This is a genomic window from Paenibacillus sp. JNU01 (assembly GCF_059130585.1).
In genome coordinates, this window is record NZ_CP169723.1 from 4,383,031 (window position 1) to 4,440,701 (window position 57,671).

Here is a 57,671-nt window from a genome sequence, read left to right on the forward strand (position 1 = left end):
TTCACTTTCCTTGAGAAAGTATTATGGAACCGTGGTGTAGTTGGCCTAACATGCCTGCCTGTCACGCAGGAGATCGCGGGTTCGAATCCCGTCGGTTCCGCCATTTTTAATTAAATATACACCATGCCGGTGTAGCTCAACTGGTAGAGCAACTGACTTGTAATCAGTAGGTTGGGGGTTCAAGTCCTCTCGCCGGCACCATTTTTAGTACTTACATCTGAATTTGTAATTGAATGTATATTATAGATGCAGTTGTTAATACTAAGATACTCTTAGTGGATGAATGGCTTACTCTATGGCGATCGTGGCGAAGTGGTTAACGCACCGGTTTGTGGATCCGGCATTCGGGGGTTCAATTCCCCTCGATCGCCCCATGATTTTTTTAATGGGGATTAGCCAAGCGGTAAGGCAACGGACTTTGACTCCGTCATGCATAGGTTCAAATCCTATATCCCCAGCCATTTCATTATTTTGAGTCATTAGCTCAGTTGGTAGAGCACCTGACTTTTAATCAGGGTGTCGAAGGTTCGAGCCCTTCATGACTCACCATTATATTTTGCGGTCGTGGCGGAATTGGCAGACGCGCACGGTTCAGGTCCGTGTGGGCTAACCCCCCGTGGAGGTTCGAGTCCTCTCGACCGCACCATATGTTTTGCGGAAGTGGCTCAGCGGTAGAGCATCGCCTTGCCAAGGCGAGGGTCGCGGGTTCGATTCCCGTCTTCCGCTCCATATTTGCGCCCTTAGCTCAGCTGGATAGAGCGTTTGACTACGAATCAAAAGGCCGGGAGTTCGAATCTCTCAGGGCGCGCCATTATTTTCATAAGTATCGGGATGTAGCTCAGCTTGGTAGAGCACCTGGTTTGGGACCAGGGGGTCGCATGTTCAAATCGTGTCATCCCGATTTTTTTTATTATGCGGGTGTAGTTCAATGGTAGAACTTTAGCCTTCCAAGCTAATAGCGTGGGTTCGATTCCCATCACCCGCTTCCTAGATATATTGAAAGAGCCCTTGCTTATTGCAGGGGCTCTTTTTGTATTAGTCATTTACACTCTTAATTAGTGAACTCTAAATTAGCTTACTGTATAAGTATCTTAATTCACTTAATTCAAGGAACGACAAAAGCTCCGCTTTCTACGATGAACGCAGGAAGAGGAGCTTGTGATGTTTCATTAGTACGATGACGAATAATTAGTATCTTTCAAGAATCGTCTGTGTCTTCAAGCCATCGGCCGGAATCAGCCAGTTGTTGTTCTCCAGCAATTGCAGCAGTTGGGTACGCAGCCCCGATACGGCTACAGCATCATCGGTTTTGAAAGAGACCTCTACGATATTTTCAGTACCTGTACCTGCTGCATTACGGATCGGCCATACTTCGAGTGTAAGTTCTTGACCATTCCATGTACCTTCATAACGTTGGAATGTGATCGGGCCATATGCACGGGATTGCGTCAGCTGCTGCTTGCCCCAGTTGGAGGCAGACCAGTTTTTCAATTTGCCAGGGAGCTTGTCCAGTAACATGTTCAAGGCTTCTTGCTCTGAAGGAAGTTGAACACCTGTTGCGTTGGTATCGACCTTTTTCGTGTTGGAGAAGCTTAGTGTTTGTTTGCCATATCCCCAATCGATCTCAGCCTCGTAATTATCATCCGATTTATCGAATCCTTCTTGGTTAGCCAATGTCAGCGCTGCGTTGATATCACCATTGATGACAGGGTATCGTTTTTTGTAGGTCAGTTCGTAGTTGTTTTTATCATCCTTCTTGCGAAAACGAACATTCCATCCTTGCTCATCCAGTCCGAGCGCATTGGTGTCAAAGTACTCTACGTTAATGTTTCTTGGCGTGGAACTCAGGCCGAGGGTCTGAATGACTTCACTGCGTGGTGTCCCATCTGTATTCAATACGAGTTCCGGCTTGGCTAGAAACTTTACTTCATAAGCAGGAACAGCATTGGCAGCAGCTGAAGCCTGGGGTGCTCCCAGAAACGTCAATCCACTTCCCAATGTTACGATGCTCAGCATGAATGAGGCAGTTACCTTTTTCCACTTTTTCAAAACCAATCACTCTCCTAATCTGGATTAACGTACAGCTCCCACTTTATCGTCCGAGTATCTGAACGCGATTAACGGGGAACGCACATTGCGTTAACCCTGCATAGATTTGATGAATGGCAAACGATAGTTTATAGAGGATCAGGGGAATTCGCTATGGAAACAGGGAAGCCGTAGCTCACCTCTCGCAGCACTTCTTTGAAGCGATTTACTTGAACTGAAGGATGGCGGTCCTTGTTATGTACGGTATATATATGGCGCGGTGCCTGCTCTCCCGGAATGGGAAGAACCTGAATGAGCCCGTGCTGCTCCTCCCACTGTACTGCCATTCGTGACATGAACGAGACATGCCCCCCAATTAACACAAGCTGTTTGATGGCTTCCAGGGAATCCATCTCCACCGTACTCCTCAAACGAATGTCATGTTGCGCGAGCCATTGGTTGGTTAGTCGCCGAGTACTGGATTCGTTGCCATGTAGGGCAAATGGGATCTGAGCAATATGCTCAGGCGTCAATGGTTCCTTCTGGGCCAACCCATGCTGTGGAGAGCAGATTAATACCAAGTCATCCTCACATAACGTCTCAGCTTGCAGCGCGGGTCCGACAAACGGCTCAGAAGAGATCACCCCCAGATCAATCTGATGCCGAATTAACATCTCGCGAATAACGGGTGATGGTTTGACGGATAAGACGATACGAATGCCAGGGAATTCTTGAGAAAAGGTATTGAGTATAGCGGGCAGCAGATATGTAGCTGGTACATAGCTTGCCCCAATGTGCAGAGTGCCCCGATATAGACTGTCATATTCTTTTACTACCCGCCTTGCCTCTTGGGTCAGGGCATTGATTTTGACGGAATAGTGGAGCAGGGCTTGTCCGGCCTCGGTTAGAAAGGTCTTCCCACTGCGCGATTCGAATAATCGCACGCCCATCTCTTCCTCCAATGACTTCATATGAAATGTAACGGTTGGTTGTTTGATCCCCAGTAACTCTGCCACGCTTGTCATGTGATGATGCTTATCGATTAGTTCAACAATTTGCAGTTTGATCAGATTCAATGTCCCAACACTCCTCTCACTTCTACTAACCCCAATATATAAGATGATCTAATGTTTTTCATAAAGACGGAGAGTACAGAACCAATCTGAAGAAGCGAAGCCAAAAGCTTTCTGGAAGAAAGCTACTTCGGAAGCATATGCTTCGCCTTTATCCCCGGATTTCTCCCTTCATAAAGGGAATATAAGAAATCTGGGGATAACAGCGATCGGAAGATGGTGCTGTAATCGAAGCGAAAACATGAAAATTAATTTAGTTCACCTACTATAGATTTAATCTATGAACATCAACAGAATTCATCTAAAAAGTTAATTCCAATTTTACATACAAGACATACAACTCGCGAAAGCGGACGTTAGACTGAGAACAGTGCAAGAGATGAAGTAACAAAAGAGATCAAGTAACAGAAGACAGGCAGGGATGCTTATGAAATTAGAGATAACGGGAATTCAGAAATCATTTAATCAAACACCCGCACTGCTGCCGACAGATCTAACGCTTGAACATGGCAAGTTCACGACACTGCTTGGCCCATCAGGCTGTGGCAAAACAACACTACTCCGCATGTTGGCCGGGCTGGAACAGCCGGATGCGGGGGAGATACGTGCAGATGGTGAGTATATCTACTCTGCGGCGAAGCGGATTGATATACCAACACACAAGCGTAATCTGGGCATGGTGTTTCAGGATTTTGCATTATGGCCGCATATGACCGTATATGAAAATGTAGCGTTTGGCCTGAAGGCCGGAAAACAGAAATTCGATCTGCGGCAAAAGGTGAATGAAGCCCTTGGCATGGTTCGCCTGCAAGGCATGGAAGATCGATATCCTCATCAGCTGTCTGGTGGACAGCAGCAACGGGTTGCTTTTGCCAGAGCCGTAGCCGTCAGACCTGGTGTGATCCTGTTCGATGAGCCACTAAGTGCACTGGATGCTGTACTTCGGGAAGAGATGCGGATTGAGATGATGTCCTTAGTACGGGATATGGGACTGACTGCGCTGTACGTCACACATGATCAGATTGAAGCGATGTCGATGTCGGATGAGATTGTGGTGATGCAGAAGGGGCGGATATTGCAAAAAGGAAGCCCGGAAACGATCTACTCGGCGCCAAGTGATCCGTATGTCGCTTCGTTTATCGGAAAGTCCAACTGGCTCACGCCTAATCAATCGATGGTGCGTCCAGAGCATGTCACCTGGAACAAAACAGGTCATGACGATCTGTGTTATCCGGGAACTGTACTCAGCGTCAGCTATGTAGGTGAACGCTATGAAGTGCGGGTGCAGATGGAAGGGCTCGGCGTATGGACAGCCTATATGAACCAAAGAGTACGCGTAGGCGAGAAGGCTCAGCTCTATGTTGCTCCCGAGTGGATATGCCGCATGGATGGACAGGATGTCGAAACAGTGAATCACCGTGAAGTGATCGCAGCAGCTAATTAGGGATGAATTGATGTGTGAATGCAATCAAAAGCACTACAGGTTGAACAACTTAATCAGGAAACCAGGGGAGATGGATGAATATGTTGGGGATGAAAACACGGAAAAAGAGTGCAATGCTGTTATTAACTGCGGTAATGAGTATCAGTTTGTTCGGATGTAGTACGGGTAACACAACCACAGGCAATGCGGCACAACCCGCGGGTGAAGGAAACACAGCAGCGGCGGCGGAAACAACGAAACCGGCTGGCGGCAAGTTGGTATTGTACAGTGCTGGCCCACAGAAACTGGCCGATAACATCGTGAGTGGATTTACAGACAAAACAGGGATCGAAGTTGAAATGTTCCAGGGAACAACAGGCAAAATTCTGGCTCGTATGGAAGCTGAGAAATCCAATCCGGTAGCAGACGTTGTAATCCTGGCCTCCTTGCCTTCAGCACAGGCTTTGAAAGCCGATGGTTTGACGATGCCTTACCCCGAAGCAGCCAATGCGGACAAGCTGAACAAGGACTGGTCGGATGCAGAAGGCAACTATTTTAGCAGCAGTGCTTCCGCACTGGGTATTGTGTATAACACCAAACTGGTATCTACCCCGCCAACAAGTTGGGCAGATCTTGCTACGCCTGCGTGGAAAGATGCCGTAAACATTCCCGACCCTACATTATCAGGCTCAGCACTCGACTTCATCACAGGATACCTGAGTGCGAATGGTGAAAAAGGATGGGATCTGCTGAGTGCTTACAAAGCCAATGGAGTAGCGATGGCAGGAGCCAATCAGGAGGCACTTGATCCCGTTATTACAGGTGCCAAAAGCATCGTAGCCGCAGGTGTGGACTACATGGCGTATTCCTCCAAGGCAAAAGGTGAACCACTGGATATCGTATATCCGGAAGAAGGCACGGTAATCAGCCCAAGACCGGCAGCAATTCTAAAATCCAGTCCGAATGTAGAGAATGCCAAAGCGTTCATTGACTACTTGTTGTCTGACGAAGCACAGAAGCTTGTTACAGATGCTTATCTAATCCCGGGCCGCGAAGATATTGAAGCGACTAACCGTGCCAATGTGAAGGATATCCCACAACTTAAAGTGGATTGGAACTGGATGAGCGAACATGGCGAAGAGACAGCAGCACGTTTTTCCGAGACGTTTAAATAAGAGTACTTTTGCATAAATCCAAAGAACGTCTTTCAATAAGTAAGGTATAGATCGAAATACTTCATTCTATTCGTCTAAATCATACCTGCTGTCTGTGGAAAGTCATGTGAGGTGAACGTAGTGAAACCTGTTGGAATGGACAACAACCGTATTTTTCGGAGAGTGGGCGTGATTCTGGCCCTCTTTCTGCTGACCATAAGTATTGGCGTGCCGCTCTTGCTGATTTTCTGGCAAAGTGTCTATGTGGACGGACAATGGGACTGGATGGCACCGATTCGCACGATTACGGGACATCATCTGTCGGGTGTACTGCTGAATTCCGTCTGGCTTGGCATCTGCGTGGTGGCGGTAACTACATTGTTGGCACTGCCGCTCGCCTGGATGATGGCAAAGACCCGGATGGGAGAACATCGCTGGGTCGATGTCATCCTGATGATTCCATTCATGACTCCGCCGTATATCGGTTCCATGGGATGGATTCTGTTTATGCAAAAAGGGGGATACCTCCAGCAATGGATACCTTCATCTGCGAGTTGGAGTGAAATGTTCTTCAGCTTCTGGGGTATGGTGCTCATCATGAGCTTGCACCTGTTCCCCTTCCTGTACTTGCTGCTTCGGGATGCATTGATTCGCATCGGCGGCAATCTGGAAGAAGCGGGAGCCGTGCACGGTGCACGTGCAGGGTACCGTTTCAGACGCATTATTTTACCCTTATTGTTGTCGTCCTACGGCATGGGGATCATGCTGGTCTTTGTCAAAACGATTGCGGAATTCGGTACACCGGCAACCTTCGGGCGCAAAATTGGCTATTATGTCATGACCTCCGAAATTCATAAGTACATCTCCAGTTGGCCGATTGACTTCGGCAAGGCGACTTCACTGGCATCGGTGCTGCTGTCCGTCTGTCTGGTGATGTGGTATATGCAGTCTGCCATGAGTCGGAAGTTCACATATCGTCTGGTTGGTGGCAAAGGGCAACGTTCGAAACGATATTCTCTACGCGGCGGAGCCGGATGGTTGTGCGGGGTGTATCTTGCGATCCTGTTGATCCTGTCGGTAGGTATTCCGTATTTCTCCATCATTGCCGCTTCGACCATGAAGCTGCGGGGATCGGGAATTGCTTTTGATAATCTCACCTTGGATCATTACAAAGAGCTCTTATCTTGGGGATCAGTGAGTATGAAGGCCATCGGGAACAGTCTCGGTCTATCCCTCGCGGCTTCAACCGTTGCTGTTGTTATTGGTACGGGTTTTGCGCTCGCGATCGGCAGATCATCTTCATTCATGCAGCGTGTGATTGACTTGTTCAGTCTGTTGCCTAATACGGTGCCGGGTATCGTGATGGTAGTGGGTCTGATTCTCTTCTGGAACTCACCCTGGATGCCTGTCACATTGTATAACACCTATGGCATGGTTGTTCTCACGTACGTTGTTCTCTTCTTGCCTTACACCGTGCAGTATGTAAAATCGAGCTTTACCCAGATTGACGGAACATTGTTCCAGGCTGGGCAAGTGTTTGGGGGGAAGCCGCTGTATATTCTGCGGCGAATCCTGATCCCATTGATTCTGCCCGGCATGCTGGCCGGCTGGATGATGACCTTTACGATTGCTACCCGAGAGCTGGTAGGTTCGTTGTTGATTCTTCCGCCGTCCATGCAGACGTCGGCGACGTATATTTTTGCCCAGTTTGAACAAGGTCAGGTATCACTCGGAATGGCGATGGCCGTTGTGACTGTAGGCATGACGGTGCTGATGCTGCTTGGAATTGAACTGCTGAATTCAAAGAGAAAGTGGAATGCATCATGATCAAACTGAACGTATGGGGCGGTGCAGGGGAACATGGACGTTCCGCCTATCTCCTGAGGGGGAGCCGGTTCCACCTTTTGCTGGATTGTGGTGTCAAAAAAGAAGGCACGGGCCAGTATCCGCTAATTGATCCGGAGATTGTACCACAACTGGACGCGGTCCTCTTGTCTCACGCCCATGAAGATCATTCCGTCGCCATCCCACTGCTGTATAAGATGGGCTACAAGGGTGAAGTGTGGACGACAAGGGAGACGAGGGAGCAGTTGGGTACGTATTTTCGGGCATGGCGCAGCAGCATGGAACGTGCAGGACATGTAATACCATATGATAAAGTTGATGAGCAGCGTATTCGATACAGGTTCCTGGAGAACGAAGCAGAGCGAGGCCATTGGTTTGAAATCATACCTGGGGTGGCGGCAGTCTGGGGGCGTAGCGGGCATCTGGCGGGTTCGGTCTGGTTCGGTCTGGAGATGGAGGGCAAGCGGATCCTGTACTCCGGTGATTATACGTCAGAGTCCATGTTTCTACAGGATGACGATGTGGCCGACGGATTCCGGCGGGCAGACCTGAATCGCCATAGCTGTGTAGGGGTTGTTCCTGCTCCAGTTCAAAGCCTTCAGGATATGTCCAACTCCAACGCGCCCAATGCAAAAACGGATGCGAACAGCGAACAGGCCAGCGAGTTGGTAATGGGCCAAGCTATGGGAGAAACGCTGGTTGATCAAGCAGTATATGCTCAAACCCTTGCTGCTACAGGATCTACCGGATCAGAGACAGCACTAAGCTCATCTGCAGTGATACACAGCAACATCCTTACCGAACAAATGTACAGGAGAGAAAGTATAGAAGCCATGGCATCCATGACTGACTCATCCCAGGTTAAGCTTGATCTGGCGATCGTAGATGCTGCCTATGGTACGGACCAGGATACGCAGGCCGATAAACTGCAACAACTGGAGAGCGCGATCACCAGTGCGATTGCTCGGGGGGGAAAGGTGTTATTACCCATGCCTGCGGTGGGCCGCGGCCAGGAGATTATTCTGTGGGCGCAGCAATGTTTTCAGGACATCCCCATGATTGTGGAACAGAAACTGGTGGATGGGATGACACAGTTACATCGTGTTCCCTATTGGCTCAGGACGGAAGAGCGGATTGGGGAAGTTTCGCCTGCGGACAGCATCGATCATTTTCTGAGCGGAGAAGGTTGGGCAAAGACATCTACCGAAGAAGAGCGTCTGCAGTTGCTGGAACAACATCATGCTTCCCTATGGTTTGTGCCGGACGGCATGATGCAGTCCTCGCTTGCACGTTGGTACTATGAGAAATGGGCATCGGATGAGAAAAATCTGATTCTGCTCACCGGGCATGTTGCCGCCGGAACTTTTGCCGATGAGTTATTGAGAAATCCAGAAGAGTATGGCAAATGTGAAGTTAGGAAATTGCGTTACAAAGTTCATCAGGGTTGGAGGGATGTGGAGCAGATGTTGGGCCGGATATCGGCACGGCATACCGTGCTTGTGCATACTGACCTTGCGGAGACGGAACGGTTGAGACAAGGTTTGCTTGTTGAAGGTTCATCTGCGGAAGCTGATATCCATGCGTTGTCTCCGGGAGATGAGTTATTCTTTTAATAGTTGCACATCTGATTTTAGTACATCCGAGGCGCCTTTGTGCGCCTCTTTTTGTCTTTTCAATTAAAATGTATTGCAAGATAGACATGTCTTATTGAATCGATATATTACCTGATTTGGTGCGGATATGGACTTGATATTTCCCTTGCCCTGTAGTGCCTTTGGAGGTGTGTTTGTTATCACTAATCTGCTGCAAGTCGAGGGAGTGAGAACGTCTTCCACTTCGAGATTCCATGGTCCAGTTCACATTCGGATTTTCTTCCATTACGTTCAGTGTTATATTACCGCTCGTTGAAACAAGGTGAATGTTGGAGAGAATACGGTCCGCATTTATGTCAATCGAGCCACTAGTCCCGTCAACCCACAAGTTGGATTGGATATGGTTGATCTGGACTTTTCCGGATGAACTGTTAATACGCAGATCACCTTCATAATGAAGTGGGACTCTAACCGTGATTACAGGTGTGTTCGCCAGATTAAAGATCCGAACCATATGTTTACTTGCAGAGATCCTTACGTCTCTGTGTCCGCGGACCATATTAAAAACGGGTTTATGATCATATGCGTTACTTGATACTTCCAGAGAGGTAATATCGGGTACAGTCTCCACGGTTATTGGAGTACTCCCATTATCTATTGAGATGAGGTCAATGGAATTCAGGGATGCCTTTTGTGTGTCGGTAATGGCGCTACTGGATAAGCTGCAGGATGTTAAAACAAAGAGCAGACAGAAGCATAAGGAAATAACTTTTGTCATCAGATCACCTCCGGTATGAATTTGAATTTTGTATGACTTCATGTTATATGATGACGTAACGTCAGGATCAAGGTGTTTTCCGAAAAAATAGGGGTTGAAGTTGACGTAACGTCATTATGTATAATGGTCACGAATTCAGTTATATAGGGCAAAGGAGGGTAATAATCATGAAAACGGAAGATATTCTCATATATAGTTGTGTTATTATCGGGGCAGGTATAGGACTAATCATGAATCATGTATTTCCAGGTGTGTTAATTGGGCTGGGGGTAGGCTATCTGTTGAAATATACGATGATAGACAGGAAAAAGAAAAATGATATGTGAGCTGTAGGAGGTGTATAACGCATTGTATATTCATATTCATGAACTCGCGCACAGAACGGGAATGACAGTGAGAACATTACGATATTACGACTCGATCGACCTCTTAAGTCCTTCCTCCAAAACGGAAGGGGGGCACAGATTATATGTAGAAGACGATTTAAAGAAGCTACAGCAGATTCAATTTTTCAAAAATATGGGCTACTCGCTAAAAGAAATTCGGGAGATGCTCACTGATGAGTCATGGAATTGGGAACAGTCTCTAAGGAATCAACTTTCCTATATTATAGAAGAACAACAGCGGTTGAATTCTATGGCCTCATCTCTGAGAGAAATGTTAAACAGCCTTATAATGGAGCAAGGTAATAAGCAAGACACGCTTGAGAAGCTGATTCAGCTCTCCAAGCCAAATATGGACAGGCTACGATCATATAAAGAAAACAGCTTTAGCCATGATGAGCTGGAATTATGGGAGAAACTGCCCCGTATGCAAGGTAATGATCCCGATTCTCTGGAATGGATTGCACTGATTGGCCAGTTGAAAAGTCAGATGAATAATGCCCCTAATGACGATAAAGTCCAGAATGTAATTCGTCGTATGCTGGAGAAGCAGCAGGAACAATTTGGGGGAGAGGACGCTTTTTTGGATAAACTGTGGGATGCCAGAAAATCTACTCAAGCATCCAATGAGCTTGGATTTTATCCGTTGGAGCCAGACCTGCTCAATTATATGGAAGCGGCTTATGATATTTTTATGGAGAACAAGAGTGGACCTACTCATGAAGGCTGAATTACTTTTTTATATTGGGGGACTTGCACTACTGGATACATTAAGTCCTGCGCTGATCGGTGTAACGTTATATTTAATGATTCAAGAGAACCGGCGTTTTGGCTCACGGCTCATGATCTATGTAGTGACCGTCATGTTTTTATACTTGGTCCTGGGCTGTTTACTGATGGTAGGATTGGAGCTGTTACAAGCAATCTTCACGTCATTTTTTCAACATAAAGTTGTGAGCTGGGCCCTTTTGATCGTAGGAGGAATACTCTTTACAGGGAGTTTCTGGGTCAAACCGAAGGCAGGTGGAAGAAAGAAATATCAAGTTCCCCGTTCCACGGGGTTCAAGGGATTACTTGTCATGGGCATCTCTACATTTTTGTTGGAAGCAGGAACCGCTCTTCCCTATTATACTGCGGTAAGTCTGATGATCACGGAGGGACTTCCAATAACGGGATGGATACTCATTCTTATTGGATATAATCTAATCATGATCACGCCACCCCTTGTGATCTATGTGTTGCATACATGGCTGGGTTCCAGGATACAGGGGATCGTGGAAAAGCTGCAAAGAAAACTGGAGGAACAGTCCGGGTCAGTTCTCTCCTGGATGATGTGCATTGCAGGGCTGGTTCTGATCTTTAGTGTGCTCGATTATATATAGTGTCTACTGACGAATGAACAGGTTTTCGCTGAGGGCGAGAGCCTGTTTTGGCGTGCCGATCTGTCTACAAATCGGAGAACGTAGGAAAAGATACATAGAGAGTGGTTAACCTTTATCGTATGTAATTTAATTTCACATACAGTTTGACTTGTGAAATTTTATATCATATACTGGGTAAAATGTTGGCAGATGACGTGATCATCGGGTCTTGCAGGAGGTTGGAAATGGATGGATACAGGCAGCTATCCGATGTGGGAGAAGTATCGTTTGAAGCAGGAGCATCTGGTCATCGGACTAATGTCAGGGACATCTCTGGACGGAACGGATGCAGCGCTGGTGCGTATTCAAACCGATATGAGCGGTGCATTACAGGAGATCGAGCTGGTTGATTTCGTCTGTGTGCCGTATTCGAATGAATTAAGAGACGTACTGATCCGGTTATGTTCACCGGGGACTGCTCGTGTCGACGAGCTGACAGCCGCGCATTTTGGTGTATCGGAGTGGTATGCGTATAGTGTTACGGAATTGATGCAGTCTGCCGGTATCTCAACGCAGCAGGTGGATGTGATTAGCATGCATGGACAGACGGTATGGCATGCTCCTGTAGCATCTGCGTTTCCAGGTCCATCGGGAGCAAGTATTGATGTGGTATCGACATTGCAGATCGGTGAATGTGCTGTCGTTCGAGAACGGACAGGACTGCCAGTGATTGGCAACCTGCGAGCAAGGGATATGGCGGCTGGTGGGGAGGGTGCTCCGCTTACGCCTTATGCGGATGCTCTGATGTTCCGCAGTCCGACGGAAGGGCGGCTGGTGCAGAATATCGGCGGCATTGGAAATGTAACGGTGCTTCCATGCGAGTCATCTACCGAAGGTATTTCGGCTTTTGATACGGGACCGGGCAATATGGTGATGGATGCCATTGTGCGGCAGGCAACGGACGGGCGGCAGCATTATGATCCGAGTGGAAGCATTGCCGCACAGGGGAAGGTCGATCAGGGTCTGGTAGACCTGTGTTTGGAGGATGAGTATTTCAAACGACTCCCGCCGAAAAGTACCGGGCGGGAAGTATATGGCGCCGCGTATGCAGTGAGACTGATGGAGATGGCCGCAGCACGTTCCTTAACGCTGGAAGATACGCTGGCTACTGCCACCTGTCTGACCGCAGAGACCATCGTACGTGCAGTGAAGGATTTTATCCTGCCCAAAGTGCACATATCGGCCATGCTCGCCTGCGGTGGTGGCACTTCCAATGCCACGTTAATGGAGATGATCCGTCACAGACTTCCAAAGGAGATCCGTTTGGAACGAACAGCAGATTACGGCATACCGGATGATGCACGGGAAGCCATTGGATTTGCTTTACTTGGCCATGAGGCACTTATGGGCAGAACCAATACACTTCCGGCAGTAACCGGCGCGAGACATGCCGTAATCTCAGGCAACCTGACACTTTAGTAAGACCTGACCTTCGAATGGAGTTCAGTTATGGAAGGACAAGGAATTCAATTAGACGCGAGTGAAATTATAAGATAAAATGCTTGTACATGAATGCAGTATGGAAAGGAGGAGCGAATGGAGAGCATGAAAGGTGGACTTGTACGTTTACGCGCATTAATGGATGACCTGACCCCATCGGAGCGGAAAATCGGAGCTTATATTCTCGATCACCCACAAGAAACTGTCCAGTCCTCGGTGGCACAGTTATCCGAACGTAGCGGGGGCAGCCCGGCAGCTATTATTCGTCTCTGCAAATCGCTCGGGGTAGCGGGTTTCCAGGAACTGAAGCTTAAGATTGCTGGAGATTTACAGACGGATGAGCAATATAATTATACGGAGATTCGTCCCCAGGACTCCATGGAGAGCATTATTCAGCATGTGTCCGCAAATAATATTCAGTCAGTGAAGGATACGGTTCATATTCTGGACCCACGTCTGGTGGAAAAGGCTGTGGACGTGCTTCATCGGGCAAACCGGATTTTTTTCTATGGGGTAGGGGCCTCGAACCTGATTGCGCTGGATGCACATTACAAGTTCATGCGAATCAATCGCACAAGCTTTTCGTTTGCCGATCCACATATGCAGATTTCGTCTGCAACGACGCTCCGCGAAGATGACGCGGTGGTATGTATCTCGTATTCAGGAGAGACATCGAATGTAATCTCCTGTCTGAAGCATGCTCACGAAGGCGGTGCAGCGACAATCAGCATTACCAAGTGGGGCAGCAATACACTCAGCAGTATGGCGGATGTGCCTCTGATGATTACGTCCACCGAAAGTGATATTCGGAGTGGAGCAACATCGTCACGGATTGCCCAGTTGAACGTGATCGACATTTTGTATCTGGCGATTGCCAGTCGCGACTACAACCAGTCGGTGGAATATTTGGAGAAGAGCCGGCAGGCTATTCTGGAGCATAAATGAAGTAGAATCATATGAATCCCCTTTCTGTTTATCATACAGGAGGGGATTTTTTGATGCCAATAATATCTGCTTTTCGTATAAAAAAAGCCCAAAAAGAGCCCAGACTGATGTCAGGCTCTTTCAACTTCAAGGACGATGCGCCCTGCTTGGTTCAGGAAGGACCGGCAATGGCGCTGCGGACAAATCCGTCAGCCAGATCCAGTCTTCGCTGTGCTTCCACGGCGTCCACACCAGCCATCAGCATGACGATTGCCGTTTTTACATGACCGTCTGCACCGGCAAAGGCCTGTTCAATATCTGCCTCATTCGCTCCGGTTGCCAGATGGATCATGCGTTTGGCCCGATGGACAAGCTTTTCGTTCGAAGGATTCAGATCGACCATGAAATTACGGTAAACCTTGCCCAGACGAATCATGGCAGTAGTGGTGAGCATATTCAGTATCATTTTCTGGGCGCTGCCTGCCTTCATACGTGTTGATCCCATGACAACCTCCGGGCCGACAACGGCCTCGATGCTCACATCAGCCAAAAGGGTCATCGGCGTACCTGCGTTGTTACTCAGGCTGATCACCGTAGCTCCGATCTCCCTGGCGTGTCTCATCGCACCCAGCACATACGGCGTTCGCCCACTGGCTGCAATGCCAACCACGACATCGTTTTTGTCTAATCCATGTTCATCAAGGTCCGCCGCTCCCAATTCCTCACTATCTTCAGCACCTTCAACAGGGTCCTTCACTGCCCGGAATCCCCCTGCAATAATACCCTGCACCATGGAGGGAGGGGTTCCGTAGGTAGGCGGACATTCCGAAGCATCAAGTATCCCCAATCGTCCACTGGTGCCTGCACCTACATAGAATAGCCTGCCGCCAGACTGAAAGGCCTCCAAGATCCGATCCGCCGCTTGGGCAATGACTGGAATCAGGGGCTGAATAAGCTCTGCAATCCGTTGATCTTCCTTATTGATCAGTTCCATAATTTCTGCCGATGGCAATTCATCTATATGATCCGTTAGTGGATTGGGTTGTTCCGTTACTAATGAGTTCAGCATGTGATTCATCTGTACGGCCTCCTTCTCTCTTTTAGAATGATACATTCAGGGAACGGCATCTTCTTGCCAGTAGTGCTGCACCTACCGATGGAGCAGGGGCATCTTCACGATATACAAATTCCAACTCTCCATAATATCCCGATAACTTCTGGATAAATGTATTTCGGAAAAGGGCTGCATATCGAAACAGCGACCCGGACAGGACAACCTGAGTAGATGCAAATTCGGGATGACGGGCAATCAGCGCTTTGGCGGTATCCGCCAATTGTGCGGCCTCATCGATGATCAGTGCCTGGGCAGCCTCGTCTCCAGATTCAGCTGCCTCTACAGCAAGGCGGGCGATGGATGCTGTCTCGCTTTTGCCCCAATTCGTCTGATAGACCAGCGACTTTAGCTCCGATATATCCCGAAGGTTCAGTTTCTTTAGAAGAAGCGGGGTTAAACGGGTTGGAGGAAGAACACCATCATAGCTCTGCATGACCACTTGGAGTGCACGTTGTCCAATACGATAGCCGCTCCCTTCATCTCCTAGCAGATGACCCCAGCCTCCTGCACGGTATCGTTCTCCTTCTAGCGTGAATCCGTACACGATGGACCCTGTTCCAGAGATGCACAATACACCGTGAGTATGTCCGAGAGAGGCCATCAGGGCAATCTCTCCTTCGGATACAACCCAGACAGGGCAGCTTTCTGCTCCCTGTCGATTACGACTCTTCATATAGTTATTTACAGCGTCGGCTATAAGTTGCCGTTCTTGCACGGTATCTACACCTGACATACCGAGGCATATACCTTCACAATTTGTCGATAGATCACTTTTTAGATTGAATAGCTGTTCCAGCACTCGTTGCAGTTCGGAAAGGGCCTGTTCCAGGGGTACGCTGTGAGGATTCGTGGGGCCTCCGCTGAGCCGGGCGAGAATCTCGCCAGATTCAGAAATGATTGCTGCATCAGTATTGGTACCGCCTCCATCTACGCCAACATATACTCGCAAAGTGGCTCACCTCGATTGCTTGAGTTTTCTTTTTACATAGTATAGAGGCATAAAATGAAAAAGTAAAATTAAATTTTATATTAAAAAATAATGTTGAATTTTTATTTCAGAGCTCATATAATGAACTCAATCTACAATTTTGGAAGGAATTAATACTGTTAATGTCAACTAAGTTGACGTTATATTGCATTTAAGAGATTAATCCTGCGTACGTTCAGGTCTAATCCATAAGGGAGGTGCATTTTCCTTACTGCCACGCTCAATAGTCTGTTAAGCCGTTTAAGGATGGATGATTTCAAAAGGGGTAGCACGGTTAGGCAATGCAATTATCGGGAGACGACACGCGAAGGAGATGAAGGGATGAAAAAGAAGGGTCTAGTGTGGGCAATGTTGTTGATGATGGTCATGGTTACTGCCTGCGGGAATAGCGGGGGCGCTGCTTCAGATGATCCCAATGCAGAAGATACGGTGACCGTATGGACGTATCCAGTACATGGAACATATGAAGATGAACTGAAGGATCTAATCGTTGATTTCAATAAGGAACACCCGAACATTACCGTGAAGACGGAAATGCTCTCCTGGGCGGAAGGGCCCAAAAAATTCGATGTCGCTCTGAATGCCGGGAACCCGCCGGATCTTTACTTTCATAGTGTAGACGGCACGTATGTGAATACAGGATTGGCACTTGAGCTGGACAGCTACCTGACACCTGAGATCAAGGACGATTATCTGCCAGGAACGCTTGAGTTAGGCCAGATTCAGGGGAAACAATATGGACTGCCTTTATATCAATTCCAATGGGCTTGGGGTGGTAACAAACGGATCCTGGAGGAAGCGGGCATTGACTGGAAATCGATTCAGCAAAATGGCTGGACCTGGTCCGAATTCAACGATGCCGCAGCCAAATTGACCAAAACGCTCGATGGCGGGGCTAAGCAGTATGCATTGGTTACGGATGGTACTTCGCTCGATTTCATTGAATTGTTATCCAGGAACAACGGCATGATTGATGTTCTTGATAAAGACGGCACGTTCCAATGGAATGATGGTCGCATTCTGGACACCCTCTCTTTTATCAAAAACCTGATGGATCAAGGGTATATGCCGAAGGAAACGGCAGCTCTCGCTCCAGCGAAACGGACGGATATGTTCTACGCAGGGGAAACAGCGATCATCTCCAAAGCGATTCCTTATTATGATGTGATGATTCAGAACCGCAACAAGGATATCGATGATGGCAAGGTACAGGGGGAAAAGATTGATTTTGTCCTGTTGCCTGTACCGCATAACGATGATCAACCTGCGGCAACAACGATGGGCGGCGAAGGGTATGTAGCCTTCAAACAGAAGAAGGACAAAGGCGAGCAGCATGCCAAAAATACGTTCCTGGTGATGGAAGCGCTCAGTGGCGCCAAAGCAGGGAACTCCGCCAATGAATTGGCTCTCCCATTCGTAAGACAGTCCCAGGTGGATCTGTTTAAAGGAAAAGAACTTGGTCAAGCCGATAATCTGGCTGCTGCGAAAGTCATGGCAGAGGATATTGCGATGCCGGTTGTACTGGAACTGGATATCGACAAAGCATCACAGCAAAAACAATTTAAGGAACAAGTAGTGAAGCCTAACATTCAGGCGCTGTTCTCGGGTGAGAAAACACCTGAGCAGATCGCAGAAGACTTCAAGAACAAAGGCCAGCAGATGTTCGGACAATAACGTGGACAATCAAACATAATGTATAACCACACTGATTAGGAGAGGAGGATTCGCCATGCAGACCGCCCTTGCGCCAAAACCGTCTGCGCCCCGGACTTCCCGGGCTGCCCGGTTTTGGCGAGATTACGGGTGGGCGTATTTGTTCATTTTGGCGCCTGTCCTGCTGTTTCTCATTTTCACACTGTATCCCGTACTAACAGCTCTCGTGATGAGCTTCCAGAAATACAACATTATGAATTCGACGTGGGTTGGATTGGATAACTACGAGCGACTGGTGAAGGATGAGACGTTCTGGAAGTCGATTAAAAATACGGTGATCTTCACTGTAGGTACAGTCCCAGTCAATATTCTCATTACATTTGTACTGTCCTATTTCATCTATCAGATGAAAAGTAAATGGCAGACTTTTTTCAAAGCTACGATGTATCTGCCTGCGGTAGCCTCCGGGGTAACGATCTCCATTGTATGGCTGGCGATCTTTGATCCAACCGATTCGGGACTGCTGAACCGCTTCCTCAGCCTGTTCGGCCTTGACCCGGTGATCTGGCTGGGCCAGTCGGGAACGGCACTCTTTTCCCTCATTCTCATGAACTGGCTCGGATCGCACGGGGCGGGCATTATTCTGTATCTGGCAGCCATGGGCGGTATTCCGAAATCGCTGTACGAAGCGGCGGATATTGATCATGCCAGCGGCTGGACCCAGTTCAGCAAGATTACATGGCCGCTACTCAAACCAACAACGCTGTATCTGCTCGTTACAGGTGTGATCACGTCTTTCCAGGTGTTTATCTCGGTATATCTGATGACACAGGGTGGACCAAACTTTGCGACAACAACGATCGCTTATCTGATCTACGAGACGGCATTCAAATTCTATGAATTTGGATTGGCTTCGGCACAGTCGTTCGTATTGGCGATTATCATCATTGTCATTTCCGTCATACAGTTCAAATATTTCTCGAGCGATATTGAGTATTAGAGGTAGTTCAACTGAAAACCGACCTTTTTGAACACGTACGATTAGAGCACGTTGCATTAAGCATCCGGGGGTGAATGAAATCCATGAAATCAACACAGAAAAAGACACTGCTCGTTGTTGCATCCATTCTGCTGGTCGTCTGGGCGCTGGTGACGGTCATTCCGATGTACTGGATGCTCGTCGGTTCGGTGCAGGATAGCGCGATGTCGGCGTCGTTTAAACCACAGATGATCCCGGAGCAGTTGTCGTTATCGCCATATGAGCGCTTTTTTGCCAAAACCGATGCCTGGCGCTGGCTGTACAATTCGCTGCTCATCTCGATCATACTGACCGTAACCAATGTATTCTTCGCCTCCCTGGCGGGATATGCATTTGCCAAACTGAAGTTTCCGGGTAGTCAGGCGGTGTTCTGGACTCTTCTGGGGACCATGATGATTCCAGCACAGGTGACGTTAATTCCTTTGTACATTCTGATGGTCAATGTGTTTGATCTGGGGGATACGTATACAGCTATTATTCTTCCTGCTGCCGTCAGCGTAGGGAACATATTCCTAATGAAACAGTTCATGTCCACGCTGCCCACATCACTGATTCATGCGGCGCGTATTGATGCATGCAGCGAGTTCGGCATCTTCTGGAAAGTGATCCTGCCGATGGCGAAGCCGGGGATCGCGGTGCTGGCGATTTTCACGTTTGTCGCTTCGTGGAACGAATTCTTCTGGCCGTTCCTGATTACCAATTCGAATGAGATGCGTACGATTCAAGTGGGGCTGGCCTCGTTCGTGTTTGCCGAATCAACCGATTTCGGCGCGATGATGGCGGGGGCAACAATAGGTGCGCTGCCCATGATCATTCTATTTTTCTCACTGCAACGTTACTTCCTGCAGGGCATTACGATCGGTGCAGTTAAAGGTTAACTGTTAGTTCAGGACAAGCGACAACGTAAAGGGGGATCTACCTATGGCACGCGTGGAGTTTCGCCAAGTGCGCAAAGAATTCAAAGACGATCATAAAGGAACGTTCACGGCTGTGGCCGGTTCGGACTTTGTTATAGAAGATAAGGAATTCGTAGTGTTTGTGGGTCCTTCGGGCTGTGGCAAGACAACGTCACTGCGGATGATTGCCGGACTTGAAAAGCAAACAAGCGGTGATATTGTGATTGGTGACCGGCTTGTTAACGATCTGCATCCGAAGGATCGGGATATCGCGATGGTGTTTCAGGATTATGCACTCTATCCGCATATGACCATCCGTGAAAATCTATCCTTCGGCCTGAAAAATCTGAAAAAGCCAAAGTCTTATATTGATGAACAGGTTCAGAATGCGGCCTCCATTCTGGGACTGGAAGCGATGCTGGAACGCAAACCACGCGAGCTGTCTGGTGGTCAGCGCCAGCGTGTGGCAGTGGGACGTGCGATTGTCCGTGATCCACAGGTGTTTTTATTCGACGAACCACTGTCCAATCTGGATGCCAAGTTGCGGGTGCAGATGCGAGTGGAATTGGGAGAACTGCATAAACGTCTTGGTGCCACGATTGTGTATGTGACGCATGATCAGGTGGAGGCCATGACACTTGGAGAACGCATCGTGGTTATGAATCATGGCGATATTCAGCAGGTGGCTTCACCGAAAGAACTTTATGCGAGTCCGCGGAATATGTTCGTTGCCGGATTTATCGGTTCCCCGGCAATGAACTTTATTGATGCACGGATTGACGGTACACAGGTTGTCATCGAGGGGGCCTCATTCACTTTGCCAGCGGATGTACTTGCTCGTCTTGAGAGTTATCAAGGCAAGCCGGTAATTATGGGGCTGCGCCCAGAGCATATTTTTGGTGATGATGTCGCTCCGAATATCCCGACAGACCATATGCTGCAGGCGCGGGTTCAGGTTGTAGAGCATCTGGGCTCCGAGAATTTGGTGTATTTCCATTCCGGTACCCGTACGGTTACGGCCAAGGTACACCCGGAAACACATGCTTATGTAGGAATGGACAAAAATTTTGTGCTGGACTTGCGTAAGGCACACTTTTTTGATCCAGAGACAGAGCTTGCGATTGGACGGGAGTAAAAGACCGGGCCGGGTGAAGAGGAACGGTAAGAAAGGGGAGAACAATGAATGCGTAAGCTGAGTGAAGTGTTGGTCAAGTCAGGCGCAGAAATCTATCGAGACATTATTTCAGTGGCTCTGTACAGTGTCGTTAGCTCCATCGTATTGGTTCCCATTCTGATGTTTGCTCCGCTACCGATTGCGGTGCTGCTTCTGGCCTTGATATATATGCCCCTCCTGTTCGGGGTCTGTTATGCCATGCATCACAGGCTGGAACGCAAGGAACGCCGTAATGGGCTTAAGGATATCTGGCTCGGAACGGTGAAGGGAATAATCCCGGGAGGATCAGTCGGTGTGCTTTTCGCCGTGCTTGGTTTCATTCTATGGTCAACCTGGTGGTATTACGGTGGACAGGGTGGGATTACAGGTACAGCGGTAGGCGTATTCCAGACGTTCTTTGTTCTCATGGCTGTGATGTCACAGTTCTATACCTGGCAGCTTGTTTTACAAAAAAACATGGGCATCCTCCAGGCGATGGGGGAAAGTGTAAAGCTGTTCTTCCGTCACCCGGGGTACACGATGAGTGCCTGTTTTCAGGCCATGTGCCTGACTGCTTTGCTGATGCTGACTGTTGTTGGTTTCGGAGCGCTGTTTGGAGGTATGTTTGCCATCTATCAGCATAAGGTGGCTCTCAATGTGCTGGAGCCTGAAGAGGAACCTGTCGTAACAGGCGGTAATGATCACCAGCATACAGGGTGGATCAGCCAGGGGAATGTGTAATGAGCCAGATGAATGGAACCGGGCAGATGCCGGCTGTAAAAACGGGAGTTGACCTTCTGTCGAGAGGGTTATCGCATCCATGGTTAACAGGTGCTCGAATCGGTCTAATTACGAATCCGACTGGAATTACAGCGGATTTTGTATCGACCATAGATGTGTGCGCGGGACTGGCTAATGCCGAGCTTACAGCGCTCTATGCCTGTGAGCACGGACTGGATGGAGAACTTCAGGCGGGTGTCAGATTCGGAGACATGCATCATCCACGTCTGGACATTCCGGTGTTCAGTCTGTATGGGGATCACAAGAGACCTACGCCTGCAATGCTGGCAGGAGTCGATACGGTCCTGTTTGACATTCAGGATGTGGGCGTCCGTTATTACACGTATGCCTCAACCTTGTTCCATATGATGGAAGCCTGCGCTCGATCAGGCAAACGAATGCTGATTCTGGACCGTCCCAATCCATTGGGAGGGGACGTCGTGGAGGGCGGTGTGCTGAACGCTGGGTATGAATCACTCGTGGGTGCCTGGCGTGTACCTATACGTACCGGATTGACGGTAGGTGAACTCGCCCTGATGGTCAACAGCGAGATGGATGTACCTTGTGAATTGGACGTGGTTGCCATGGAAGGATGGCAGCGCGCTATGGAGTTTGCGGATTGTGGGCTTCCCTGGATGCTGCCCTCTCCCAATATGCCCACGCTGGACAGTGTGAGGGTATATGCGGGTACGTGCCTGTTCGAAGGCACGAATGTATCGGAGGGCAGGGGCACGACCCGCCCATTCGAGTGGATTGGGGCACCCTGGGTTGAGGGGAAGCGTTTGGCGGAACGATTTCGGGAATACAAGCTGGAAGGTGTGCATGTGCATCCAGTGTACATGTCGCCAACATTCTCCAAACATACAGGTGAACTGTGTGGTGGCGTAAGGATCTTTGTAACGGACAGCAGGAAATTCCGGGCGGTAGAGACGGGGCTAGTGCTTTTGCATGAACTGGTGTCACTCTATCCGGAGCAATTCTGCTGGCTGGAGCCGCCTGAGCCGGGTTCGAGGTACTTTATCGACCTCCTGACAGGGGGGAAGGTCGTCAGGGAGACCATTCATGACCGTACGGAATTCGTTTGTTTAATGGAAGCGTGGAAGGTACAGGCAGCAGAATGGAAGGAGCGGCGAAAGCCGTTTTTGTTATATCCATAAACGGATGTTGGTTATCGGAGGGAGGCATGAAATGATTGGGCAAAAAAAGTTATACCAGTCTCGTCTGAAACAGATGACCTTGCGTGAGAAAGTCGGGCAAATGCTGCTTTGTGGCTTCCATGGCACTGAAGCTACTGGCGATGTGGAATCCTTTCTCAGAAAGTATCCCATTGGTGGGGTGATCTATTTTGCACGAAATGTTGAGTCGCCAGAGCAGGTAGAACGGTTATCGTCGGGGCTACAACAGATTGTCAAAAGCAGCGGACATGTGCCGCTCTGGATATCCATTGATCAGGAAGGTGGCATGGTAGCTCGAATTACTGAAGGAATCGCTCTGATGCCTGGACAAATGGCCATCGCCGCTGCCGGTTCCATCGACGATGCGTATCAGGCGGCATATATCAGTGGGTTGGAGCTGAAATCCATGGGCATTAATATGAACTTTGCTCCAGTACTGGATGTGAACAATAATGCGGCCAATCCGGTCATTGGTGTACGATCATTTGGTGAATCTCCACAATCCGTTGCAGAATATGGGGCCAGAACCATTGCGGGAATACAGGACGCCGGGATTGCAGCGACAGCCAAGCACTTCCCGGGGCATGGGGATACGGACACCGATTCTCATCTGGACCTGCCGATCATCACTCATGATCGTGATCGGGTAGAGCGCCTGGAGTTGATTCCATTCCGCACCGCCATCGCCGAAGGTGTCGATGCCATGATGTCAGCGCATATTTATTTCCCTGCACTGGAGCCAGAAGGTCTGCCCGTAACGCTATCGCATACCGTATTAAGCGGTCTGCTTCGCCAGGAACTGGGTTATGAGGGCATGATCGTGACAGATTGTATGGAGATGGATGCCATTGCGGTGAACTATGGCACGGTCGATGCAGCTGTGATGGCGGTAGAGGCCGGAGCGGATCTGGTATTAATTAGCCATACGTCCAAACTTCAGGCAGAGGCATTTGAAGCGTTGCTAGCAGCTGTGGAGAGCGGACGGATTAGCGAAAGTCGTATCGATGAATCAGTGACCCGCTTGCTGATGTACAAGGCGAAACATGGGTTGCTGGAGAATGAATTGCACGGTGCAGGCGATGATGAAGTGATTAGTACATTCTCAAATATGACCTCCCCGGATTCATCAAAAGATCTTTCACATTCCAGCGGGTCTGAGCGCAACAGTTCATTACACCAAGAGGTTGCCCGCCGAATTAGCGAGAACAGTATTACACTGGTACGCGATCAGCTGAATATGCTGCCTTTGAAGCCGGAACGTACGCTGGTCATAACGGTTGCCACGTCCGTGACGACAATTGCAGACGAACAGCTGAGTCAGACGTTCACCTTGGGCTCAGCTTTATCCAAGTATGGTCTGGATGTTGTTGATCGGGTGGTTACGCCCGAGGAAGTTGCCATTCGTTCCGCACGTCTGCTTCAAGCAGCGGAAGAGGATGGGGTTCGACAGATTGTGGTAGGTACCTACAATGCGGGAAGTCCTTCCGGTGATCCACAGTGTCGACTGATCGGCTGGTTGCAGCAACTGGGCAAGCCATTGGCAGTGGTGGCATTGCGAAGTCCCTATGATCTGCTCGCGATTCCGGGTGCACAAGTCTATGTAGCGGCTTACGAGAGCCGGCCACTTGCCATGGATAGCGTTGCTCAGGCGCTGATGGGACACATTCCTTTTGCAGGGAAGCTTCCTGTGACGATAAAGTAGACGAATGTTGAACGAACGGATGGATGGTTGCCTGGCAATGATGAGAATGCGAGTTGCTCTGCCTTTTGCAGGATGGGAAATAGATTGTTTGAGTGAAGTGGAAGTATGAGTCGTAAAAATAAAAACATATACAGCGCAAAGAGACGATCCTTTATAGGACCGTCTCTTTGTTATGTGTATACAAATAATTATACATTATTGCAATTGCAGTGCTTGGGCTGTCTTGGTTTCAACTTCATCCAAAAGTGAAGTCATGTCCATACCTGCGTGGTTACCGAGCAGGATAATCGTGATATCATCGGACAGATTACGTGAAAAGGCTGTAGCGAACCCGCCGCCACTACCGTTGTGGAAAACGGTACGGTTGTTGCCGTTCTCTTTGAGAATCCAGGCGTAACCATAGTTTTTATCGGAGTATGGCTCATACATCTGTTCAATCGTATCCTGGCTTAGAATCTTGTCCGTATACAGTGCACGGTCCCATTTCAGCATATCATCTACTGTGGAATAGATGGTGCCCGATCCGGATTGAGAAACATAATAAGGAGCAGTTACCCAGGCGTTATCTTGTTGAACAAAACCACTAATTGTATGCACTTTACGGGAAGCCTCTCCCGAATTTTTCATGCCAAGTGGCTTCAGTATCGTCTGCTGCACATAATCGGCGTAACTCATGCCGGATACCTGTTCTACGACGTATGCAAGCAGAACATACCCGCTGTTGCTGTATAGATATGCACTGCCTGGTTCAAACTTCAGCGTTTTGTGGCGAATCTCTTCTACAGTCTCTTCCATGGAAGTTCCTTCACCCCGACCAAATGCGGATGGCAGACCTGAAGTCTGGGATAACAGCATATGCAGTGTGATCTGATCTCCCTTAGGAATGCCGGAGATATACTTGGAGATTGGATCTTGCACATTAATCTTACCTTCCTCCACGAGACTCATAATGGACGCGGCCGTGAAGGATTTGCTCAGCGATGCGATTCGGGTCTTCTGATCCGGACGATTCAGCGTCTGTTCATCGGCAAGGCCGTAGCCTTGTCTTAACAGGACTTCACCATCGCGGGCAATCAGCGCCATACCTGGATAGTTGATCTCGCGCAGATACGTATCTACGCTGGCAACTTCGCTGTTCAGCAGGCTGACTTGATCCGTGACCATATTCACGCTCATCTGACCCGTGGCTGTTCGTTGGACCTTAATGTCTGCCTTGATTGCATTGGCCATGGCCCGGACAGGCACCATCAACGTACCGTTAATGGTACGTGAATTCACACCTGTAGCAAGATCAACCTGATTTACCCTAATGGAATTACTGCCAGCCTGATGCACCAGCTTGTCTCTGCCAACGGTAATGGTAGCTGTCTTGGTGTGATTATCCCATTTCAAGGTGCCTTTAACGGATGTGACGACATCCCGCAATGGAACAAACGTTGAGCCTTTGATGATAAGTGGTGCGTTCCTCCAGGATTGCTGCTCACCATTCACTTCAATGTGAACTGCTTGCGTTGTCTGGGCTGCGGCTGCCGTGATGCCGGCTTGTCCCAGAATCGGGCCTGCGCACAGGATGAACGCTAACAGGATACGAAACATGGATGAATATACTGTGGAAACAGGTTGTTGCATGTGTGACTTACGTAAGATGTGAATCCTCCCCTTCCAATCGTTTCATGAATAGACAACTTATGAGCATTGTAAACGATCTCGCCTGGAGGGTCAAAACGATTAACGGATATAATTCATATCATCTGATCAGATTATTTAGATTAAATTTGTACCAATTTAGTATATATACATAATATTTTTACAGCGATTGTCCGATAAAAGGATGGGTGAAGATTATGATGGGGGATAGTTAAATGAAGAAAAGGATTCGAAACTGGTTTACTTTAACCGTAAAAAAACGTCTGATCGCTGCATTACTCCTGTTCCTGATTGTACCGAGCATTACCGTCGGTTGGTTGTCTTATCAAAAGGCTGCCGACCAAGTTAAGCAGGAAATTATTCGTTCCGCTCAGGCCAAAACGGAAATGCTTAGTCTGCAGATAAATCAAATGTTGGAAATGGAGAAGGATAACGCGGCACAGATGGCGGCGGGTATGACTTCAAACGATATTATTAATCAATCCCCTGCGCTGCAAAGGCAGATGGATCGGATGTCTCAGAGTCATAAGGAATTGGGGGTACTCACCGCAGGTGCGGAAGATGGCAGCTGGATGAAATCCCCACAATCCGAGGAACAGAATTATGATCCTCGTGAACGTTCATGGTATAAGATGGGCATGTCTCAGGATGTCCCTGTAATCTCGGATACCTTCCAATCGGCTTCTACGGGTGAGTGGGTTGTGACCGCAGCGGTCAAGCTGGCTGATGGCAAAGGGGTATTCGGGGCCAATGTCAGTCTCAATCATCTGAAAGAATCCGTTGATCAGATTCGCATCGGTAAAGAAGGAAAGTTGTACATGCTGGATAACGGGGGTAAGTTCCTGTTCCATTACAATATAGAATCCGGTACACAATCAGATGAAAGCTATATTAATGAGATGTATACGAAAGACAGTGGAACCGTGAAGTATACATATGAGGGTCACGAAGTGGAAGCTGTGTATTTCACCAATCCGGTGACAGGCTGGAAAATTGTTGGTGAGATGGTTCCTTCGGAAGCAACGGAAGCCGTCATGCCTATTCTGATCCGGTCGATTACGATCGTGGCATCTGCAATGGTTATTGGGTTGATTCTGCTTGTTTTTATTATCCGCAGCATTCATCGGCCATTACTACAACTAACACAGGCAGCATCGCAAGTAAGTGCAGGCGACCTAACCGTTCGTGTAGGCTTGCAGCGCAAGGATGAGTTCGGACAGCTTGGAGAGAGCTTCGATATGATGACGACTTCACTGCGTAGTGTACTTGGAGAGGTGCATGATACTTCAAGCCAGCTGGCGGCATCTTCTGAAGAGCTCATGGCAAGTTCCGAGCAGACATCCAAAGCTACAGAGCAGGTGGCTGAACTGATGCAGGATGCAGCTGCAGGAACAACTTTGCAGAACAATAGTCTCGCTGCTACAGGCCAACTCGTTGGCGAAATGTCCATTGGAGTCAAAGAGATCTCATCCAGTGCTGAGGACACCGCTCGTATCGCTCTTGATGCTTCCACCAAGTCGGAAGCGGGTATGGTTACCGTGGAAGAAGCGGTCACCCATATTCAGCAGGTGAATGACGAGAGCAAGGCCATGTCTGTGGTCATTGAGGATCTGCGCGCGAAAAATGAAGAGATTCTTGTGATTGTGGCCGAGATTACGGCCATTGCCAAGCAGACGAACATCCTCGCATTGAATGCGTCCATTGAAGCTTCAAGAGCTGGCGAGCAAGGAAGAGGATTCGCTGTTGTAGCCAACGAAGTGAAAACATTGGCTCACAGTTCAGGCGCTTCAGCAGAGCGCATTAATGAGCTTATGCACGAGATGCAGGAGAAAACCAATGCAGTGCAATCGACCTTTGCCCGTACGGGAGAAGGTATGGTGAAGAGTTCACAGATGGTTACCGAAGCGGGCGAAGCATTCCAGAACATTCGTACTGCGGTTCAGTTGGTGGCTGCACAAGCTGGAGAAGTATCCGCGGCTTCCCGTCAGATTGATGGCGGCATGAGTCATATCAACAAGGCGGTAAGTGATACAATGGTTCTGTCGGACAGAATTGCCTCTGGAACAGAAGATGGATCGGCGGCAGCTCAAGAGCAATTGGCCACAATGGAAGAGGTTGCGGCATCTTCGGCAGCATTGTCACGTATGGCTGAAGATCTGCAAAGCATGATTGAACGGTTTAAGTTGTAACAGTGATGATACTGGAACAATAAGTGAAGATACATGTTTAAGGAAGGAGCTAAAATGCCCTTTCTGCGATGAGACTGCGGGGTTACGACCCTGCGGTCTTTTTTTTGTTAAACAAGGGGTGACCGTGATGTCCTTAAACACAGTGTCCTTTTCAAAAATGTTGACATATTACAAACGAAATAATAATATGTCTATAAATAAACAAACATAAATATATTAAGTTAAATATTATTCGGTTGAAATGACCATGACAATAAAAGGAGTTTTACCATGAAATCATCAGAAACCTGGTTGCAAACCGCTTCATTGGAAGAGATCAAGCGTGGTTATCTGGAGGAAGGTCCCGTCTATGTATGCGTCTGCTGTGGATACAGGACGGAAGCGGGGATTATCTACCCCGAAGAAGGGGTGCTCTATGAGGCAGCCCGTTATATGCGTGTGCATATTGAAAAGGTGCATGGGTCAGTATTTGAGTACTTGCTGGAGCTGGATAAAAGCGTAACCGGATTGTCTGATGTCCAGCGTGGTTTGCTGGCTCAGTTTCATGAAGGCAAGAAGGATGCTGAAGTACAGAAAGCCCTTGGTATTGGGAGTGCCTCCACAATCCGGAATCATCGGTTTGTATTGAAGGAGAAGGAACGGCAGGCCAAGATATTCCTGGCATTAATGGAACTTCTCAAAAGCAAGGATACCCAGGCTCCAGCCGAATGGGTGTCACCGGTGACAAGACATGAGCATACGATCTATCCTGGCTCATTTAATATTACAGAACAGGATCGGCAGAAGGTGCTGAATAAATATTTTCCGGAGGGTACTGGCGGTCCACTGACGACGTTTCATATGCAGCAAAAGCATAAATATATCGTGCTCACCGAGATAGCCAAACGATTCGATCCAGAGCGCCAATATTCCGAAAAACAGGTCAATGAGCTGCTGAAGGAAGTTCATGAGGATTACGTGGAAATAAGGAGGTATCTCATCGACTATGGTTTGCTCAAACGTGAGTCAGACGGCAGTCAGTATTGGTTGGGAAGCCGCGCAGATGAACAGAGTGCCGGAGATGGAAAACAGGAACGCAAAGAAAAGGGGGAGCAGGAGAAGATGAATCGTCGCAAAGAATTGCAGGAACAGGCGAAGGAAGTCAAAACGGAAGCAGGTGTCTACCAAATTCGGAATGAACGTAACAACAAAGTCTATATCGACAGCACGCTTAACTTGAAAACCATTAACGGACAACGGTTTATGCTACAGATGGGTAGCCATCTGAATCGGAGGTTGCAGGCTGAATGGAATGAATATGGAGAAAATGCGTTTGTGATCGAAGTCTTGGAGACATTGAAGCCAGATGATAACCCATATTACGATCCCAAAGATGCACTCGCCAAATGTCTGAACCGTTGGTTTGAACAGTTAGAGCCCTATGGAGATCAAGGGTACCACGGAGATAAAAAGCCATCTGCTGACTAAGTGGGACAGGTTCCTCTCTAAAATGCCTGACCTATTATAACCCAAAGCCCCTTTGCCAATATGATGGCAAAGGGGCTTTGGGTGTTACAGACTACCTATTATATAAGTTGAACTAATCTTTTACACGATAACGGAGAGGACAGAGAAAACCTGAAAAAGCGAAGCGGTCGCCTTTATCCCCGGATTTTCTCCTTTGGAAAAGGGAATCAAAAAATCTGGGGATAACAGCGATTGGAAGGTTATTCTGTCATCGTAGTGTTAGTGTAAACCATCTTTAGTTCAACGATTACAGCTTGAATTGTTCCACCAGCTTCTGCAGCTTGTGAGCCAGATGAGCAAGGGAATCAGCAGAGGAAGATATCTCCTGCATGGAAGCCACTTGCTCCTCCGTAGCAGCGGAGATGTTCTCTGTTCCATCGGCATTGGTTTCCGATATCGCGTGGATCTGATCAATGGATTGCACTACTTCGGCTGTACTTGCAGACATCTGCTGTGAGGCGGCTGCAATGTTCTCGAGCTGATGATTGACGACCCCGACAGCCTGACTAATCTGGGCAAAAGCTTCATCTGCAAACTGAACAGCACGAATGCCATTGCTTACATCCTGTTGCCCGATCTGAACATTGTGATTGGCCAATGAAATCTCCTGTTGAATCGCTCCAACCATCTCTACAATCTTCTGACCGGACAGGCTGGACTGTTCTGCGAGCTTGCGAACTTCGCTGGCAACAACGGAGAAGCCACGTCCATGCTCACTTGCACGTGCCGCTTCAATAGAAGCATTGAGAGCAAGCAAATTGGTTTGTGCAGCGATATCTGTAATGACAGATACCATCTCACCAATGGATGTGGAATGCTGTCCAAGTCGTCCAGCAGTATCTGCCATACCTTGTACAAAGCGACTAACGGAACTCATCTCGGATACGGCCGTCTGCATCGTGGCATTTCCTTTATCCGCGAGCTCACTGGCTTGCATGGCAGCTTCAGATACTTGCTGTGTGCTGTTCGTTACCTGTCCCACACCTCCAGCAAGCTCATTCATCTGCTGTGCCGTATGCTTCAGGCTGCTGGTTTGTTTCTCAAGTCCAGCTGCAGATTCTTCCGTGATCAGGGCAACTTGCTCTGTGGCTTTGGTTGTCTCGGATGAATTGACTGCCAACTGTGTGGAAGAGGCGGTTAACTCGTCAGCCGTGTGTCGCACGTCTTGAATAACGGTTCGCAAGGATTCACTCATCTTATTGAAACTGGTGCTCAGCTTGCCGAATTCATCCTGTCCCAATACAGCAACCTCGATGGTCAGGTTACCATTACTAATCTCGTCAGATGCCTTCACCAAGCGGTTCAGCGGTTTGGTGATGGATTGCACAATCCAGAAAATAATGATGGAGCTTACAGCGATCGCAATCGCAATAACGATAAGTGTGGTGTACAAGATAGGCCGGACAGATGCCGTTACTTCACCACTATCAATGACACCGACCACGGTCCAGCCTGTCGTTTCATTAGTGGAGAAAAAGGCGTGTTCCTGGTTTCCGTTTAGCGTATAAGTCAGACTTCCGTTCTTCTGTGCAAAAATATCTTTATAGGGCTCCATGGTTCCTTCGGTTCCCGGTTTTTCGGTAGGATGTACAATGATTTTGTTGGCATTATCAATGATATAGACATAACCCTTCTCACCGATCTTTGTGGAATTAACCGTCTGGGAGAGGGCCTCAAGCGAAAGACTTACAGAGACGACACCGTGTCCATCTGCCGAGGTCTGAGCTACCGAAGCAACAACATTGCCGGTATTGCTTGATATGTAAGGGGTGATTACGGTAGGGACATCCTTGTTCTGCGTAGCAGCCTGATACCACGGGCGTTCGCGCGGGTCGTATCCTTCTTTGTTCACCGCAGTTACAGGGGAGTTAATATACACGCCTTGATCCGTGCCGATGGAGGCAAGTTCCACGTCATCATGGGTTTCCTTATACGCGTCAAGCAAGGTACGTATGGTATCCGTCTCGTCACCTTGGTTCGGTCCAACATTGCCTGCATCCAGCTGACTTGCCAAGAAATCAACATTCTTACTTGTTGCGCCAATGATCTGATCAATGGTCTGGTTGAGCACGGTAACATTGCTAATTGCGTTCTCATACATTTTCTCTTCGACCTTGGCCTCGGCGGTTTGGAACGAGATAATGCCCAGACTGATTGTGGGAATGAGTAGAACAATGGCAAATGACAGAATCAGTTTCTCTCTCATCTGCAGCGTTCTTCTGGCCCTTTGTTTATTAATCTTCTTCATACACATTCCCCCTCTGTGTAACCCATCCCTATGTCTGGTGGACAAGTCAATCTGGTAAAAGATAGTTCATTCCATCCTTTCCAGATGTTTCTGGTGCTATCGTATGACAAAATTCGAGTTTATTCAACATTATTTATGAGTTTTATGAAAATATTTTTCGGTTTTATAGGTATTTAGGATTACATCTGTTCTATAAAAAAGAATCTGTCTCTCCCTTAGTGCACATCTTGTGGTATATTTCTAAATTAATGTGAAATGAAATTTTGCAAATTGCGAAATCCACAAGGCATGTAACTGATCATGTTGAATACACAAAGAAGTTGCTTTCATGAAGAATGGACCTGGATGGATCTACATCCATATATATCGGTTGATGGAGACAAAAATTGGAGAGGGGTTGTACCGCAGTTGGATCAAAGTACACTACAGATATCTGGACAGGAGAGCATGAAAGAGGTCCAGGATCATGCTACATTCATGCAGGGGGTCAAAGATTGTATCCCAACCTTGCTTGGTTATTTGAGTATTGGTTTTGCAGCGGGTGTCATTGAAATGACCGCAGGTCTGAGTCTGGCGGAAACGGCGCTGCTCAGCCTGATTCTATATGCAGGATCGGCCCAGTTCATTGCGGCGGGCATGCTCGCATCGAATGGGTCAGCAGTAGCTATCATATTCACCATATTTTTTGTGAATCTTCGTCATTTGCTACTCAGCGCAGCTGTATCACCGTATTTTCGGCATCTGACCCCGCTTAAAAATATGTGGATCGGTTCATTGCTTACGGATGAGTCTTTCGGCGTGGCGATGACACGGGCGATTGGTAGGGAAAGGCTTAGCGAACGGTGGATGCACGGTCTGAATATTACCGCATATCTGAACTGGTTCGTGGCTAATATGGCGGGAGCGTACTTTGGACGCTGGATCACCAATCCGGAACGACTGGGTCTGGATTATGCCCTGCCTGCGATGTTTATTGGACTGGTTGTACTCCAATTGGTGCATCGTAAAAACAAAAAAATACATATCAATGTGGCGATCATCGCTGTGGTCTGTGTAATCTTCGCCAGCATGGCTTCACTAGGCAGCATGAGTGTCATTGTGGCTGCGGTCATTGCGGCAACGTTGGGAGTGTTCATGGAACGATGGAAGTAAGATGGGATGTATTCTGGATTATTATGGGGTCGGCGCTATTAACATTTATCCCGCGTGTACTGCCACTGATGCTGTTCAGCAAGATACAGATTCCCATGTGGTTGTTGCGTTGGCTGGAGTATGTACCCGTAGCGGTCATGGCAGCATTGATTGGTCAGGAACTGTTCATGTCGGACAACCAGTTGGTGCCGATTACGCATAATATAGCTCTGTGGGCTTCCCTGCCGACGATTGCAGTAGCGATCTGGACACGCAGTCTGCTTGGAACCGTACTGGTCGGTATTGTGGCTATGATGATCTTGCGATACTGGATCGGATAATAGCTTGGTTGTATTATAACATCCGGTAATTCCTTCGCCTGATCGGTTAATACTGTTCTATAAAGGATAGATAGTCTATCTGAGCGAAGGGAGCTGGATTCATGAGTAAACTGAAGCGCAAGCTGTTAATTACGGGAGCTGCCGGAGTCATTGGTCGCAGTCTGTTGGAGGGGCTGAGAGCCAAGGGGACGTATGATATCGTTGCAGCGGATCTGCGTGAGGATGAGGAAGCTGGCATTGTAGCCATGGATGTGACAGATGGAGAACACCTGAAAGAACTGATGAAAGGGGTTCACACCGTTCTGCACATTGCATGGGCTAAGGATGAGGAAGATTTTCTGGGCAAAGTCCTGCCAATCAACGTAACCGGGGCCTACCATGTGTATGAAGCAGCACGGTTGAACGGTGTTCAGCGAGTGATCTTTGCAAGTTCCAACCATGCGACAGGATTCTATCCTACAGGTGAGGATATTGAAGTGGACGATCCGTACCGACCAGACAGCTTCTACGGACTTAGCAAATGTTATATTGAACTGCTGGGACGGTATTACGTTGACAAATATAATCTGTCCTCCTTCAACATTCGGATTGGAAACTTCTCTGGTGATACATACCCGCACTCGCAGCGCTCGGCTCATATTTGGATCTCACCAAGAGACATGGTTCAGCTCGCTGAATGCTGTATTGAAGCGGATTCGGATATGAAGTATTTGAATCTGTATGGAACCTCGGCGAATACGGATAACTATTATGATATTGGCTATCTGGCTCAGAAGATTGGATACATTCCACAGGATGATGCGGCCGAGCTGTGGGAAGAGGCAAAACTTAGGGGCGTACCTGATAAACAGGATGAGACCGCCTTTCAGGGCGGAGGCCATGTGGAGAAGGAACCGAAGGATTCTTAAGAAGGCGACACTTTGTGATGAAAACGCTATTTTCTATTGTAGCCGAAAGGGATAAAATGGAGACTGAGGTGTTCAGTGTTTCCATTTTGCACAAGAGGAAGGAACGATTTCAATCATGAGTACAAGTCCATCCGTTATATTGTTTCAGGGAGACTCGATTACAGATGGGGGAAGATCACGCAATGATGATCCGAATCATTTTCTCGGACACGGATATGCGTATCTGATCTCCAGCAAACTGGGTATGGAACTGGCGGGCAAACATAAGACCTTCTATAACAGAGGCATCAGTGGGGATCGGGCATCTGATCTGTACGCACGCTGGAATGAGGATACCATTAGTCTAAAACCGGACCTGATCAGCATCCTGATTGGGGTGAATGATGCTTGGCGCACGATGAATAGTGAACCTAGCGGGGTAACGGATCGTTTCGGACGGGCGTATCGCCATTTGCTCGAAGAAACACGGGAAGTGATGCCGGATACGGGGCTGGTTTTGATGGAACCGTTTATCCTGAATACCGGAGCGACGGCGGAGAAATGGGATGCCTGGGAAGCGTATATCGGTCAATATCAGAAACTGGCTCAAGGTCTTGCTGAAGAATTCGGAGCGGTGTGGGTGCCATTGCAGCAGACATTTAATGATGCTCTGAAGCATGCGGATGCAGCGTACTGGTTATGGGATGGCGTCCATCCAACCGCGGCAGGTCATGAGCTGATTGCACGCCAATGGTTGTCTGTTGTACAGAATTCTCCGCTTGCAATTGTGTAACAAACAACGGACAGTTGCGATATGGACAGCAGCATTAAAGGGTTTCAGAATTCTTTGATGATATAAGATAGCTAAGAACATGAGATAGCCATCAAAAGCCTGTGTTGACAGGCAGAATGCAACGGAGAACCTGACGAGGGTTCTCCTTTTTTTTGGTTTTGGAAGGAGAAGGGCATAACGCGGTGGAATGGATTCTAATGGATAATTCTTCAAAAGTGCTATCATATCCGGTAAAATGAAATCGATTACATTATAATATATAGGTATGACAATCCATTAACGAAGAGTGGTGAATCCAGTGGAAGATTCCATTCACGAAGTCGAAAATGAAAATATAAACCAACGTGGAAATGAGAGCAAAGCAGCAGGCTCCCTACGTGCCGACAGACTTCGAGAGCAGTCGCTCCGACCTGAATTGGCTACGTTATACACGGACTTGAAGGCTCATGGTGAACGAGCCTTGTTGGAACCCTTGCCCTCCTTGTCGTTCCGTCTATATCGCCAGTTCAGTGATACGGGTGAGCGGAAGGCTTATGAGCAGGCTTATTTCGATCGAAGGGGCAGGCTGGCTGCTGTGGCGATGCTCGCATTGGACACGGCGAGGCCGGATGCACTGCAAGGGCTGGAGGAAATGTTGTGGAACGTGTGTGGTGAGTATACGTGGTGCTTGCCCGCACATCTCGGGACGGGAGAGGTCGATCAGGTGAATGGGAACATTGATCTGTTCGCCGCAGAGACGGTACATATGCTGGCAGAGATGGTGACGATTCACGCCGAACGACTGGACCCCCTTGTCATAGAGCGAATCAGGTTCGAAGCAGAACAGCGAATCTTCACTCCGCTTTACCGGGATCAACGGAAGTTCCACTGGCAGACAGCGGATCACAATTGGTCGGCGGTCTGTGGTGGCTGCTGCGGCATGGCCGCATTGTTGCTGCTCAAGGATGAGTCCACAATAAGGGAATCAATCTCCCATACGGTCAGCTGTATGAACGCATTCCTGAGTGGTTATGGCGAGGATGGCGGCTGTGCTGAAGGCATTGGATATTGGGTATATGGATTTGGTTATTTCACCTATTATGCCGAGATGCTTCGTGAGTACAGTAAGGGCGAACTGGATCTGCTGACGGGTTCCAAAATCGCAGCCATCGCAGCCTTCCCGCTGCGAGTGCATCTGTCGGGCGGCACATTCGTGAACTATTCGGACAGTGCGGAGCAGGAAGAGATTCCTTCCGGATTACTCTCGCTGCTCGCGTCCAGGGTGGGGTTGCAGGTAGATCTGCCGCTTCATATTCCACTGCTTACCGATGATCCCTGTCATCGCTGGGCACATCTAGTGCGGAACGTAATGTGGAGCGATCCGGCAGTATATGGGGATGACGGTGCCTTTGCACAGGCTGAACGAGGATTTATTTTTCAAAATCTGGGCTGGATGGTCGCGAAGGGTGTGCTTGATTCTCCAGGTAACCAACGTTCCAGCGGCGCGCCCCGTCATGTGGCTGTTTCCGTTAAAGGCGGACATAACGATGAACCTCACAACCATAATGATCTCGGTCAGTTCATTATCCATTGCGGTGGTGAGAATATCCTGTGTGATCCAGGAGCAGGGTTGTATACCCAAGCGTATTTTGCACCGGGCAGAGAGCACCTGTTCCACATCTCGTCATCCGGGCATAACGTTCCGCTCATTGAAGGCCAGGAGCAAAGCTCGGGCCGGCAAGCGCAAGCCCATGTTTTAAAGGCAAGACTGGCAGCGGATAGCGGTGAGCTGAATACAACATTGGATCTGACATCCGCATACCCTGGAGCTGCTTCACTGGCTCGTTATACACGTCAATTTCATTGGAAGATGGCTTCTGAAGGTAGCGGGAGTGGGGCGGAATTGCGTCTAATTGACCGTTTTCAATGGAAGAGCAGGATGGTGCTTTCGACAGAACGATTCTCTTCGGTGGACGATTCAGATGCAGGATGTTCGAGCGTAGTGGAGCGCTGGATGAGCAGAGTACAACCTGAGGTGGTGAAGAGCGGTAACCTTCGCTGGCAAGGTGTGCATGGAACGGTCCATATGACGTATGATGCGAACCAGTGGCAGGTTTTTACGGAGGTTATGAACACAGTTGATCATGACAATGATCCCGTCACATTCTATCGGACGTCACTATCATGGATAGGGGCAGTGGGCGACAGCGATCATGGGATCGAAGGTGATGCCCCACTTGAAACGGTATGTGAGGTACGCTTCATCATTGAACCGAAAAAGGGAGAAAACGAGGTGAGCATGCATGAGTGAATATACATCTGTGTCCACGTATCCATGGAAAGATGAACTCAAACGTTACCGGACGTTGGCAGAACAAGCGGGCCCCGCTCCGGCAGACGGCTGGAATCAGGATCGCAAACTGGAACTTGTGGAGAGTATTGTGCGCGCTTACACCCCGTATCAGGACAGCGATGGTGCAATCATCGATCCGTTCTCGGGTGTGGAGAGATATTACTCTACTCCAGCTTATGCGATGGCTGCGGCAGTCCTGGTTAATGCGGGACGTACGGATCTGCTTGATTCTGCCGCGGCGGCCCTGTCACAGAGCATTGATGCCGTGGTCAAACGTAGCGCACCTGACAATCACCCTGATTTTTTCCCGGTACTCATGATGAGAGCTTACATGTTGTTGAAGTCACATCTGCCAGAACAAGCCAAGATCTGGGCAGAGGCGCTCAAGACGATCCATCCTGAACAAGATTATGTATTTACGATGAGCAACATGAATAATCCCAATCGCATGATTAACTGGAACGCCATTATGATCTCTGGCGAATACCTGCGGTGGCATGAACAGCTGGCAAGTGAAGATACAACGTGGATGGATCGTTATCTGGAAGCTTATCATCTGCCCCGATTTACGGCACTTGGTTTGTATCAGGATGGACCGCTGGACCGTCCGAACTGTCCATTTTCCTATGATATTGCCACCCGTTATCATTTGGGCGTGATGCTTGAGGCGGGTTATGAGGGAGCCACTGCCGATAGGTTACGTGAGCAGCTGCGCCATGGTGCCTTCAGCTCGCTACTGACGCTCTCGCCATTAGGTGAGATTCCACCGCGTGGTCGCAGCTCTCAGCACCAATGGAATGAAGCGGCCGCCGCTTATGTATGTTCTACACATGCAACGCAGGCTCTGGAGGCGGGAGATCCGGTGATGGCTGGTGCTTTTGCACGTGCGGCTAATCAATGTTTTGCTGCTGTGGAGCGCTGGAAAATGGATGATGGGCGCCTGAAAATCGTGCGCAATGAATACGCACCAGAAGATCGCCACGGGTATGAGATCTATACCAACCACACGTGTTACAACCTGTGGACAGCAGCAGCACTGGCCCACGCCTGTCTCAGTGATCCGGGAGACCAAGTGAGCCAGGTGTACCTTCCTTCCGAGGTGGGCAGCCGAGTGTTGCAGACCGATGGGTGGTTCGAAACCGTGATTGCATCCGTACCTGGTCAGCAACTGGTAGTACACACAGCGATGAATGATCCGTATACGATCCCTGGTTTGGTACGAATTCAGCAGACAGGGTTACCTGGTCTGATTGGTCCGTCCGCTGCCAGCCATGTGCAGGCCGGATTCACGGAATTTGCCGAAGGGGTGGTCCGTCCGCTCAGCTATTGTCCTGCCTGGAAGACACCAGATGGGGTATGGCATAGCCTTGCAGAGGGTATTCCATCGGGTGGTGCGTATGATCGGGATGTTGGATTAGACCCTGCTCAGGGAGGTGGGTCAATCGTGTATGAAAAAGTGGGCCAGGATACGTCGAATCAAGTAGAGGGACATTTGGCGGAAAGAGCTGCGGAAGAGGGGATAAACGCCTCAGAGAATTCTTTTGCTGTGACATGGGTTGGTCCCTTGCCTGGTGTTGAAACCTTGCGCACTCATTATGTGCAGCAGGCAGACTTGCTGACCATAACGTATGAATTCCAAGGGGAAATTGTGGCGGCAGGTGCACTCATTCCGTTGATGTTCCATGATGGTCGTGAACAGGCGGTGATTACCCATACGGATCAAAGTGTGCGCACTACGTATCGGGGGGCATATGTCGAATCTACAGCGCTGGATCAGGAAGCCATTATTCATCTGGAGGATCAGGTCGTGGCTTCCCGTAATGGGTTGCTGAAAGAAGCGCGGATTGAAGTGAACGGAGCACGTAGTCTGACCTTTACGGTCCGATTGGGTGAGGTTACACAGGAAGGCGTTTAGGTCGAGGATCATTAGATCTGAAACATCGCAAAACACTCGAAGCATAGTTAAACGTGTTATTCGTGGATGATTGGTGATATTTAGCTGATCGATATTGTAGTGACGGCATAAGACACTAGAGATAAGTTGAGATCGATCTGGAGCATCAAGCAGAGATGTCCGGTATTGAATCGGGGAGGGATATGTTTATGAACACATCAACGTCGGTAAAATGGCTGGAGGAAGCGTGGCAACAGGGAGCTGCCAAGACGATTCGGAATGCAAAGCGGATCAAGGATACATTTCCGCACATTGCCCCGCAAGGGACGTATGACCAGAATGATCCGGAATGGTGGACAGCAGGTTTCTGGCCTGGCCTGTTATGGTTGGTCTATGGGGATGCACCGGAAAGTGAAGCGGTCGCTCCGCTGCATCGCATTGCCGAAAGTTGTGAGCGGCAACTGGAAGGTTGTCTGCGTGATCCCGAATCGGTGGATCACGATCTGGGGTTCATCTGGCTGCTTAGTGGCGTAGCCAACTACCGCCAGACGGGCAGCATGGATGGACGGCGGCGCGGCATGCTCGCCGCCAACCTGCTCGCTGCCCGGTTCCATGTGCGCGGTGAGTTCATCCGCGCCTGGAACTTCAGCTCGTCAGCAATGGATACGCGCGGCGTAGCCATCATTGACAGCATGATGAACCTGCCGCTGCTCTACTGGGCATCCGAGCAGAGCGGCGATCCTCGCTTCCGCTGGCTGGCGGAAGCACATGCGGACACCGTGGCGCGCGAATTCATCCGCGCTGACGGGTCCATCTGCCACGTGGTGGAGTTCGATCCACACACGGGGCAGAAGCTGCGTGAGCATGGCGGACAGGGCCATGCTTCAGGTTCCGCCTGGGCGCGGGGCACCGCCTGGGCGCTGCACGGGTTTGCGCTGTCTTTCCGGTATACGGGCGAAGCCCGATATCTGGAGACAGCGGAGCATGCGGCCGATTTCTTCCTCGCCATGCTTGGCGAAGAGATCGTGCCGGTGTGGGATTTCCGCGCACCTGCGGAGCATCGGGTGGCGTGGGACTCGTCCGCTGCGGCGATTGCCGCAAGCGGGCTTATAGAGCTGGCGAAGCTGTCGCCACGCGGGGAAACCTATGCCGCCGCGGGAGAGCGAATCGTCCGCGGCTTGCATGAGCACTATAGCTCCGGTGACTCGGCAGCGGAAGAAGGGCTGATCATGCAGGGAACGGTGCATTACCCGGAAGGGCGAGGGCTGAATGTGCCGATTATATACGGCGATTATTTCTATATGGAAGCGCTGGCGAAGCTGCGTGGGCGTGAGGGGTTATTTTAAAAAGAGGAATGGAGAACTGAGAATGTTGTAATCCATCATCACCTGTCCGCATAAGGCTGTCTCCAGTACCAGGAACGCTATCCCTTCTATTGGAGACGGAGTATACCCAAGCTTGAGCTTTGAATAGACAATCGAGGTGAGCGGACAGGCGGATGGTGTACATAATCGAAGGAAAACAAATGAATATCTGGCGTATGAATATCTCATTCATACGGGTCCGGTTGGGGTGCAGAATTAGCTATGCTCTACTGATAGAATCACTTTTCACTTCGAAGATGTGCGTCTCAGGATAACAAAGTCGGCAGAAGATTGATCCGGATATCGCTGCGGAATAATCTCATGCACCTTGAAATCCGGGTAGTCGTAGAGATAATGGAACAGATTACGATCCTGGATGGTATCGACCCCGGGGGTGCCGTTTTCTTTCAAACGGGTGTAAAGCACCACCCATGCCGTTGAAGAGTGCAGAATATCATACAGGGTATTACGAAAATCGGTTTCATCCGTGATGTGATATAACACATCCAGACAGACCGTCAGATCGGCTTGCAGAAAACCACGGTTAATCCACAGGCCTGGTGTATACAGCATGAAGCTCTTGGACGGATCTTTGGCAAACTGGGAAGCACAGCGTTTTATCGAAGAAGCGGCGACATCAACGCCCAGGTAGTCCTCATAATTCATGTATTGCAACTGGTTGCCATCCCCGCATCCAAACTCGATGACTCGATGAATACCTTCACGTTGAATCAGTCCATTCACGACTTCGGCCTTGAATTCAGCCAATACTCCGTATGAACCTCTCCCGGAAGTTTCACCTGAGCGATATGTTTTCTCCCAATACCCGATGTAATCAAAAGGTTGAGGCATAGGTTTCCTCCAATTCTGTTAAAAGAAGTTCAAGACAGTCTATATACATAGGTTATGCACGTTAATCGCAGGTATGAACGGTTGAAACCGGAATAGAAGAAGAATTAATTTCCATAGAATTTCCTGAAAATTCCCTGAAAGTCTAAACATCTGGAAAGGACTTGCCGACATTAAACATAAGGAAAAAAATGATGATAATCGGGGGGAAATGATGTTAAAGCCAAGATTGACCAAGTACATGGTGATGATGCTGGTGTTGATGCTGAGTATTTCCAACGTAGGCTTGGCCGCTGCGGCAGATAAAGAACTGTCCAAAATTGTGGTTTCCAAGAATGAGATGTCGCTCGAAGTTGGTGATTCCAGTTCCGTTACGGTAACAGGTGTGTATTCTGATAATACGTCGGCAAACGTAACGATCAGTTCATCCTGGAGTACCAGTGATACTTCGATAGCAACTGTATATAATGGCGCAATTACAGCCAAAAAAGAAGGTACAGCAACGATTACCGCAGCGTACCAGGGCCAGAGTCAGACCGTTCAAGTGAAAGTAACGAAGAAGGTCAAAGCCCTCTCGAAGAACGTACAAAGTCTGGACTTGCGTACGGGAGACACGAAAGAAATTATTTTGACAGCAACGTATAGTGATAATGAAACAAATAATACAGCAGCAAGTACCGCAGAATGGTCTACCAGTGATGAGAAGGTTGCTACCGTTGTGAATGGTAAAGTAACTGGACAAAGCGCGGGTACAGCTGTGATCACAGCCAAAGTTGGCAGCCAAAGCGTGACGGTGGATGTTAACGTTGAAGTGGTTAAACGTGTAGATGTGGATAAACAGCAGGTTAACCTGTTGTTGAACAAAAGTGAAAGTGTAAAAGTGACGGCTACGTATCCGGATGGTACAACCAAAGATGTAACCGATCTGGCGGAATGGACATCCAGCAACGAGAAAGTTGCAGACGTGCTTAAAGGCGAAATTACAGGATACTCGGCAGGTTCTGCGAAGATCACAGCCAAATACGGTACGAAATCCGTATCCGTTGACGTGGATGTAGATCTAACCAGCAAGCTGAGTGTGGAGAAACAAAGTATTTTCTTCCGTTTGAGCGAGACAACCAAAACGGCTAATGTCGTTGTAACGGCTTCTTATCCAAACAGCAGCGACGTGAATGTAACGGATCAAGCGACTTGGACATCCAGCAACGAAAAGGTTGCAACAGTGTTTAAGGGACAGATTACTGCCATTAGCGCAGGTTCAACAACAATCAAGGCAACCTATAGTGGCAAAACTGTAGAAATCGCTGTGGATGTTGATACGGCAAGATATCTGGATATCAAAGATGTAAATGACAAACTCGCCATGAGTGTTACGGGTGATAACAAGTCCAAGACATTGGTAGCCAATGCAGAGTATATTGATGGAAGCACAGAAGTGGTAACGTCCAAAGCAACGTGGACTTCAAGCAATGCCGATGTTGTATATGTATCGAATGGCGATCTGATCGCATACAAATCCGGTACTGCGACGATCACTGTAGCTTATGGCGGTAAAACAGCCAAATTTACAGTAAATGTTGACGTTCCGGACAAGTATGAAATGGATAAGAAAAAAGCATCAGTAGCTGTGGGTGGAACGACCAATGCCAAAGTGCTGGCGATTTACGGTGAGACATCCAAGGATGTATCCGAAGATGCAACCTGGAGCAGCAGCAGCGACAAAATCGCTGAGGTAGATAGCAAAGGGGTTATCACAGGTGTTGCTACAGGTAAAGCAACCATCACAGCGAAGATTGAAGGCAAAACACTGACCATGCCTGTTGAAGTAGGTATGGCTAGTGGACTGGAAGCCGATGTGAACTTCGTCGTATTGTCTGCCAAAGAAACACAGAACATCCTTCTGACAGGAACGGATGAGGACGGCAACACGCTGGATGTTACATCCGAAGCAACCTGGAAATCCAGCAATGCTCGTGTAGCAGATGTGAAAAAAGGCGTGATCACAGGTAACAGCAGTGGTAAAGCCAACATCACAGCAGAATACGGCTCCAAAAAAGTAACGATCCAGGTTGAAGTGGATGTCATCTCACGTATTGAAGCATCAGAGCCAGTTCTTTCCCTGAAATCAGGCGATACAGCTGATCTGACAGTAACTGCTTTCTTGAGCGACGGTAGCGAGCGCGATGTTACGGACAAAGCGGAGTGGAAAACGAATAAGTACACTGTTGCTCAGGTGACTAAAGGTAAAGTCAAAGCTGCAGGTTCAGGTAAAGCTAAAATCACAGCCAAATACGGCAGTAAGTCTGTCACAATTGCCGTAGATGTGGATACACTGAAATATTTGCAGACGGATAAAGTAACGTTGACCATGAAACCTGGTGAAAAGGTAACTGTGGCGGCAACTGCAACGTATGCTGATGGCAGTGAAGCTAATGTGTCCAAACCGGCTCTCTGGAAATCTTCCCGTATTGCAACAGCATCGGTGAAAGATGGTGTCATTCAGGCGAATGGTAAAGGTAAAGCAACGATTACGGTGACATTTGCAGGTGTGAAAACGAAAGTAACCGTAGTGGTTGAAGCGAAGTAATTGTTTTTCCTAATGGGAGTATGAAACGCGCAATATAAAAAACGGTGACCCTGGCTTGATCGCTGGGGTCACCGTTTTTTGTCTATAAACTAGAGAGCTTGTCTTCAACTGGCTGAAAGCCGAAGTATACCTTATCGTGTCCCGAGCGGGCATGTGCCCTGCGTCCTGAATATGCGAGCAAGCGATGAAGACGCCGCAAAAGATGGACATGCCAAAACAGAGTTTTTTCACGTTTCACTAGGATTTTATCGATTCCAACATGATCCAGTGTGTCGTCATATCGCGTACGAATGAAACAGGGGATATCTGCGTTAACGAATCTGAGACATCTTATTCAAGGAGTTGGAGCATTTGCAGAAATCTAAGGAATCTGAGACACGCTATATCGGAAAATGCAGTCTTTTATAGCCCTTTTCTCAAGTGATTTTGGTATATAGCGTGTCTGATGTTCCTTACAATTTAAAAAGAGGATTATAAGAGTAAATAAGATGTCCTCGGTTCCTTAGAAAATGAAAATGGAAATAAACATAGTCTTGCTATTTGCCAAAGTTACCCACTATGTTTCTATAACTACATCGTATGGGACAGCACCAGTGCACCATAGGCAAAAGCGATCACGATCAGAATGGCTGGATGCAGCTTGGTCTTGGTCATGACCCAGAGCGAGATGCCGGCAATGATTAATGTCTGCCAGATGCCGATGGAGTCGGTGGATAGCTGCCCGAATTCCCATGTGAGCAGAATCATGAGTACAGCGATAACAGGCTGCACGAGTAAAGTCATACCTTTGACTTTCGGTGACGTGCGGTGTTTGTTCAATAGACGAAGTAATAAAATCAATGCGGTTGCGGAAGGCACGATTGTGGCAAACGTTGCGATAAACGCCCCAAACCAGCCCGCTACGTGATACCCGACGAATGCAGCAATTTTGGTTGCAATCGGGCCGGGAAGGGCGTTACCAATCGCCAACACATCCCCGAATTGCTCTGTGGTCATCCAATGGTAATGGTTCACAATCTCTTCCTGCATTAGCGGAATGGACGCCGGGCCGCCCCCATATCCCAAGATGTTTGCTACGAAAAATCCCCAAAATAATTCCCACCATGTCTGGAGCATCCTTAGGACACCCCCTTATCAGAATTGCCTTTGGATTTGAAGCGTTGGACCAGATCCAGATGGAAGACACCATATCCAAGGAAAACCGCGATCACAATCCCTGGATGGATGTTCAGCAGCTGTAACGATACAAAGGCAATCACCCCGAATAGGGCGGCAAAAACTTTGCCGAGCCCCTTCCAGGCTTTCATGGCAAATTCATAAGCCATCATGCCCAGCATGACAAAAATAACCGGTCGAACAGCGGCTACCATGCCTGCAACCACTTTTGACTCGCGCAGCGCGTACATGGAACCGAGCAGAGCAATAATGGCAATGCTTGTCGGCAAAATATGAGCGAGTACGGACACAATCGCGCCCAGTACACCTTTGGTTTTATAGCCGAGATATGCGGCCATCTTGGTCGCGATGGGACCCGGCAGGGCGTTGGCGATAGCCAAAATCTCGCCGAACTCCTCATCACTGACCCATTTGTAACGTGTAACGGCTTCGTAACGGATCAACGGAATAACCGAAGGACCGCCGCCGTATCCGAGAATTCCGGTTCGTACCATTCCGATGACGAGACCGTTGTAATCTTTCCAACCCATGCTGATTTCCTCCTAGAGTCTCATGCCCATCCGGCTTTTATAGCGTTTCAACAATAACTGTGATTCCACTTTGACGATACCCGGCATCTTATAGAGCTTCTCCAGCAAGAACTGCTCCATCTCTTCCATATCTGCAAAAATACCATGCATATGTAGGGTGCTAGGCCCTGTCATATGATAAAGGCTGGTAACGGCAGGCTCTTCGTCCAGTTTCTCAGCGACTTCATCCAGGAAGGGCGGTTCCACATCGACATTGAAAAAGGCGGAGACCTGGAGCCCAACCTTGCCAGGGTTGATCACCACGGTGAAACGTTCGATGATTCCTTTTTCGGATAACGCATTAATGCGTGCCTGAACAGCTACACGCGATAACCCGATCTGTGTACCCAAGTCCGTGTAGGATATCCGGCTATTCTTGTGAAGTGCGGCAATAATTTTGCGATCCATCTCGTCCAGATTGTACATTTGCGGAATTTCTCCCCCTTTGGAGGAGCGTTTCTCTGACATGTTGACCATCCTTTTCTTTTGCTATATGAAATGAACAATGAAATTTTACTGAACATACAATGTGTATGTGGCATTCATAGTTTAATGACGAATCGTAACTGGAGTCAATCTATTTATTATCATTATTGAATTTAACCGATTTTGAGCCTTCATTTTGTCATTTCGACCAATCCCATATAAAAAGGCCACTCGCATAATCTAATGGCGAGCAGCCGGTTAACAGATAGAGCTGGAGTGTAACGCTAGGCACGATACGAATCAGGTCCGGTTATCGCTGAGCTGTCTTGGGCAGGAAAAGGGTAACAGTTGTGCCTTCACCAGGCTCGGAAGAAACTCTCAACGTTCCACCTGCACCACGGGCACGCTCTTCCATGCTGAACAACCCAACACCATTGCCAGCGGTTGCTTCGCTGAATCCGGCACCCTGGTCCTCAATAATAACCATCGTCATGTCCTCAGCGTCTTCTACAGTAACACGTGCCTCGGCAACATCGGCATACTTCGCGACATTGGTTAAGGCTTCCTGAATAATCCGGTATATGGCGATCTCCCGGTTCATCTCCAGCCGTTTGCGCAGATTACATTCCAGATCAACTTCAATTCCGTAGTGACGGGTGTAATTCTCAATATACGTACGAATTGCCGGAACAACACCCAGGTCATCCAAAACGGATGGTCTCAGTTCCCATGCCATCCCGCGTACATCTTCCATAATACCCGTGACCTGCTTACGCAGTGCTTCAACTCCGGCGTGAGGCTGGTCTGCCAGCAATCGGTCCATCTGAATCACCAGAGAGAAGAGACTCTGTCCAATCCCGTCATGCAGTTCACGCGAGATCCGGCGTCTTTCCTCTTCCTGAATGTTCATGACCTGGGACATCATCTTCTGCAATTCACCTTCCACGGATTTCAGCTTGGTGACCTCGCTACGTACAGCCAGGTATTGATACGGCTCGCCGTCATTATCGAGGAAAGGCACGATGGTGGTGTTGACCCAATAGTAACTGCCATCTCTGGCACGGTTGCGAATCTCCCCGTTCCATACCTTGCCTGAGGATATCGTGTCCCATAGGTTTTTCATAAAGGCTTTGCCATGGTATCCGGAATTAATGATTCGATGATCCTTACCGATGAGTTCTTCGCGCTCATACTGCGAGATCTCACAGAATTTATCATTCACATACTGGATCTTCCCCTTGCGGTCTGTTAAGGCCACAATGGAGGACTCATCCAGAGCAAACTTTAGATCACTCAGTTGATGCAGGGAGCCCTTCAACCTGCTGCGAAATTCATTATCGGTAATGTGATTATCGATTTCGTTCAGCAGAAGGCGTACGGGCTGGTCTGCGAGTCCACTTAGTCTGTTCTTGCGTGCACTACTCAAAGTTCAGCAACCCCTTTTTCATGGCGAACTTCACCAGTTCCGGTCGTGTACGCAGGCCAAGTTTCTCCATCAGATTGCTTTTGTGGGATTCGACCGTTTTGACACTGATGATCAGATGTTCGGCGATTTCCTTGTTGGCGTAACCTTTGGCAATCCAGGACAAAATCTCTTTCTCCCGCTCGGATAACGTGTCATATGGGCCGGCGTTTTCCTGTTTGGCTTTGTCTAGGTATTCACTCATCAGCCGTTTGGTCGCACTGGGGTACAGATAGGCGCTACCCTCTGCTACGGAACGAATCGCGGCAAGCAATTCTTCATGCGGCGCACTTTTGAGTATATATCCCGATGCTCCCGCATGGATGGCGCGGAATAGATATTCTTCATCGTCATGCATGGTCAGTATTAGAATGGAGACATCCGGCATCAATTTCTTCAATTCAGCCGTAGCGGTCAGACCGTCTTTGCCTGGCGGCATGCTAAAATCCATCAAGACCACATCCGGTTTTAACTCTTGAGCTTTGGCAATGGCTTCATCACCATCTGCGGCATCCCCAACGATATGTATATCATTCTTTCCTTCAAGTAAAGCAATCAGCCCGGATCGCACGACAACATGGTCGTCTACAACTAATAGTTGAATCACATGATTTCCCCCTGTCCGCTTCCTCAGTTCTATCTATATCATAACAAAAAAAGAAGCCATTCAGAGCTTTAATCTCCGAATAGCTTCTCTCACTCAACGTGTGGGACAGAAACATGAAACCTTAATGTTCTGTTTGGCCGAAACGTTCCTGAATCATATTGGCAATTTCCTCGACCTGTGCCTCCACGGCAAGAGGATCATATGGCCAGAACCGTTCCCCATCCAGCTTGAACACTCGATTGTTCTTCACGGCGTCTAGGGATGACCAGACGGGTGATGTTTCATCGAGCGAACCACCATTGGATAAATCCAGGAAAATATAATCACCGGCATAATCCGCCAGTTTCTCCTCGGATACAGTTACAGTATCTTTATCCTGATCAATCAGTTCCTTTTGTACAATGTCTGGTGCTTTCAGTTCGAGCTGTTGGTAGATGGCTTGCCCACCGCGGTTGACACCATCTCCGTTAACATACCAATCCTTACCAAAAAGACTGAAGTTGGAGAAAGTTGTACCTTCTCTGACCAGCCCTTGAATGGAGTCCTTGGCTGACTTCACTTTTACTTCGAATTGGGACAACCAGTCTGCGGCTTCCTTTTGTTTGTTTAAGATTTCTCCAAAAGCAGTGATTTCCTCGTGCACATTGTCGTATGTACCATAAGGGATGATGAGGGTCGGTGCAATTTTGCGATATTGCTCATTCAGCTTCTCATCTCCACCTACAGTGACGATCAGGTCGGGCTCAAGTGAAAGAATTTTTTCCACTGAACCACCGTCAATACGACCAATGTCTGCTACGCCTTCAACCAGATCAAGCACATAAGGGCTTTCTAGCTCATAATCAGGTGCGCCTACTGGTTTGACGCCAAGTGCGAGAAAATCAGCGAGGTAGCCCTGCGTCACAATCCGCTGCGGGTTCGCTGGGATTTCAACGTCTCCATTAGCGGTGGATATGACCTGCATTTCTGAGGCGCTGTCTGCCGGTTGCTCTTCTGTAGCTGCAGTCGAGGAAGGTTTGTTTTCTGTCGTTTCTGCGGCTTGGCCTGAGCAGCCAATAATTCCAATCACCAGTACCAGGAACATAAGCCCAGTCCACCATTTTGATTTAACCCCTGTCATTCTGCTTCTCCCCAATCAATAATGATTATCTTTCTCAATAAAACCTCCTTAGTATCGTAGCTTTTGGATACAAGTATCGTCCATCTCAAAATGTGACCTCTTGAGCATGGACAATGGTTACCTATTCTTTTCACCATTCTCCCGAATCAGGATATCTACCATAAGCTGAAGTTGCTTTTCCAGAGCCAGCGCATCATTACACCAGAATTGTTCCAGCTTGAGAGGATATATCCGGCTCTTTCCGTTATTCATAATCTTGTTCCAGTGTGGTCGTTCCCTGAGTTTGACTTCTGCATCATGATAGAGACCGCCTTCATGTGAGGAAAGCACGAGAAACATATGGTCTGCTGCATATTCCGTCAATTGATCTTCCTGAATAAACTGATGATTGTTAGGTACCAGAACGTCATGCAGGATACTGGGAGGAGGTGTAAGATTGAGTCCGTAATATACGTTGTATGCCGCTCTGGCCGTTGCATTCCAGATACAGATTGTGCCATCTTCCCAGAGTTCATATAATCCAAACGTTTCATCAGGCCCGATCACAGCCTCAAGTCGTTCAGCTTCACTGCTGACCAGTGAGGTGTAGTGCTCTATCCAGTCTGCGGCAGCCTGCTCCCGACCTATGATTCGCCCGATGAGTTGAACGGTCTCCAGTCGATTTAACTTGTCCCATGGCAGGACCATAACTGGAGCAATCTGTTCCAGTTGTTCGAGCTTATGGGGCAAATAGTATAGATAATCCGGCGCGATGATCAGATCAGGTGGTTCATTTCGGAGGATTTCTTCCACAACATATTCATCCAAATCCAGTACATCATGCAACTCGTCTTGGATTAACGGTGACATAGCCCAGGGTAGGAATGAAGCGGCAATGGGTTGAACGCCTAAGGCTAACAGATCTCCTGTGTACTGTACGGTAGCTATTCGTCTTGCGCGGGGCTGTAGTCGGTATTCACTTGGACTCATCCCGGTAAACTGCTTAAATTTTCGACTTAAGTATAAACCGTCGGAGTATCCCACAAGCAGCGCAATTTCATTTAAGGTGGCCTGCGTGGACAACAGGTATTGCTTCGTCTTGTCCATACGAACTCGGGTCAAGTGAGCCTGAAAGCTTCGTCCAACCTGTTTTTGAAAGAACCTGGAGAAGTAGCTCGCATTAAACCCGGTTAATCTGGCGAGTTCTTCACGGGTGAGATGACTGTCATAGTGATGATTCATGTAGCGAAGTGCTTCACGAATTATACTGTCTACCATTTCTGTAGAAGGTTTAATCGCCAGCTTGAATAATTCAAGCAATTCACTCAGCAGATAATGGGATCTGGCTTCTTCGGTCTGGACACTTCCTGCCCGGTTTTCGGAAAGTTCCTGGATGATTGCCAGCATTCGCAGAACCTGTGGACTTGCTCCGGTCTTCGAACCATGTGAGGGCAAGTTCGCTGATGAAAGCTGATAAACACGCTTGTCAGGACTCTCTTCCGTTAATTCATAATCCTGGAAACCGATATGATACAGGGTGAAGGCAGAAGGCGGGGTATGTATCAGCTCCAGGGAGCACTGGGAATGTAGAAAAAGTAACTGTCCTTTATGTAAAACACCGTGCTCATTACCATATCTATAGTCCACCGTCGCTGTGCAGGTAACCAAGGAAGGCGTTTTTATGGAAATGGTACTGTTGTGCTGTGTGGGTTCCCATGGCATAACACTGGCATTTGTCAGTACAAACATATCTGTGGCCTCCTTAGCTGTATATTCTATCTATGAATATATGGATGTATGGACTCGATTATATCAATCTGTGTAAGTGACGTCGATGTATACAGATGAGCGAAGACAGGTGAACAGACTAAGGCTTGCTCCGCTGTGAATAACTATAATAAAAAAAGCCTTGATACTCCCCTAAGGAAATAACAAGACTTCTTCTATATTAAAGACAGATGTTGTTATCCAAACACCTTCGGCTGAAGACGCAGAGCGACCTGCTCAGTCTGCAGGACCATGTTCGGTGAAAAGGTGCAAGGCAGTCTGCTGCCAACGAGCAGCACGGCACCAGGCACGCTTCCTTCCTGGAACACGGGGACTGCTATGGCACTTACCAGTCGCTCAGCAAGCATTAACGGGCAACGACCGGGTGTATGCTCCCCGGGGGACTGTGCATCAGATCGGGCTGTGCGTCCAGTTCGCAGGGCTGTGCCTACCAGATCTTGTCCGGGGCGCATCTCCATGCGTTTCACCCGTTCATTACTGGACCCAGATGTAACCTTCCAGCGTAGCATCGTCCCGTTCAGACAGGCAAGTCCACAGAAGTCACTGGATGTGCTCAGGCGCAGGCCATCGATCATCTCCTGAATACCAGATGGCAGTTCATTATGCATGAGGGGACACTTCCTTTTTTTTCGGAATATAACGTACATAACGGTGTAATTATTATCATTAACCTTCGAACAGGATCATCTTAAAGTAAGGGTATTACGATGGTAGTTCTATTGTAGACCCATTCTCGGTCATTGTAATTCAGGGAAAACCCCTATTTCCGTTCCGTAATCTACTGAACTTGGGCAGTAGAGGGCTCCTGAACCAGGTACATCAAGGGATTGGAAGAATGCGAAGGATGAGGCATATCGGTGAAATGTGACTTTTCTCACAGCAAATTCAGGGAGTTTCTTGTCAATGATCAGGTAATCCCCCGATAACCCTGAGGCTACTTTCGCGATATGATGTATACATAAGGAATCACCGAGGGGGACGAAGGTTATGGGTACAGTATTTGTAGAAAGAACAACCCAGAGAACAGCGCAGAAACAAACGGAGGCGGGCAAAATGACACGAGAAACAGGCGGAATCCTTTCGTTCGTTACATCTGAGCAATGGGACCTGATTGAAGCAAAAATGCAACCCAAACGGGTGAAGTCGGGGTATAGTCTCTTTCTCGAAGGCGATGAAGCCGGATATCTGTACTACATTCGTTCGGGACGAGTAAAAATGACCAAGTCGACGGAGGATGGCAAGGAAATTATTTTATCCATTCAGCAAAGCGGCGATCTCATCGGTGAATTTGGCGGTATCGGTGGATTGAATCATAGCTATAGTGCAGAGATGGCGGAAAAAGGGGAACTGGCCATTATCTCGCTTAGCGATCTGGAAAGTATACTCAGCAAACATGGCGACCTTGCCTTGAAATTTTTGCAATGGATGGCATTGTCGCAGCGGATTACCCAGTCGAGATTCCGTGATCTGCTACTCTACGGCAAGGCGGGGGCGCTCGCTTCGACACTGATCCGTGCCAGCAATTCGTATGGCCGGATTACGCCGGACGGTATAGTGCTCGACATGAAGCTGAACCATACCGACCTTGCCGAGATGATTGGAGCAACCCGGGAGAGCGTAACGCGGATGCTTGGGGCATGGAAGGAACAAGGAACGCTGGATATGATGGATGGCAAACTGATGATTCGGGATCTGGCAGCCCTGCGCTGCATGTGCGGATGTCCCACATTTCCAAGCTGCCCGGTTGAGCTGTGCCGATTGTAAGGTAAATCGTTCCGGGGGAATCCGAGGTAAGGAAAGGATCATCAGTTGCATCCCGGAGGAACAATTGTGATTTGGTTCCAAATGAAGCTTCACCTCCACTGGCGATTGGGGTCGTTACGGAGAAAAAAAAGAAAAGCTGGCGTCCCATATATGGGAGTCAGCTTTTTGTGTTTCCGTGAAATTGTTCATGTGCCATATTCACTGGCGAGTACCGAATAGATCAACGAGTCATGAAAGGAACCTTTGTAGTACCAATGCTCCCGTAATAGCCCCTCACGCTGCATACCGATTTTCTTCATAACATTCTCCGAAGCCGTGTTGTGTGGGCGACACTTGGCGTAAATCCGGTGGATGCCGAGTTCGTTGAAACCGAAGCCTAGTATAGCGCTGGCTGCTTCGGTCGCATAACCTTTCCCTTGGTAAGTGGGATTAAGGACGTAACCAATCTCTGCATTGGTTTTCTCCATCACGTGAATACCTACTCCGCCAAGAAGAGTCCCGTCACTTTTCAAACATATCGCCAGCTCATAACCTTCTCGTGGTTGTGTCTGCTGCATGTCCAACACAAACTGCACGTACTCTCGCGTATCTTCTTCTGTATTCGGTCCCCACGCCGTATGCTGAGTGACTTCTGTCATGGATGTGTAGCTATGTATACTTTCCCAGTCTGTCTCCAGAATATCCCTGATGATGAGTCGTTCGGTCTCCAATTGCATCGTTGTCCACTTCCTTCATATTTGAATAACTTACTGTACATTGTACAACAAAAAATAGCCCATAACAGATTCAACGAATGAATCGGTCATGAGCCATAATGTAGATCTATGATATATGGAATGCTATTGTGGTTGTTTACATTGAACTGCGGGATAAGTATAAGCCAGCTTGCGGATAATTTCCTTTTGCCATCTCGTATCACCCAGATTGGTTGCCAGGTTCAGAAGATCCAAATAATCGTCAAGCTGCAGATCAGCCTTTTGCAGAGTTGTATTCATTCGATGTTCGTTCCCCTTTATCTATAAAATCGTAAAATCATATGCAGTAGAAAGTTACATGGAGACAAGTTCAATAATGATAATCATTATCACGTTTATATACTCATTATGCAATGAACGCTGGCAAAATGCAATATCAAGTCAGCAACGAAGTTAACTTTTTTCTGAAAATAGGCTCCTCCACATCACATAGGGAATGTACACACCGAGATATGCAGACGGATACAGGAACCAGCCATTCATCAGGAATTGATGAATTTCGGTGGTGAACGTGGTCATATGAGCATTCGTTGCATACACATCACCAGCGATGACAGTTGCGGCACTGTAGAAGCAGAGCAGCGCAAGGATATGAAATAGCCTCGTAACCATTCGGGAACGAAGAGCAACATAAGCCATAATTAGCGGGATAACTAACAAGAGCACCAAAAATATCAACTTCATCATTGTTTTACTCCTTTGGAAAGTGGAATTCTAATGCTAATCAGTATGGGCAAATGGATACCATCTCAAAACTTTTTCAATAATTTTACAAAAAGATAGAGGAATTCAGCATATGAACAATTAAATTAAAGGAGGATAACCCATTATCAGGTAATTTGGAGGAGGAGAAAGGGAATATGAAGAAGGCGTTATGGCAGCATTGGATCGGGGCATTCCTGGTCTTTATCATGATGGCAACCGCACTGCTGGGGCCGGGTTCGCAAAGTCCGGTACAAGCTGCAGCACCCCTTACGGTATCTCAGGCCATCGCTGCCCAGAGCGGTGGAGGAACAGCGACGGTTGAAGGAATCATTGTTGGACATGCTACCGGGTCACTTACCGCAAAGTTTACATCTCCGTATGCCAATGATTTTAATGTTCTGATTGCCGATTCAGCGTCAGAGCGAACCAACGCCAGATTATTGGATGTGCAGATTCCCGCTTCTTTCCGTTCGCAATATGGACTGGCTACCAATCCTAATCTTGTAGGCAAAAAGATCATCGTCACCGGAACCCTCGGAGCCTACAACAGCTATGCAGGAGTCAAAAACCCAACGTCCATTGCATTTTCCTCCGGAACAACGAACCCTGATCCAGAACCGAACCCAGGCACAACATTACCGGATGGTACCGGCAAAAAAGTATTGTTCGATAATACCCATGCCCAGACAGCAGGTGCTGCCGACTGGATTATTGACGGGGCATTTTCGGATTTTGCCAATGGTTTGCGCAACGCAGGCTTTGTCGTGAATCAGCTGGAACGCAGCATTCCGTATACATTCGGTGAGCAAGCCATCACCTATAATAAATTGAAAGATTACGACGTCTTTGTCATTGGCGAAGCCAACGTGCCGTTCAAAGCGACAGAGCAGGCTGCGCTGGTGCAGTATGTGCAGAACGGAGGAAGTGTTTTCTTCATCTCCGACCACTATAATGCAGACCGTAACAAAAACCGCTGGGATTCTTCCGAAGTATTCAACGGCTATCGCCGCGGTGCCTTCCTGAATCCGGCCAAAGGCATGTCTTCGGCTGAAGCAGAATCACCAGCGATGCAGAGTGTGACGAGTTCAGATTGGCTGGCGACGAATTTTGGTGTACGTTTCCGCTACAATGCCCTTGGAGATGTAAATGCATCGGATATCGTTGCACCTGCTCAATCCTTCGGTATTACGGCTGGTGTTAATGCTGTAGCCATGCATGCGGGATCCACCGTTGCAATTATCGACCCTAACAAGGCCAAAGGTTTGGTGTATGTACCAAGTGGTGTGTCCAAGTGGGGCAATGCTGTCGATCAGGGCGTATATAACGGGGGTGGACGAGCTGAAGGGGCCTATGCCGCCATTGCCAAGGTTGGTGCGGGCAAAGCTGCATTTATTGGCGACTCATCACCTGTGGAAGACGCTACTCCGAAATATTTGCGTGAAGAGACCGGTGCGACCAAGAAGACCTATGATGGATTCAAAGAAGTGGACGATGCAACGTTCCTTGTGAATACCGTAAAATGGCTGGCGGTCAAAGAGAGTTATACCAGTCTGGCACAAGTGCCAGGTCTGACATTGGATACGGCAACAAGCCTGCTCTCCATGGAAGCTCCGGCTGCATCAACCGAGCCACAACTTGAGCCATGGGCTGCACCTGCGGCGGGATACAAATGGTATGATCCGACTACATTTAAGGCAGGTTCATACGGAAAAGCACAATAAGTGATATAGACATCAAATCATCATGCCGAATAGGGCCTGACCGTGAAAGTTTGTTCGCGGACAGGCTCTTTTTTGCTTGTTATGCCAGATGCATTCACGACCATGATCAGCTCTTACCGCCTTGTCATTGTATATATACTTGCTCCTGGGGGGAAGGTATGGGTATTCAGGATGTGTGCGAGGCATTAATCGAATTAAAGGAGGAGGCGACGTATGATGAAACGGCAAGCAGACTGTGACAGTTCCTCGATGAGACAGAAGCTCAAAGCGGATCTCCATCGTGTAGCAGAACGAATGAATCTGACGTTATCCCGGTTTGACAATGACAGTGCCTGTCTGCTGGGGCAATTTGCAGAGATTCGAGCGGAAATCAAGCAGATTGAGGTGCTCGCCTCTTCGTTTTATCTGGATTGTTATCTGTCGCCCTTTACCGAGAAGTTTGCCGAATTAACTTCGAGCGTACAACATCTATCTGATCGGAGATATGGGGCGTTGATTGTGATCGAACGTGAGATTCCGTTGGAGTCGATCATTCATTCAGGCGTGGCCGTGGATGCCAGAGTGACACATGCGCTGTTGGAATCCTTGTTCATTCCCGGTGCACCATTGCATGACGGGGCCGTATTGATTCGTGGCAATCAGATTGTATCCGCTGGTAATGTGCTGCCGTTGTCGCAAGCGGAAGTGCATGAACGAAAAATAGGCACTCGACATCGGGCTGCACTGGGACTCAGTGAATTGACGGATGCGGTTGTACTGGTTGTCTCTGAGGAGACGGGACAGGCTTCATTCGCGGTGGATGGAGATCTGCATCCGATAAATGTGGTTGAGACGTTATCCTAAATTTGAACGATCAAGTGGCCTACTTGGGGCGATTAAGATGATGCTGTTGAGGGAAGTGTGCCTTTCTCCTGTAAGAGAGAGAGGTTTTTCTATTGATAGATGATAAAATTATAATCTGAAATTCGACAGCTTTGCTCTCGCCATATGAGAAACATCGATCGGTGCTTCTCTAACATTGCGATGTGATTTTGCACAAACTGGGTATTCATGGGTACAATAGAGGATGGTCGATGAATAGAGAACAATGCGATTGAATCGCAAAAATGGTTGGAGGAGACGGTTAGCACATGAGTTGGTTTGAAGCAATGGAGCATCACGATTATGAGGAACTGGTTCTGTGCCAGGATCGAAATTCAGGGTTAAAAGCAATTATCGCCATACACGACACAACACTCGGCCCTGCGTTGGGAGGCACACGGATGTGGAC

General features: G+C 48.4%; 49 protein-coding genes and 10 tRNA genes (1 of these 59 running past the window's edge). 40 read left to right on the top strand and 19 right to left on the bottom strand.

Annotated elements, in window-relative coordinates:
- Positions 1–25: 25 nt before the first annotated feature.
- The 10 genes from NLBNIHML_RS19130 to NLBNIHML_RS19175 all read left to right on the top strand — a co-directional run bounded on the left by NLBNIHML_RS19130 (position 26) and on the right by NLBNIHML_RS19175 (position 985).
- Positions 26–103, top strand: a tRNA-Asp gene (locus NLBNIHML_RS19130).
- 22 nt (positions 104–125) lie between these two features.
- Positions 126–201 (top strand) — tRNA-Thr (locus NLBNIHML_RS19135).
- 97 nt (positions 202–298) lie between these two features.
- Positions 299–374, top strand: a tRNA-His gene (locus NLBNIHML_RS19140).
- Between the two features lie 12 nt (positions 375–386).
- Positions 387–461, top strand: a tRNA-Gln gene (locus NLBNIHML_RS19145).
- A 12-nt stretch (positions 462–473) separates the two neighbouring features.
- A tRNA-Lys gene (locus NLBNIHML_RS19150) sits at positions 474–549 on the top strand.
- A 9-nt stretch (positions 550–558) separates the two neighbouring features.
- A tRNA-Leu gene (locus NLBNIHML_RS19155) sits at positions 559–646 on the top strand.
- A gap of 8 nt (positions 647–654) precedes the next feature.
- Positions 655–729, top strand: a tRNA-Gly gene (locus NLBNIHML_RS19160).
- 5 nt (positions 730–734) lie between these two features.
- Positions 735–811 (top strand) — tRNA-Arg (locus NLBNIHML_RS19165).
- Between the two features lie 16 nt (positions 812–827).
- Positions 828–901: transfer RNA gene (locus NLBNIHML_RS19170), tRNA-Pro, on the top strand.
- A 13-nt stretch (positions 902–914) separates the two neighbouring features.
- Positions 915–985: transfer RNA gene (locus NLBNIHML_RS19175), tRNA-Gly, on the top strand.
- A 203-nt stretch (positions 986–1,188) separates the two neighbouring features.
- Here the strand turns inward: NLBNIHML_RS19175 and NLBNIHML_RS19180 are convergent.
- Complete coding sequence (locus tag NLBNIHML_RS19180; RefSeq protein ID WP_494352525.1) at positions 1,189–2,049, bottom strand: hypothetical protein; 861 nt, start codon at positions 2,047–2,049, stop codon at positions 1,189–1,191.
- A 128-nt stretch (positions 2,050–2,177) separates the two neighbouring features.
- Positions 2,178–3,104, bottom strand: coding sequence for a LysR family transcriptional regulator (locus NLBNIHML_RS19185; protein ID WP_472475063.1), 927 nt, complete (start codon positions 3,102–3,104; stop codon positions 2,178–2,180).
- A gap of 424 nt (positions 3,105–3,528) precedes the next feature.
- Between NLBNIHML_RS19185 and NLBNIHML_RS19190 the strand changes: the two genes are divergently transcribed.
- From NLBNIHML_RS19190 to NLBNIHML_RS19205, 4 genes are all read left to right on the top strand, one after another.
- Entirely contained in the window at positions 3,529–4,545 is a 1,017-nt protein-coding gene (locus NLBNIHML_RS19190; protein WP_339304678.1) for an ABC transporter ATP-binding protein, read from the top strand.
- Between the two features lie 80 nt (positions 4,546–4,625).
- A complete protein-coding gene (locus NLBNIHML_RS19195; protein WP_339239156.1) occupies positions 4,626–5,699 on the top strand; it encodes an ABC transporter substrate-binding protein in 1,074 nt (357 codons plus the stop codon).
- A 135-nt stretch (positions 5,700–5,834) separates the two neighbouring features.
- On the top strand, positions 5,835–7,505 hold the full coding sequence (locus NLBNIHML_RS19200; RefSeq protein WP_494354726.1) for an ABC transporter permease: 1,671 nt from the start codon (positions 5,835–5,837) through the stop codon (positions 7,503–7,505).
- Entirely contained in the window at positions 7,502–9,136 is a 1,635-nt protein-coding gene (locus NLBNIHML_RS19205; RefSeq protein WP_494352526.1) for an MBL fold metallo-hydrolase, read from the top strand. Before NLBNIHML_RS19200 ends, NLBNIHML_RS19205 begins: the two co-directional genes overlap by 4 nt.
- Positions 9,137–9,227: 91 nt before the next feature.
- Here NLBNIHML_RS19205 and NLBNIHML_RS19210 read toward each other — a convergent pair whose 3' ends face one another.
- Entirely contained in the window at positions 9,228–9,893 is a 666-nt protein-coding gene (locus NLBNIHML_RS19210) for a DUF4097 family beta strand repeat-containing protein (protein ID WP_472475054.1), read from the bottom strand.
- Between the two features lie 167 nt (positions 9,894–10,060).
- Between NLBNIHML_RS19210 and NLBNIHML_RS19215 the strand changes: the two genes are divergently transcribed.
- From NLBNIHML_RS19215 to NLBNIHML_RS19235, 5 genes are all read left to right on the top strand, one after another.
- A complete protein-coding gene (locus tag NLBNIHML_RS19215; protein ID WP_494352527.1) occupies positions 10,061–10,219 on the top strand; it encodes a hypothetical protein in 159 nt (52 codons plus the stop codon).
- 22 nt (positions 10,220–10,241) lie between these two features.
- Positions 10,242–11,006, top strand: a complete 765-nt coding sequence (locus NLBNIHML_RS19220) for a MerR family transcriptional regulator (protein WP_494352528.1) — start codon at positions 10,242–10,244, stop codon at positions 11,004–11,006.
- A complete protein-coding gene (locus tag NLBNIHML_RS19225; RefSeq protein ID WP_494352529.1) occupies positions 10,996–11,658 on the top strand; it encodes a GAP family protein in 663 nt (220 codons plus the stop codon). Before NLBNIHML_RS19220 ends, NLBNIHML_RS19225 begins: the two co-directional genes overlap by 11 nt.
- A gap of 228 nt (positions 11,659–11,886) precedes the next feature.
- Positions 11,887–13,116, top strand: coding sequence for an anhydro-N-acetylmuramic acid kinase (locus tag NLBNIHML_RS19230; protein WP_494352530.1), 1,230 nt, complete (start codon positions 11,887–11,889; stop codon positions 13,114–13,116).
- Positions 13,117–13,242: 126 nt separating this feature from the next.
- Complete coding sequence (locus NLBNIHML_RS19235; RefSeq protein WP_339242872.1) at positions 13,243–14,082, top strand: MurR/RpiR family transcriptional regulator; 840 nt, start codon at positions 13,243–13,245, stop codon at positions 14,080–14,082.
- 151 nt (positions 14,083–14,233) lie between these two features.
- On the opposite strand, the gene murQ is transcribed toward NLBNIHML_RS19235, so the two are convergent.
- Complete coding sequence (murQ, locus tag NLBNIHML_RS19240; protein ID WP_339239164.1) at positions 14,234–15,139, bottom strand: N-acetylmuramic acid 6-phosphate etherase; 906 nt, start codon at positions 15,137–15,139, stop codon at positions 14,234–14,236.
- Positions 15,140–15,161: 22 nt separating this feature from the next.
- Positions 15,162–16,124, bottom strand: coding sequence for an N-acetylglucosamine kinase (locus tag NLBNIHML_RS19245; RefSeq protein WP_494352531.1), 963 nt, complete (start codon positions 16,122–16,124; stop codon positions 15,162–15,164).
- Between the two features lie 360 nt (positions 16,125–16,484).
- Here NLBNIHML_RS19245 and NLBNIHML_RS19250 point away from each other — a divergent pair, with 360 nt between their 5' ends.
- The 7 genes from NLBNIHML_RS19250 (at position 16,485) to nagZ (ending at position 24,561) form a co-directional block, all read left to right on the top strand.
- Positions 16,485–17,837 carry an ABC transporter substrate-binding protein gene (locus NLBNIHML_RS19250; RefSeq protein WP_339258427.1) on the top strand — a complete coding sequence of 451 codons (1,353 nt, stop codon included), beginning with the start codon at positions 16,485–16,487 and terminating at the stop codon, positions 17,835–17,837.
- Between the two features lie 55 nt (positions 17,838–17,892).
- Positions 17,893–18,816 (top strand): carbohydrate ABC transporter permease, encoded by a 924-nt coding sequence (locus NLBNIHML_RS19255; RefSeq protein WP_339239167.1) that lies wholly within the window; start codon positions 17,893–17,895, stop codon positions 18,814–18,816.
- Positions 18,817–18,899: 83 nt separating this feature from the next.
- Entirely contained in the window at positions 18,900–19,733 is an 834-nt protein-coding gene (locus tag NLBNIHML_RS19260; protein WP_105601619.1) for a carbohydrate ABC transporter permease, read from the top strand.
- A 43-nt stretch (positions 19,734–19,776) separates the two neighbouring features.
- The gene (locus NLBNIHML_RS19265; protein ID WP_339239168.1) at positions 19,777–20,886 is read left to right on the top strand and encodes an ABC transporter ATP-binding protein; all 1,110 of its coding nucleotides are present in this window, start codon (positions 19,777–19,779) and stop codon (positions 20,884–20,886) included.
- A gap of 48 nt (positions 20,887–20,934) precedes the next feature.
- The gene (locus NLBNIHML_RS19270) at positions 20,935–21,645 is read left to right on the top strand and encodes a hypothetical protein (protein WP_494352532.1); all 711 of its coding nucleotides are present in this window, start codon (positions 20,935–20,937) and stop codon (positions 21,643–21,645) included.
- Positions 21,645–22,841 carry an exo-beta-N-acetylmuramidase NamZ family protein gene (locus NLBNIHML_RS19275; RefSeq protein WP_494352533.1) on the top strand — a complete coding sequence of 399 codons (1,197 nt, stop codon included), beginning with the start codon at positions 21,645–21,647 and terminating at the stop codon, positions 22,839–22,841. The genes NLBNIHML_RS19270 and NLBNIHML_RS19275 overlap by 1 nt, the downstream gene beginning before the upstream one ends.
- 31 nt (positions 22,842–22,872) lie before the next feature.
- A complete protein-coding gene (nagZ, locus tag NLBNIHML_RS19280; protein ID WP_494352534.1) occupies positions 22,873–24,561 on the top strand; it encodes a beta-N-acetylhexosaminidase in 1,689 nt (562 codons plus the stop codon).
- Between the two features lie 195 nt (positions 24,562–24,756).
- Here the strand turns inward: nagZ and NLBNIHML_RS19285 are convergent, their stop codons facing one another.
- Positions 24,757–26,190, bottom strand: a complete 1,434-nt coding sequence (locus NLBNIHML_RS19285) for a serine hydrolase domain-containing protein (protein ID WP_494352535.1) — start codon at positions 26,188–26,190, stop codon at positions 24,757–24,759.
- 233 nt (positions 26,191–26,423) lie between these two features.
- Between NLBNIHML_RS19285 and NLBNIHML_RS19290 the strand changes: the two genes are divergently transcribed.
- Complete coding sequence (locus NLBNIHML_RS19290; protein ID WP_472475033.1) at positions 26,424–28,397, top strand: methyl-accepting chemotaxis protein; 1,974 nt, start codon at positions 26,424–26,426, stop codon at positions 28,395–28,397.
- Between the two features lie 270 nt (positions 28,398–28,667).
- Positions 28,668–29,864, top strand: coding sequence for a DUF2087 domain-containing protein (locus tag NLBNIHML_RS19295; RefSeq protein WP_494352536.1), 1,197 nt, complete (start codon positions 28,668–28,670; stop codon positions 29,862–29,864).
- Between the two features lie 286 nt (positions 29,865–30,150).
- On the opposite strand, the gene NLBNIHML_RS19300 is transcribed toward NLBNIHML_RS19295, so the two are convergent.
- Complete coding sequence (locus tag NLBNIHML_RS19300; protein WP_494352537.1) at positions 30,151–32,151, bottom strand: methyl-accepting chemotaxis protein; 2,001 nt, start codon at positions 32,149–32,151, stop codon at positions 30,151–30,153.
- Between the two features lie 447 nt (positions 32,152–32,598).
- Here NLBNIHML_RS19300 and NLBNIHML_RS19305 point away from each other — a divergent pair, with 447 nt between their 5' ends.
- From NLBNIHML_RS19305 to NLBNIHML_RS19335, 7 genes are all read left to right on the top strand, one after another.
- Entirely contained in the window at positions 32,599–33,303 is a 705-nt protein-coding gene (locus NLBNIHML_RS19305) for an AzlC family ABC transporter permease (RefSeq protein ID WP_339242875.1), read from the top strand.
- The gene (locus NLBNIHML_RS19310) at positions 33,294–33,623 is read left to right on the top strand and encodes an AzlD domain-containing protein (protein ID WP_494352538.1); all 330 of its coding nucleotides are present in this window, start codon (positions 33,294–33,296) and stop codon (positions 33,621–33,623) included. Before NLBNIHML_RS19305 ends, NLBNIHML_RS19310 begins: the two co-directional genes overlap by 10 nt.
- A 110-nt stretch (positions 33,624–33,733) precedes the next feature.
- Positions 33,734–34,531, top strand: coding sequence for an NAD-dependent epimerase/dehydratase family protein (locus NLBNIHML_RS19315; RefSeq protein ID WP_494354727.1), 798 nt, complete (start codon positions 33,734–33,736; stop codon positions 34,529–34,531).
- 115 nt (positions 34,532–34,646) lie between these two features.
- Positions 34,647–35,303 carry an SGNH/GDSL hydrolase family protein gene (locus NLBNIHML_RS19320; protein ID WP_494352539.1) on the top strand — a complete coding sequence of 219 codons (657 nt, stop codon included), beginning with the start codon at positions 34,647–34,649 and terminating at the stop codon, positions 35,301–35,303.
- Between the two features lie 298 nt (positions 35,304–35,601).
- Complete coding sequence (locus NLBNIHML_RS19325; protein ID WP_494352540.1) at positions 35,602–37,593, top strand: heparinase II/III domain-containing protein; 1,992 nt, start codon at positions 35,602–35,604, stop codon at positions 37,591–37,593.
- Positions 37,586–39,550, top strand: coding sequence for a glycosyl hydrolase (locus NLBNIHML_RS19330; protein WP_494352541.1), 1,965 nt, complete (start codon positions 37,586–37,588; stop codon positions 39,548–39,550). The genes NLBNIHML_RS19325 and NLBNIHML_RS19330 overlap by 8 nt, the downstream gene beginning before the upstream one ends.
- A gap of 188 nt (positions 39,551–39,738) precedes the next feature.
- The gene (locus tag NLBNIHML_RS19335; RefSeq protein WP_494352542.1) at positions 39,739–40,875 is read left to right on the top strand and encodes a glycoside hydrolase family protein; all 1,137 of its coding nucleotides are present in this window, start codon (positions 39,739–39,741) and stop codon (positions 40,873–40,875) included.
- Positions 40,876–41,139: 264 nt separating this feature from the next.
- Here the strand turns inward: NLBNIHML_RS19335 and NLBNIHML_RS19340 are convergent, their stop codons facing one another.
- Positions 41,140–41,745 (bottom strand): methyltransferase, encoded by a 606-nt coding sequence (locus NLBNIHML_RS19340; protein ID WP_472475019.1) that lies wholly within the window; start codon positions 41,743–41,745, stop codon positions 41,140–41,142.
- A 208-nt stretch (positions 41,746–41,953) separates the two neighbouring features.
- Here NLBNIHML_RS19340 and NLBNIHML_RS19345 point away from each other — a divergent pair, with 208 nt between their 5' ends.
- Complete coding sequence (locus NLBNIHML_RS19345; RefSeq protein ID WP_494352543.1) at positions 41,954–44,329, top strand: Ig-like domain-containing protein; 2,376 nt, start codon at positions 41,954–41,956, stop codon at positions 44,327–44,329.
- A 570-nt stretch (positions 44,330–44,899) separates the two neighbouring features.
- Here NLBNIHML_RS19345 and chrA read toward each other — a convergent pair.
- From chrA to NLBNIHML_RS19385, 8 genes are all read right to left on the bottom strand, one after another.
- Positions 44,900–45,445: a chromate efflux transporter ChrA gene (gene chrA, locus NLBNIHML_RS19350; protein ID WP_339239185.1), complete on the bottom strand. Its 546-nt coding sequence runs from the start codon at positions 45,443–45,445 to the stop codon at positions 44,900–44,902.
- A gap of 2 nt (positions 45,446–45,447) precedes the next feature.
- Positions 45,448–46,035 (bottom strand): chromate efflux transporter ChrB, encoded by a 588-nt coding sequence (gene chrB, locus NLBNIHML_RS19355; RefSeq protein WP_307540492.1) that lies wholly within the window; start codon positions 46,033–46,035, stop codon positions 45,448–45,450.
- 12 nt (positions 46,036–46,047) lie between these two features.
- Positions 46,048–46,542 carry a chromate efflux transcriptional regulator ChrS gene (gene chrS, locus NLBNIHML_RS19360; RefSeq protein ID WP_062837151.1) on the bottom strand — a complete coding sequence of 165 codons (495 nt, stop codon included), beginning with the start codon at positions 46,540–46,542 and terminating at the stop codon, positions 46,048–46,050.
- A 268-nt stretch (positions 46,543–46,810) separates the two neighbouring features.
- Entirely contained in the window at positions 46,811–47,926 is a 1,116-nt protein-coding gene (locus NLBNIHML_RS19365) for a PAS domain-containing sensor histidine kinase (RefSeq protein ID WP_339239187.1), read from the bottom strand.
- On the bottom strand, positions 47,919–48,569 hold the full coding sequence (locus NLBNIHML_RS19370; protein ID WP_017691068.1) for a response regulator: 651 nt from the start codon (positions 48,567–48,569) through the stop codon (positions 47,919–47,921). The genes NLBNIHML_RS19365 and NLBNIHML_RS19370 overlap by 8 nt, the downstream gene beginning before the upstream one ends.
- Before the next feature lie 121 nt (positions 48,570–48,690).
- Positions 48,691–49,689, bottom strand: coding sequence for an ABC transporter substrate-binding protein (locus NLBNIHML_RS19375; protein WP_494352544.1), 999 nt, complete (start codon positions 49,687–49,689; stop codon positions 48,691–48,693).
- A gap of 117 nt (positions 49,690–49,806) precedes the next feature.
- On the bottom strand, positions 49,807–51,417 hold the full coding sequence (locus NLBNIHML_RS19380) for a helix-turn-helix domain-containing protein (protein WP_472475010.1): 1,611 nt from the start codon (positions 51,415–51,417) through the stop codon (positions 49,807–49,809).
- Positions 51,418–51,632: 215 nt separating this feature from the next.
- Positions 51,633–52,064 (bottom strand): GAF domain-containing protein, encoded by a 432-nt coding sequence (locus tag NLBNIHML_RS19385; RefSeq protein WP_472475008.1) that lies wholly within the window; start codon positions 52,062–52,064, stop codon positions 51,633–51,635.
- A 379-nt stretch (positions 52,065–52,443) separates the two neighbouring features.
- Here NLBNIHML_RS19385 and NLBNIHML_RS19390 point away from each other — a divergent pair, with 379 nt between their 5' ends.
- A complete protein-coding gene (locus NLBNIHML_RS19390; RefSeq protein WP_339239189.1) occupies positions 52,444–53,220 on the top strand; it encodes a Crp/Fnr family transcriptional regulator in 777 nt (258 codons plus the stop codon).
- A gap of 185 nt (positions 53,221–53,405) precedes the next feature.
- On the opposite strand, the gene NLBNIHML_RS19395 is transcribed toward NLBNIHML_RS19390, so the two are convergent.
- The 3 genes from NLBNIHML_RS19395 to NLBNIHML_RS19405 form a co-directional block, all read right to left on the bottom strand.
- On the bottom strand, positions 53,406–53,936 hold the full coding sequence (locus NLBNIHML_RS19395; protein ID WP_472475005.1) for a GNAT family N-acetyltransferase: 531 nt from the start codon (positions 53,934–53,936) through the stop codon (positions 53,406–53,408).
- Between the two features lie 123 nt (positions 53,937–54,059).
- The gene (locus tag NLBNIHML_RS19400) at positions 54,060–54,215 is read right to left on the bottom strand and encodes a hypothetical protein (protein ID WP_017691064.1); all 156 of its coding nucleotides are present in this window, start codon (positions 54,213–54,215) and stop codon (positions 54,060–54,062) included.
- A gap of 153 nt (positions 54,216–54,368) precedes the next feature.
- Entirely contained in the window at positions 54,369–54,662 is a 294-nt protein-coding gene (locus tag NLBNIHML_RS19405) for a hypothetical protein (RefSeq protein ID WP_339239191.1), read from the bottom strand.
- 224 nt (positions 54,663–54,886) lie between these two features.
- On the opposite strand from NLBNIHML_RS19405, the gene NLBNIHML_RS19410 reads away from it, so the two are divergent.
- The 3 genes from NLBNIHML_RS19410 to NLBNIHML_RS19420 all read left to right on the top strand — a co-directional run.
- Complete coding sequence (locus NLBNIHML_RS19410) at positions 54,887–56,401, top strand: DUF6359 domain-containing protein (RefSeq protein WP_339261281.1); 1,515 nt, start codon at positions 54,887–54,889, stop codon at positions 56,399–56,401.
- 213 nt (positions 56,402–56,614) lie between these two features.
- On the top strand, positions 56,615–57,244 hold the full coding sequence (cdaS, locus tag NLBNIHML_RS19415; protein ID WP_339258459.1) for a sporulation-specific diadenylate cyclase CdaS: 630 nt from the start codon (positions 56,615–56,617) through the stop codon (positions 57,242–57,244).
- A gap of 287 nt (positions 57,245–57,531) precedes the next feature.
- On the top strand, positions 57,532–57,671 hold the 5' end (the start) of the coding sequence (locus NLBNIHML_RS19420) for a Glu/Leu/Phe/Val family dehydrogenase (RefSeq protein ID WP_339258462.1). Its footprint extends 967 nt past the window's final position; only the first 140 of its 1,107 coding nucleotides appear in the window; its start codon is at positions 57,532–57,534; its stop codon lies off the right edge, out of view.

Bases quoted from the DNA above. Each gene is read 5' to 3' on its own strand.
- NLBNIHML_RS19190 (WP_339304678.1), top strand. From the start codon at position 3,529: ATGAAATTAGAGATAACGGGAATTCAGAAATCATTTAATCAAACACCC.
- NLBNIHML_RS19195 (WP_339239156.1), top strand. From the start codon at position 4,626: ATGTTGGGGATGAAAACACGGAAAAAGAGTGCAATGCTGTTATTAACT.
- NLBNIHML_RS19200 (WP_494354726.1), top strand. From the start codon at position 5,835: ATGGACAACAACCGTATTTTTCGGAGAGTGGGCGTGATTCTGGCCCTC.
- NLBNIHML_RS19205 (WP_494352526.1), top strand. From the start codon at position 7,502: ATGATCAAACTGAACGTATGGGGCGGTGCAGGGGAACATGGACGTTCC.
- NLBNIHML_RS19210 (WP_472475054.1), bottom strand. From the start codon at position 9,893: ATGACAAAAGTTATTTCCTTATGCTTCTGTCTGCTCTTTGTTTTAACA.
- NLBNIHML_RS19215 (WP_494352527.1), top strand. From the start codon at position 10,061: ATGAAAACGGAAGATATTCTCATATATAGTTGTGTTATTATCGGGGCA.
- NLBNIHML_RS19225 (WP_494352529.1), top strand. From the start codon at position 10,996: ATGAAGGCTGAATTACTTTTTTATATTGGGGGACTTGCACTACTGGAT.
- NLBNIHML_RS19230 (WP_494352530.1), top strand. From the start codon at position 11,887: ATGGATACAGGCAGCTATCCGATGTGGGAGAAGTATCGTTTGAAGCAG.
- NLBNIHML_RS19235 (WP_339242872.1), top strand. From the start codon at position 13,243: ATGAAAGGTGGACTTGTACGTTTACGCGCATTAATGGATGACCTGACC.
- murQ (WP_339239164.1), bottom strand. From the start codon at position 15,139: ATGAATCACATGCTGAACTCATTAGTAACGGAACAACCCAATCCACTA.
- NLBNIHML_RS19250 (WP_339258427.1), top strand. From the start codon at position 16,485: ATGAAAAAGAAGGGTCTAGTGTGGGCAATGTTGTTGATGATGGTCATG.
- NLBNIHML_RS19255 (WP_339239167.1), top strand. From the start codon at position 17,893: ATGCAGACCGCCCTTGCGCCAAAACCGTCTGCGCCCCGGACTTCCCGG.
- NLBNIHML_RS19260 (WP_105601619.1), top strand. From the start codon at position 18,900: ATGAAATCAACACAGAAAAAGACACTGCTCGTTGTTGCATCCATTCTG.
- NLBNIHML_RS19265 (WP_339239168.1), top strand. From the start codon at position 19,777: ATGGCACGCGTGGAGTTTCGCCAAGTGCGCAAAGAATTCAAAGACGAT.
- NLBNIHML_RS19270 (WP_494352532.1), top strand. From the start codon at position 20,935: ATGCGTAAGCTGAGTGAAGTGTTGGTCAAGTCAGGCGCAGAAATCTAT.
- NLBNIHML_RS19275 (WP_494352533.1), top strand. From the start codon at position 21,645: ATGAGCCAGATGAATGGAACCGGGCAGATGCCGGCTGTAAAAACGGGA.
- nagZ (WP_494352534.1), top strand. From the start codon at position 22,873: ATGATTGGGCAAAAAAAGTTATACCAGTCTCGTCTGAAACAGATGACC.
- NLBNIHML_RS19285 (WP_494352535.1), bottom strand. From the start codon at position 26,190: ATGCAACAACCTGTTTCCACAGTATATTCATCCATGTTTCGTATCCTG.
- NLBNIHML_RS19290 (WP_472475033.1), top strand. From the start codon at position 26,424: ATGAAGAAAAGGATTCGAAACTGGTTTACTTTAACCGTAAAAAAACGT.
- NLBNIHML_RS19295 (WP_494352536.1), top strand. From the start codon at position 28,668: ATGAAATCATCAGAAACCTGGTTGCAAACCGCTTCATTGGAAGAGATC.
- NLBNIHML_RS19300 (WP_494352537.1), bottom strand. From the start codon at position 32,151: ATGAAGAAGATTAATAAACAAAGGGCCAGAAGAACGCTGCAGATGAGA.
- NLBNIHML_RS19305 (WP_339242875.1), top strand. From the start codon at position 32,599: ATGAAAGAGGTCCAGGATCATGCTACATTCATGCAGGGGGTCAAAGAT.
- NLBNIHML_RS19310 (WP_494352538.1), top strand. From the start codon at position 33,294: ATGGAAGTAAGATGGGATGTATTCTGGATTATTATGGGGTCGGCGCTA.
- NLBNIHML_RS19320 (WP_494352539.1), top strand. From the start codon at position 34,647: ATGAGTACAAGTCCATCCGTTATATTGTTTCAGGGAGACTCGATTACA.
- NLBNIHML_RS19330 (WP_494352541.1), top strand. From the start codon at position 37,586: ATGAGTGAATATACATCTGTGTCCACGTATCCATGGAAAGATGAACTC.
- NLBNIHML_RS19335 (WP_494352542.1), top strand. From the start codon at position 39,739: ATGAACACATCAACGTCGGTAAAATGGCTGGAGGAAGCGTGGCAACAG.
- NLBNIHML_RS19340 (WP_472475019.1), bottom strand. From the start codon at position 41,745: ATGCCTCAACCTTTTGATTACATCGGGTATTGGGAGAAAACATATCGC.
- NLBNIHML_RS19345 (WP_494352543.1), top strand. From the start codon at position 41,954: ATGATGTTAAAGCCAAGATTGACCAAGTACATGGTGATGATGCTGGTG.
- chrA (WP_339239185.1), bottom strand. From the start codon at position 45,445: ATGCTCCAGACATGGTGGGAATTATTTTGGGGATTTTTCGTAGCAAAC.
- chrB (WP_307540492.1), bottom strand. From the start codon at position 46,035: ATGGGTTGGAAAGATTACAACGGTCTCGTCATCGGAATGGTACGAACC.
- chrS (WP_062837151.1), bottom strand. From the start codon at position 46,542: ATGTCAGAGAAACGCTCCTCCAAAGGGGGAGAAATTCCGCAAATGTAC.
- NLBNIHML_RS19375 (WP_494352544.1), bottom strand. From the start codon at position 49,689: ATGACAGGGGTTAAATCAAAATGGTGGACTGGGCTTATGTTCCTGGTA.
- NLBNIHML_RS19380 (WP_472475010.1), bottom strand. From the start codon at position 51,417: ATGTTTGTACTGACAAATGCCAGTGTTATGCCATGGGAACCCACACAG.
- NLBNIHML_RS19385 (WP_472475008.1), bottom strand. From the start codon at position 52,064: ATGCATAATGAACTGCCATCTGGTATTCAGGAGATGATCGATGGCCTG.
- NLBNIHML_RS19390 (WP_339239189.1), top strand. From the start codon at position 52,444: ATGGGTACAGTATTTGTAGAAAGAACAACCCAGAGAACAGCGCAGAAA.
- NLBNIHML_RS19395 (WP_472475005.1), bottom strand. From the start codon at position 53,936: ATGCAATTGGAGACCGAACGACTCATCATCAGGGATATTCTGGAGACA.
- NLBNIHML_RS19400 (WP_017691064.1), bottom strand. From the start codon at position 54,215: ATGAATACAACTCTGCAAAAGGCTGATCTGCAGCTTGACGATTATTTG.
- NLBNIHML_RS19405 (WP_339239191.1), bottom strand. From the start codon at position 54,662: ATGATGAAGTTGATATTTTTGGTGCTCTTGTTAGTTATCCCGCTAATT.
- NLBNIHML_RS19410 (WP_339261281.1), top strand. From the start codon at position 54,887: ATGATGGCAACCGCACTGCTGGGGCCGGGTTCGCAAAGTCCGGTACAA.
- cdaS (WP_339258459.1), top strand. From the start codon at position 56,615: ATGATGAAACGGCAAGCAGACTGTGACAGTTCCTCGATGAGACAGAAG.